This window comes from Legionella sp. 227 (genome assembly GCF_043161935.1).
Lineage (GTDB): Bacteria > Pseudomonadota > Gammaproteobacteria > Legionellales > Legionellaceae > Legionella > Legionella sheltonii.
In genome coordinates this window covers 3,772,468-3,830,138 of the sequence record NZ_CP171154.1, presented here as the reverse complement: position 1 = coordinate 3,830,138, position 57,671 = coordinate 3,772,468, and the positions used below count along the sequence as shown (strand labels likewise).

Here is a 57,671-nt window from a genome sequence, read left to right as displayed (position 1 = left end):
AATCTAAACAAGTTAAAAGCCTTAGATGCAAGCTATGAAGGACATGAGAGTTTGGCCGAAATATTTAATAGGCGAGCCCTGGAACCTATTCCCACTTATTTAATACTGCCTAGAATTGACGATTCGGCCTCTGAATCTGTCACACAGCACTATGGTTACATTGAATTTTTACCTTCACAATCGCACCTGGACTATGATATGGCCACAAAAGTCGGGCGGAGTAAGTTTAGCGAGGCATTATCTTTAGCTGCTCTGGATGAGAGTTCTTCTTGTATTTTGAGAACAGAAAAAGAAGCACAACAATTTTCATACATCATGGGAATGACTACTCTATTAATTCAATCAGTTTCTGGCTCTGATTTTCATCATGAAAATTTGATTATTTCTCGAAAAAAACCCACCATTATTGATGCAGAATGTATTTTCAATCCGCTTATAACCCCAACATTTTCGGGATGTTCTTTTCTTTTTCAGCCACTACAAGGACCATTAACAGGAGCAATCTCACCATTTTCAATGAATTGTGAGACCTATTATTATCATAGTGATATCAATAATAAAATTGAAGGAGCACGAGAGTTTACGGCAAAAAATCGTGCATATTATTATGATGCCGATACACAACAATTAACTTCCTATGTCGTTGATCAAGAGTCTTTTATGGCTGGTTATCGTCACGGTTTAAATGTTATTACGGAAGATAAAGATTTTTTAAAATGGTTTGATCAAGAAAAAGTAAGGGAAATGTGTATTCGTATGCTTCCTTTTGCCACGCAAGATTTTGGAAGACAAAATATTCAATATTGCAGCCAAAACTTTTCTTATGACATATTCAAAGAATATGCTGACAAGAAGTTAAAAGAAGGTTTACAGACATATCAAGATGATTTAAGTCAGTATGATAAGATTCAATCTCAAAAAGAAGATAAATGGGATAAGGAAGAAAAATGTGACGATAAGATATCAAGATATTTGCCAGTAATGCCTTTACCTAAGGCTGTTATTTATTCTGACGAGAATAATCATGACCAAGAGTTATTAAAAGAAGCGGCATCTGCTTCAATTCCTTATTATTGTATGCGAGCGGATGATCGGCACCTTTATGACTTTAAGGGAAAACCAATTTTTATTCCATTAAATTTCTTTATGGCTAGAGAAGAAGTGTTTAATCAGGAATATGGTGACGGCATCGGAATAGATGCACATGTTTTTTTTATCAAATCACCATTAGATTTTGCCCGAGAGAGAGCTGTCGCCATAGTCCATAATCAAGAACTAAGAGACTTAATGTGTGAAGATGCCCAAAATAATCTGGTCTTATTGCATGCTGGTTTAGAATATCATATTCAATTAGAAGCAGAATATGTTGTTTCGATGACAGTACAACCCCAAGTCATTGCGAATAACCCTTTTGCTTGAGGGTAATAAATCCTACTGTGAATTTTTAGCAGCACATCCTTATTTGAATCGCTCATAATAAAAGAATATATGGATCGACTTCAAACGATTATGCTATGGCAAGCGATAAATCAAGGCGTTAATCTCTTGGCCAGTCGATTGTAACAAATCATCATCATTGGTGCTCGCTTGGGTCATCTGACTCGCCAATGTCCAAGTGCTTGTTTGAGAGAGTCTCGTTTATTTGTGCCATTTATAATAAAGCCCCCCCCTGAAATCATCGAGGCAAAATAAAAAGTAAAATAGTTCGAGTCAAGACTATTTTTTTATTTTTTATTTGTATAAGATAGCTAGGTCTGAATTCAATCTAATATCCTTTTTCTGTGGATATCTATTTTTACCAAATAAACAATTACCAGTTAGCAACCTAGAAGAATTCTTGTGCTATCTAATTTATATCATTTTTAACTCCCCAACACCTCATTTAAGTTATTCACAATTTCTGTGGATAAGTCTGTTTATAGACTGTCAAACTTCTTGTAGGATTGAGAAGTTAATCCGATGATTCATCATTTACCAAGGTGTCTTTGATATCAAGATACAAATAATCTGTCACACTTCTTCGAAAATCTATTTTTGTCCCTTATTCTCTTGAAGATGGAGTTTGATCTCTGTGTGGTTGATAAGTACTCAGTTGTCGTGAAAAACCTAATTTTATTCATCAAATTCATTATCTGCGCATCGTTCTGCTTCAAGTAATTACTCTGCTACGAATTCGAAAGTTGTCAAAGAACTTTATATTTATGAATATCTTAGCTCCTATTTATTTTGTAATTTGATTTTAGCCCTTTATTTGGATAATATGCTTTCAGTTAAGGCAACCGCTTATTTATTCTCATGAAATTTTTTGATATTTCTTTACCCTTAAGTGTTGTTCAAAAGATAGTTCGTTATGTACCTTCAGAAGATAAAAAGAAATTAAGTTTCGTAAATCAAAGCTGGAGAGAGTTATTGACCCATGAGGGTTCTGAATTATTTATTGAGGCACAAGACTCAACTGATGTTTCTGAGTTACGTCCACATATTGAAGCTTTTCTGCCTGTAATCCCCCAATCGCCGATCACAATAAAGCGTTTGACAGAGGGATTTTCTCCTTGGGCCAACAGTTATTTAATACAAGTGGGCGATGAACGTTTTGTATTGCGTCATATAAGACATATGGAAGGGCGGGCCCGTGAAGTACTTGCATCTATTTTTTTCGCACACAGCAAAGTTGCTCCTGACGTAGAGTATTTTGATTTTTCTTCAGGTGTTGTGATCATGCGTTATGTAGAAAATGATCCTTCAATTACTGGAAAACTTGATGATGAGCAGCTGAAACTTATTGCAAAAAAATTTGCGATAATACACTCAGGGCCTCCTTTCAAAAAGCGAGCGGAAATTGAAAACTCTACCCTAATCACTGAACGTAGAGAGACCTTAAACACTTATGCTAAAGCTTCACCTCTATTTTTCTTGCAGCAATACGCACTGATGCAACTGGACGATCTAACGGCTTTGGTAAAACAAACTCATTATTGTCACAATGATGTCAATCCCAACAACATACTGGCAACTCCTGATAATTTCTATTTTATTGATTGGGAATGTGCCGGATTAAATGATCCTTTCTTGGATTTAGCCACAGTAGTTGCCACCTTGCGTTTAAAGACTCCTGCCGCGAAATCTCTTTTAACTCATTATTTGGGGCATGAACCTAGCAGTGAAGAATATTTGCATTATGTGCACATGCAACAAATCGCTTTACTGCGATTTGCAATTTGTTTTGCAGCAAATATAAAGGATCCCTTAAGTGTGAGCCATGTGGATATTGGATCAATTCCAGCATTTAATGAATATCAGCCTAGTGATGGAAAAATTGATAAAGGAAGTGATTTAGGCAAGTTTTACATTAGCGTGATGCTCATCAAACAAGCGATGCAAACCGTTAATGATTATCAATTTAAGCGACAACTCAATACCAGGTTATCAGGTAATTTAGCCAAGCCGGCCAAAGATTTTAATTTTGGAAAGCTGCAAGTTCCTTATTTTATTATGGGAGGGATTTTAAAATATCTCCATAAGGATGAAATTCAAACGCTTCGTTTAGTCTGTCGTAGCTGGCGTTTATTTATAGATGACCAGATTGTGACACCCAAAGAATTGATTTCTGAGAGTACTGTAGAATCAATAAGTAACTCCAAAGCGATTGCTACTCGTTTAAAGTCAGCAGTGCAGTCATTTCTTCCTTGGAATGTAGGTGCGATAAAGCCACTGAACGGAGGGTTATCTCCTTTCTGTCAGAATTTTTTAGTGGAAGCATATAATCAGAAGTATGTTATTAAAATATTAGAAGAGGGCAGTGCTCAAGGATGGGTGGAATTGTATGCCGCAGAAGCTGCATCGAGTATTGGGATTGGTCCACGAATGATTTATTTTAATGCAGCACAAAAAGTAGCTATATATGAATTTATAGCGAATGATCCCCGTTGGCCACTAGATAAATCATTGGATAGATTAGCATCACTTGGATCAGTGATTAGTGCATTACATGCAATCAAAGTACCTGAAAAAAAAGTGAGTAAAGAAAGCGATAAATTTCTGCAATTAAAGTCCAGGGTAAAAGATCTTGCTGAAATTAATCCTAAGTTCGAAGGTTTTTCCTTGGTTATCTCTCTATTTAATGATTTAGATTATTTATTAAGTCTAAATCCTAAAGCCAGTTTGTGTCACTATGACATGAATCCCTGGAATATATTATTTCAAACGGAAGAGAATCAATTTTCGTTAATTGACTGGGAATTTGCTCGGGTTGGTAATCCGCTTTTTGATGTGGCAACAATCGCGAATTTTTTACGTTTAAACGCGTTAGAAGAAGCTTTTCTGCATATTGCGTACAAGAAAGGGCGAATTAGTGCACTGGATGAAGCTTCTTACCAAATCACTAAAGCTTATGTTTATTTGCGATATGCTATTTGTTCACTTGGGCTCAATACAAGTTATGATTTGAAAACTGATCAAAGTATATTAAGTAATTTGCCACCTTTTAATCAATTTAATCCATTTCAATTAAAAATTGATAAAAACACAAATGAAGGGCGTTATTATATTGCTCTAATGTTTGTAAAAGCAGCTATGAATTTGCTTACGGACAAACAATTCATTTCTCATTTAAAGACGTATCAACAAGGGTTTAAAACGGACTATATTCCCTCCTTTTTTGCACATTCATCAGACAGGTTAGATGAACAGAATGGACCAGGAATTAACGCGAGTTTCAAACAAGACTCATACTCTTGAAGATACGACTCCTGTATTGATAGGCTTAAGCTTAAGACTTCCACACATTGAAAATGAGGAAGCTTTGTGGCAATTTTTAGTTGCCGGTAAAAAAACACGTTGTTCTGTAGATAGCTCGAGAATGTGGCATAGTGAGAATGAAGTGACCTATGCCAATTTATTCTCTGATTGGGACTTCTTTGCTCCAGAATTATTTAATCTCACCGCAAAAGACATCGCTCACATCGATCCTCAACAGAAATTGGCTTTGTATGGAGTACATACTTGTCTGGAACAGGTCGGCATTATGCGACAGGAGTTGCAACAGGCAACTACAGGTGTTTATGCAGGGGTGATGACTGTTGATAACTTGCATACCTATGCAAGCACTAAGGTGGAAAGTGACAGTCGTTTTTTTTTGAATAATTGTGAGGCCAGTGTTGCAAATCGGGTTTCGCACTGTTTTAACTTTACTGGAGAGAGTAAAAGTATTAACGCAGCATGTGCTAGTTCTCTAGTTGCCTTAAAGGATGCGTGTGACAGTATCAAGTATGGTCAAAATGATTTTGCTTTTATTATTGGTGTGAATTACATCGATAGTGCTTTAAGGCATCAAAGTTTCAAAAAAGCAGGGATGCTCTCGAGAAGTGGTTGGTGTCATACTTTTTCGATGCAAGCAGATGGGTATTTACCTTTGGAAGGCATGGTTACTTTGCTCGTTACTTCAAAAGCAAAGGCTGATTCATTAAATCTTCCCATTTTAGCAGCTGTGGTAGGAATTAGTTGTAATCACAATGGAACTACAAGCACGATGACTGCTCCAAGTGTGACGGCACAATCAAAACTCATTCGTTTGGCGAAAAAGCAATGTTTGAATCTCGATGTAGGATATGTTGAAGCTCATGGAACAGGGACTAATCTTGGCGATCCTATCGAACTTGAGGCCTTAAGTCGTAATTATCCTGGTTGCTTTGTGGGCTCTATTAAAGGAAATTTAGGGCATATGGAGGCTGGTGCCGGTTTATTAGGCGTTGCTAAGTGTCTTCTTATTTTAAAAAAACGACAAATTCCTCCTCATGTACTATCTGATACAGCTAATCTTTTATTACCAGAAATTTTAAGTATCAATACAGAATCAATTGCTTATAATCATTCGCAAATTGCGGTTAGTTCTTTTGGGTTTGGTGGTGCAAATGCGCATGCGATTTTGCAAACAGTTCCTGAGCGCCCACCGATTCGTACAGAAGAACCCTTTAAATTACCTTTATTGCTGAGCGCAGCGACCAAAGAAGATTTGGAAGCACGAGTGACGCTCACTGAGGGTTATGTTCTACAGAAGCAAAAGTATCATCTGGCATTAAACTCAATTTATACCCAGGAGCACCATCCTTCTTTTCGCCAAGCAGGGTGGATCAATGATCATGATGAGTCCATTAATTGGGTGTCATTGAATCATGACTTTATCACTCTTCCAGGCTGTTGTGCACAGGGTGCAGTTAACTTAAGACCCTACATGCTGCATACTTTTTCTGAACGGTTGCCGGAATATTGGATTAATCTGATTTATGATTTCTTACCTGATATTCGTTGTATTGAGGCTTTTGGAAATGCTGTGTCTCTGGCGTTGCAAGCCAATCAAAAGATGCAAACACATTTAATATTAAATGGTGAACAATATCCAGCATTAAGTGATTTAGATGAGTATGTATTGGAACTTATTGATGGTTTGTTAATCGACCCATCGGAGGTGAATCGACTTATTGCTGAAAGTATAGAGCTGTACCAGCATCAATATACATTTAAAGCGCTTTTGCAAAATCTACTCGATCCCGAATTAATTGCCGTGTTTGAGCAAGGTGATGCGGGGCTACTGTTAGATGAAGGAATTATAAATCATCAAATAATAATAATTCTTTTGTGGGCAAGAGTTAGTGTGATTAATAAATGGGAATTAAGCGCGGTAAAAAAAGAACTACTAAACCGTTTTCCTGCTGCCTTGGTTGAACTCATTGCTATGCTTGAGCAGCAACTTCTTGTGCCAGAAGAGGTCCTATTATTATTAAAGAGAGATTCTTTTTTTATCGATCTTTTTAAGAACAGATTAATTGAGCGGGTAACCACAATTTCTGAAGCGAACTTATTTATTTTATTAAGTGCTTACTATAAACCGATATTGACCTTAATCTGCGATTCACAGAGTAGTGTTTCTAATCAATGTATTTTTCATTTTAAAGAAGGGCAACGTATCTGTATTGATCTGGATCAAGCGAACAAACTGGATGCTTTGACATTAAGTGATGAGGTAGTTCTTCAGTTATGGCTTATGGGTTTTGTTATCGATTTTGAACGTTATTTAGGGACGATGGATTTTGAGCGTAAGCCTTATTTTAAGAAAGCTATAACAGCTAGTTACAAAACCAGAGAAAACTCTTTTGGAAGACAATTCGATGCATTACAAACTACAGTGAAATGTATCAATCATCATGAATTGTCTCACCTGAAACAGGTTCATTGGACTGAGTTTTCCTTAAATGAGCTATTCAGGCAAGATGTTTGGATCACGATTGATTATCCGGATATAAATCCAATCCATTATGTATTAGAAGCGATACGGCAAATTACGATAAGATGCGGTGTTCAAGTTAAAAAACAACGCGTGATTTACCTGCAGCTGGATAAGCTTTATTCTTCTGCAGAAGTCCAATTAGTCACTCATTTTGTAAAAGCGATTAATTTAGAAATAAGTCCACTTCACATTAAGGTGATTGATTTTCAAGGAAAATTTTATCAATACGATAAAGTCACTTTACAATTTCCTAGGGTGCTAAATAAAGGCCTTGAATATCGAGGAGTCTATGTTTTAGTTGGTGGAGCGGGTGGAATCGGCTTAAAACTGGGCGCCTATCTCCAAGAACACTACAAGGCACAAATTTATGTGCTGGGTCGCAAGCCCTATAACCAATTGAATGAACAAGTAAAAATCCAGTTGCAACAAGCTAAGATGATTTATCAGTGCTATGATCCGGATAAAGATGAAGTTCTTCTAACCCGTTTAAAACAAATAGCGTCTCTACAGAAAATTTCGGGTATTTTCCATTTAGCTGTTGCACGAGATGACGAATGGTGGATTAAGCAAAGTGAGAACTCATTATCCACGACATTGATGCAAGTCGTTCAACGCAACCATTGGTTAGTTGCTGAAGAGTTATCTCAGTACGCCAACAACCTGTATGTCTTTACCTCAATCCAAGCCTATTACCCCAATTTAGGGGCTACGATATACAGCTTTGAGGCGGCTTTTAAAAGTTATTTATCGGCGCAACAAAAAAGTCTTCCCTGTTTTGTCAGTGCATTAGGAGTGATCGAAGGCATTGGCTTGGCAACTTCTGCTGATTATTCACAGTACATGGCGAATAATCATTTGGCTCCTTTATCTTTTGCTCAACTGATGACACTTTTTGAACTGCAAATAGGCACTAATACGCCTTTTGCTTTAATTACCGGAACTGCAAAAAAAAGCGATTTTATTGCCAGTTTAGCGATCAACAAAAATAAGAGCCTGGATGGATTTGTTGCACTAAGTCTCTTGCTGCAGATCAATCAGTTTTTTCCCATGCAGGGTTGTTGCATTGCGACATTTTTGGCGCCTTTTCAAAGACATTTGCAATTATTGGTTCGAGAGTTACTTCATATCTGGCAAAAAATGCATTTTATTCATTTGGATAACGACTTTATTTATATTGCCAAAGATATCAAGCAACTTGAGGCACTAAAAAACAGCTATGAAGCTGAATTAAAAGAAGGGGATTATGCGTCCCGACTTAAATTATTTGCAGCAGTATGTGAACACTATGATGATCTATTATCAGGGAATCTATTACCGCAGCAGGTTATTTTTCCTCAGGGTAATACAGAGTTAGTCCAAGGTTTTTATGAGCATCATGCAGTTGCTGATCATGCTAATCAGATTCTGGCAAGTAAATTGAGAAAGTACTGTATGTCGGCTCAAAGAAAAATAAAGATTCTTGAAGTAGGTGCTGGGAGCGGCGCTTCGACTCGGGCTATTTTAGCAGCATTGCAAGGTCAATCCTATGTCTATTATTTCACGGATATTTCGCCTGCATTGGTTAATAAAGCAAAGCGTTATTTTTCTGAGTACGAACACTCCATGGAGTTTCGAATCTTTAATATGGAGCACATGGATGCTGAGCATGAGTTTTATCACGAATTTGATTGTGTCATTGCGACCAATGCTATCCATGCAACGAGCGATATTTTAAATTCCCTGAACAGCTTGAGTGAATGCTTGGTTGATGGGGGACATTTATTATTGAATGAGTTAGTGGAAAAGACCCCTTTTACCACTGCTATTTTTGGCTTATTTGATGGATGGTGGAATGCGAAAGACCAACATTTACGCCAAATCAATTCACCCTTATTAAGTGCCGATCAATGGATATCTGTATTACAAACAATGCAATTAACCGAAATTGAATATCAAAGTTCGTGTTTAAATTTTTCATCAGCGGAACAAATTGTCATAGATACCAAAATAAAGCGGCAGGGCAAGATAAAAAAACAATCCAGTTTGTTAATTCCCTTATCGAAGGTGTCCATGGCTCCAGTGAACAAGCCACAGGTCGAAGAACAGCAATCCCCAATTCATTCGACAAACAATCAGAAATGGATTATCGAGCAATTGGCACAAACACTTTATTTGGATAGTGAAACAATTCAATTAGATGACCGCTTATCTGATCTCGGATTTGACTCATTAAGTTTGAGTGATTTATATCAAAAATTAAAACCTCAATATCCTGAATTAGGTATTGCTGAATTATTTGCGGTAGATACAGTCAATGCATTGGTTCAACGATTCACTAATGAAAACTCTGAAATTCCTGAAGAAGTGAATCCTGATTTAGAACATTACAATTGGGAAACAGATATTGCCATAGTGGGTTTAAGTTATCAGCTTCCGCATACCGGATCAGATGATTTTATTTCAATGCTGCAACAGGGCAAGACAGCATTCGGACCGATTCCTAAATCACGTTGGGCGCATGGCTCATTTGCGTACAATGGTTGCTTTTTAAATGAGATTGATTGCTTTGATGCAGCTTTTTTTAAATTGTCTCCCCGTGAAGCTGCTTTTATCGACCCGCAGGAACGTTTGCTGTTGCAAAATGCTTATTCTGCTCTTGCCGATGCAAATGCTTTTCCCATTGCATCTGACAATAAAATTGCAGTATTTGTCGGCATTAGTGGTGCTTATTATGCGTGGTTGAATGAAGATTGGACCACCCAAAAACATGCTAATTCTTCTTGTGCTTATTGGTCAGCTGCAAACCGAATTTCCTACAGTTTTAATCTACACGGACCCAGTATGGCGGTGGATACCGCCTGTTCTTCTTCATTATCAGCACTTCATTTAGCGTGTCAAAGTCTATTAACTGGTGAATCGAACATGGCCGTAGTTGGTGGCGTCAATTTAATTGTACATCCACGACAAATGGTAGAGCTCTCTGATTTGCATATGCTTTCAGCACAAAACATCAATGCTACTTTTTCTCAAAATGCAGATGGGTTTGTTTACGCTGAAGGGGTGGTGGCTTTATGTATTAAAAAATTGAGTGAAGCTGTTGCCGAAGGCAATAAAATTTATGGAGTAATTAAATCGAGTGCACTAAATTCAGGTGGCAAAATGCACGGATATACAGTGCCAAATCCTGAAGCCCAAAAAAAAGTAATCCTTTCTGCATTGCAAAAAGCAAAAATTAATTCTTCGCAAATCAAATATATTGAAGCTCATGGAACAGGAACAGTCTTAGGTGATCCAATCGAAATTAAAGCATTGAGTGAGGTGTATCAAAATAAAGTATTTATTGGTTCGATTAAGAGTAATATGGGCCACAGTGAAGCATGTGCTGGTTTAGCAGGATTAGTGCGAATTTTATTACAATATCAGCATGAAGAAATTTTTGCTGCGGTTAATGCTTGGCCGTTGAATGAGCATTGTCATTTTGAAAAAACACAATTTATTATCCCAGAAAAAAATACGGTTTGGGGACACAGTAAAGGATTTCGTTTTAGTGCGCTAAGTTCTTTTGGTGCAGGTGGCTCCAATGCACATGTTATTTTACAAGACTATCCGATTATTCCTGAGCCTAATACAAAACAGCATTCTTTTAAAAAGCAAAGACATTGGTTCGTTCCACGTACTGATACAGTGGCTATTCACGAATACCCCTTATCTCTGGAAACTAAAGCGTATTATTTTGAGCAACACCGATTGCATCAACGTCCGATATTACCTGGTGCTGCACATATTTATTTTTGTTATCAAGCTTATTTGCGTTATAAAAATGAGATATCCAATATCAGCATTCGTGACATAAAATGGCTTTATCCCATTTATGCGGATCATCACGCGGACAACAGTTCATTTAAGATTCTATTTAAAACTGAAAAGAGCCACACGTTGTGTGAGTTATCAGGCGAGCTATTGCATTCGAGTAGCATTTATTATTCTTTAGATGAGCGGACTGTTAGTAAGGACTATGCGCTATTTACTGTTGAGTGTACTTATGATTGTTCCGTGGAAGACATGTATGCTCAATTTCGCCAAAACAATTGGTATCATGGCAAAGCATTTCAATGTGTACAAACACTTCGGATTAATCCTGATAAAAATAAAGCAATCGCTGTATTAACTTTACAAGAATCTCATGAGGATCCTACATTGGATCCGCGATTGTTTGATAGTGTTTTGCAATGTGTCTCGGTGTTACAAGAAGACCTACCTGAAGATCAGGTATATATTCCACATGGAATTGAGGCATTGAATTTATTTCACGTGTGGACTTCTACACTCTATGTCGTTGTTGAAGACAAATCCCAACGAAAATTTTCTCCACGTTATGACATTTCTATTTTTGATGAAAAACATCATTTGGTAAGCCACATTGTGGGCTTTTGTATGATTCCTATTCATAAGCAGCAAATTATTCCACAAAAAATACCAGTTCATTATTTTAAACCATCCTGGCAACGTATTTATTGTGATAAAGCAAAGGACAGAACTCTTAGATGGTTGCAAGTAACTGATAGACCAAGCACAGACTCAGAATGTTCCATAATTCTGGTGAACCAAGTGCAAGGTTCACCGCAATTCATTAGTTTACTGCAAAATATACAGGACGCTTTACAGTCAAGAAAAAAATTAAACCTGATTTTGTGTTTTGATGATTTTGGAGAAACTGCAGTATACGCACAAGCAATTCATGCTTATTTACGTACGGCACGACTCGAATTTCCTGAATTGCACTACAGTGTGGTTCTTTTGCCTTGGGAATTTAGTACTCAATTGTTGCCACTGATTGCACAAAGCCAATTGCCTACTTGGGTTAAAGTAAATCAAGAAGGCTTTTTTCATACCCAATATTATCATGCAGTCACCCCAGAGAAGAAAAGTACGCGCTTATTATTTAAAAAATCGGGTGTGTATGTCATTGCGGGGGGCATTGGAGCGATTCCAAAAATTATAGCCCAGTATCTGGTAACTCAATATCAAGCTCACGTGTTACTTCTTGGTCGACGTAATCTATCAGCAGAACATCAGCATTGGATACAACAAAGCAACATAAGCTACAAACAAGTTGATATAAGTGATTACGAAACACTGCATTCAGTCATTGCTCATTTTGTTTTAGAACAAGGAGGAAGGTTGAATGGCTGTATTCAGGCAGCTGGGATTCAGCAAGATAGTTTAATCATTAATCAATCAGCTGAATCAATTAAAATGGCTTTGGCGGCAAAAGTAACCGGTACCTTGAATTTAGATAAAGCAACAAAGGAGTATCATCTGGATCATTTTCTTTTGTTGTCATCCTACTCCTCTATATTAGGCAATATTGGACAATCTATCTATGCGGCTGCTAATGGATTTTTAGATGGTTTTACTGTCTTACGTGAGTCAATGCGCATCAAAGGTGAACGCACAGGGTTTACCTGCAGTATTAATTTGCCTTTTTGGGAGCAAGGAGGTATGCAGGTTAGTGATTCGGTTTTAGCTCGTATGCAAAAAGAGTGGGGCATGCAAGCAATTAGCAATGCTACTGGATGTCGTATTTTGGAAACTTTATCCGCTTTACCTTGGCCGCAAATTATTGCGCATCAAGGAGATCCAGAACTCATTTTACAGCAATTAAATCATTCGCAATCAGCGAAACAATACAGGTCTGAAGCACATATGGAATTTAAACTTTTAGTAATCAACACCATTAAAAAAGTATTGGAGCTTGAAGATCATTTTGATGTGACCTCATCTTTTGGTGATCTTGGTTTTAACTCGATTTTATTTACTGAATTGGCAAATCATTTGAATGATGCTCATGATTTAGCAATTACTCCCGCAACTTTTTTTGGTTATAAGACGGTTTCTGAGTTTATCGACTATTATGAACAACAAGTTAAGAGTTTCGTTGTAGCGCCGATTCAACCAGAATTAGGTTTTGTTAACAATTCATCCATCATACCGAAGTCCCACGATTTATCGATGCGATCTATGGGCTTGCAGAGCGATGATCCAGTTATTGTGGGGTACAGTGCATTATTGCCAGGATGTAAGGATTTGAATGATTTTTGGCAATTGTTATTAAATCAACGAAACGTTTTTAGTCAAACGCCAGCGAATCGGTTGCACTACATGCAACAACATCCTGGAGCATTTATTGATGGTGTCGATGCATTCGATGCCTCATTTTTTAATCTTTCTCCGCTTGAAGCAATGGTGATGGATCCTCAGCAAAGATTATTATTGCAAGAAGTATGGCATGCTTTAGAAATGGGCGGAATCAATCCATTACAATTAAAAGGTTCTGCTACTGGTGTTTATGTAGGCGCGTCAACTTTTGATTATGCTAAGTTATTGACCCGTTACCAAATTAATAATCCCTACATTCCAGTTGCCACAGTACACAGTTTACTGGCTAATAGAATATCTCATTATTTTGATTTAACGGGACCGAGTGAAGCAGTGGATACGGCATGTTCTAGCAGTTTATATGCTCTAGATCGCGCCGTGAAAGCCATCAAACAAGGAGAGATTGATCAAGCGATAGTATGTGGCGTCAATTTATTACTGGACGATGAGTTTTTTAACGCATTCACTCAATCAGGGATGTTGTCTGCTACGAATGCCTGTAAGCCATTTGATAAAAATGCAGATGGATACATTAGAGGAGAAGGAATTATTGTTATTCTTCTTCAGAAGCAATCGTTGGCACAGACACAAAATAATACGATTTATGCGCGAGTTCTTGGCAGTGGCGCCAATCATACGGGTAAAGCCAATACGCTTACATCACCCAGTTCAAAAGCACAGCAACTACTCTATGAGCAAGTCTATAACTCAATTGATATATCACGTATCAGTTATATTGAAGCTCATGGAACGGGAACTCCATTAGGTGATCCAATTGAGTTGGAAGGTTTAAAGAATTTTGTTGCCGATAAAAATGTAGCAATTGAGGTGGGTTCGGTTAAAGGGAATATTGGCCATTTGGAACCTGCTTCAGGATTGGCGGGATTAATAAAAATTTTGTTGATGTTCCAACATCAAATGATTCCTGGGCAAGCGAATTTGTCTGAAATTAATCCTTATCTGCTTCTGCAGCAATCAGGGTTAACGATTAGTCAAGAAACTCATCCATGGCCAGAAAAGCAAAGCAAAGGCGAATTCATTCCGCGTTGCGCGGCAGTGAGTTCTTTCGGTTTTGGTGGGGTTAACGCGCATGTCGTTTTAGAACAAGGAGATGCAGTCAAACCACAACATACAACTACTTTTGTGCCATTGATTCCTCTTTCTGCAACCAATGAGGCAAGTTTGAAGGCTTTGGTAAACAATTATATCGATTGGTTGCAAAAAACTGATCATATCGAGCCACAAAGTTTCTGTTTTACCTTACAAAAAAGACGAGTACACCACCGTCATCGGGTCTTATTTCAATGGCATAATCAACACCAATTGATTGAACACATGCAGAATTGGCTCAAGTCATCTACTGCAGCCTATATTGATGACCGTTACCAGTCCATGGCGCAAGCTTATCTTGCTGGTGATGCGGTATTTACCCATGAACTTAATTCTAATGATGTATTGGGTGTGCATGCTACTCCAGCCTATCCATTCGAACGCAAAAAAATATGGTTTAAAAATCAAGAGAATCACTTGTTGTATGTGACAAAGGAATTGAACGTTGATGCAGAAATGAAACATCAACCTTTGTACAAAAAAAATATCTTAATGATTTATGCAGAATATTTTGCCGCAACAATTCAGCAGATGAGTATTCAGCTTGAAACAAACAATAAGATTTTGAGCTACAGTCTGGATCACTTTGATCCCAATGAGTTCCAATTATTCTTAGCTGCCCATCCTGAGCTGGATTACATTATTATCTATCCGAAGATACCCGATTTTCATTTAGAGACCAGTCTTTTTAATCATGATCTTCTCAAGTTTGTTAAGCCTTTATTTGATGTATTAAAGAGTGCATTAAGCACTGCCTTGTTTACAAAAGATATTCATATTGATTGGTACTCTTATGTTGTTGAAGCCCACCATCCGCAAGTCGCCATGGTCAGTGGTTTGTTGGGATCTTTAGCTAAAGAAATACCCTATTGGCAATTCAAACATTTCATAATCGATATCCCTTTAGAATTATCGGTGGTGGAACGAGTTTATGAAGGGCCACATCAAACCATTTACTATCAAAATAAACAGTATTGGTTAAATACTTTGGATTTAGCTACGAATTGTGACGCGCATGATTTTCTCATAAGCCAAGGGACTTATTTGATTCTGGGTGGTATGGGAGGAATTGGACGTCAGTTGGCGCAATTCTTGATGAAATCTTATCAAGCTCAAGTGATTCTTGTAGGACGTAGCCCTCTCAATGAAGAGGGACGTGCATTGTTACAAGCGTATGGAACGCAGATTGAGTTTATTCAAACAGATGTCACCCGAGAAGCAGAATGTGCTTTGCTGATTAAGTATCTGCAAGTGAAATATCCAGTCATCGATGCTGTATTTAATTTAGTGATGCATCTGCATGACAGCACAGTTGACTCCATGACGTGGCAACAATTTCGCAGTGTGGTGGATGCCAAATTATTCAGTGCCTATTTCATTTATCAGTTGCATCAACACACTAAAGTGAACGCCGCTGTGATTTTTTCTTCCATGCAAAGCAGTGCTTGTCTTGCAGGTCAGGCAAATTATGCGGCGGCAAGCAATGCGCTTGATGCCTATTGTCTGCGCTTAGAGAAAGAAACGGCATTACCCGTTAAGATTATTAATTGGAGTATTTGGCAAGAAGTGGGTGCTGTTACGGATTCTTTTTACCTTAAAAGAGCACGCAGTTTAGGTTTTATTCCTTTGACAACACAACAAGCACTTGAGGCGCTGCAAATCGGTTTAAACAGTCAGTACGTGCAGTTTGCAATTCAACATAAAAGTGACGGTAATTGCTCTCACCCTTCTACGCCCCGCGACTTGTATGCGGGATCCAGTGGGTTTCATTCCGTTAGAACAAATCCCAATGCCGTATCGGTTATCTCTTTAAAAAAAGGATTAGAGGGAGTGAATCAATTCGTTTCTCATTTGGTTCATGATTTACGGAAAAAACAAGTTTTTGTAAACAAGGTGATACCTAAGTATGAACAGTTGGTAGGCCATTTAAATGATTTACCGCATCATCCTAATGATGAATTATTGAATCAATTGCTTGAGCTTTGTTGTCAACAGGACACTGACTATGAAGCTTATTATCGCTTAGCTTATCTTTGTTATTTGAACTATGAATCAATATTAACGGGTAATAAGGCGCCTGCAGAGATTGTTTTTTCAGAACAAGGGCTTCATTTATTGTTTGCGCTTTATGCTAAAAGCCCTGAATCAAGGAAATGTAATCAGCAGATTGCAAAGTATTTAGGTGAGTTTCTCCGTACAACCAACAAACGAGTGAAAATCCTTGAGCTGGGGGCTGGTGTGGGGGCAACTACGGAAACCTTAATGGATGTGCTGAATCACTATGAGCAGGTTGATTATTACTATACGGATGTCTCTTCCTTTTTCTTAAATCAAGGAAAAAAATTACAAGCCAAAGTGCGCTTTAATTTGCAATGCGAGCATTTGGATATGAATCATTTAGCAGAATTAGCTGATGGTTCTTTTGACGTTATTCTGGCTTCTAATGTACTTCATCTAGCCAATGATTTAGACCTTACCCTCAAGGAATTGCAGCGGATTCTCAAGCCTCAGGGTGTGTTTTTGTTAAATGAGGCAGTGCAAGAGCAGGCTTATTTGAATTTTATTTTTGGTTTATTTGATGGCTGGTGGCAAGCGCGTGACGCGCAACGATTAAATGCCTCTCCTTTATTAAGCCAGAATCTTTGGCTGCAAAAATTATCTGCATCAGGTTTTAGTGTGTTAGAGCCAGATTTGCTTGAGCAAGAAAAAGCGCAAAGAGTTTTTTGTTGTCATTCTCGCATTTACGAAGCGCGTTGTGATCAAGAATTTCAGATGAGGAGTCCCTCATCCGTCCTGCGAACATCTTCGCCCCAGACTCGGGGAGAAGGGCTCCATGATTTTTTAGAGATTACTCAGAAAATTTCGGAATTTGTTATTTCTGCGCTTCATTTGCCCAAAGGTCAGCATCTTGAAGTTGACCGTCCTTTGGCAGAAATTGGCCTTGATTCGATTACTGGGGTAAGTTTGGTTACCAATATCAATAAAACATTCAATTTATCATTACGTACTGCAGTTATTTTTGATTATCCCACGCTAGACCGTTTAGCAACTTTTGTTTGTTCCGAATTAAAAGGGGTAGAACCTGTTGTTTTGCAAAAACAGGCAGTCGATTTATTTACAGGGGAGTTGATTGATGACTAAGCATCGGCGTCGGTATACATACAGTCCTCAAAGCAATCCCTTCTGGTTAGCACATCAAATTGATGGTCATTATGTGTTTCCATTAGATAATTTACTGATGATGATTTATGCTGCATTAAGTCCTTTAGCGGCTACTGCACCCATAGTGGAATTAACTGATATTGAATTAAAAAAATTATTAATTGCTGAAAAAGATCAAGAGATAAATTTGCATTTGGAGATTGATCCAATAACTCATGAATGCTTCATTGCGCAAATTGATAAGAATGACAATAAGGAATTGGTATTACAAAATCACTATCAATTTAAGACCTACCATGAAATGTCCCGACCAATGGACAACCACAACCAGTTGGTGATGAATGATTTTTATCAGGGTGATTCATTGCATTATTTAGGTCCGTGTTATCGAATTATTGAAAATTATAATGATTCTGACGATTCATTTTCTGCTAGCCTGGATCCTAAGGGGAGCTTTCCTGCAGTTTTAGGCAGTATGTTGCATTCATTCATTTATCGCAACGATCCTTTTTTTGCTAAAAACCCTCGTCCTGGGTTACCTAAAGCAATAAAACGGGTTTTGTTACGAGTGCAGCCTCAGCAATGCAGCTCTTTACATATCAAAGATCAGAACGCCGCCGTTTTGGATGTACAGGGAAATTGGCAAGTCATCATGGAGGGTGTTGAGCTGACAAGCAATGAATCAGCAAAGAACAACAATAGACCTCTTTCCAAACTCGCTGAGGAGAGTGAAGTGCGAGGAGACGCGCAGCGGACAACCGGAGTGTATACACAGGTACATGAGGATTCGAGCACCGCATCGACGAAACAATTCACCTCCTCAGTAGAGTTTGGAAGGAGGTCTACTCTAGATATTGCTGTAATTGGTATGGCAGGAAAATTTCCTCAAGCAGAATCAATCGACGAATTATGGAACTCCTTATGCGAAGGATTTGATGCGATTACCTCATTAGAGAAGCGCGGGAGAAAATACATACGAGAGCCCAATCATGCGGGGTGGCTGGATGATGTTTTTGCCTTTGATCCAGATTATTTCCACATCCCCAAAATTGAAGCACAAGCGATGGATCCACAACAGCGCTTATTGTTACAAACTGCAGCGGGTGCTTTAATTGATGCGGGTTATGCACCGATGGAACTACCTGATAAATTCTGTGGTGTTTTTGTGGGTGCAAGCCAAAATAATTATTTAACTCACAGTCTGGAAAAACCTATAGCCCAAAGTTTTTGGGGAAATGCTCCCTCAGTGATTGCAGGACGAGTTTCTTATACCTTTAATTTGACGGGGCCAGCAATTACTGTAGATACAGCATGTTCCTCCTCTTTGGTTGCCCTCCATCAAGCGTGTCAAGCCATTAAAAATGGAGAGTGCACTAGTGCTTTAGCGGGCGGAGTATTCATTATGACCAGTGATGAGTTCCTGCAGCAAGCGCATCATGCCAAAATGCTTTCCTCTGATCATGCATGTCAAACATTCAGTGATAAAGCGAATGGTTTTATTCCTGGCGAAGCAGTGGCCTGTGTTTATTTAAAACCTTTAGCTCAAGCGCTGAAAGACCAAGATCCCATTTATGCAGTAATCAAGGCCAGTGGGGTGAATCAAGATGGGCAATCGAATGGAATTACAGCACCTAATGGTTTGGCACAAACCGAACTGATGCGGCACATTTATACTTCTTATGGTTTATCGACAGAAGATCTTGCTTATATTGAAACACATGGAACGGGTACAGAACTTGGTGATCCAATAGAAGTGAGTGCCTTACAGCGATTATTTGCGACCCAAGGAAAAGAAAATAGAAAAAAATCCTGTGGTTTAGGAAGCATCAAATCCAACATTGGTCATACAGTACATGCTGCTGGAATTTGCGGTTTTATCAAAAGTGTTTTATGCAGTTATTTTCAAAAAATTCCAGCAACAATTCATTGTGATCGTGAAAATCCACACATCGATTTTGCGAGTACCCCTTTCTATCCAGTAAAAGAATTAAGTCCGTGGCCAAAAGATAAATCGCTTGCTGCAGTCAGTTCATTTGGGTTTTCTGGTACAAATGCACATATAGTGATCCAACGATTTGCTAGTGAAAATCAGCGCGAATTTCCAGTACATCCTTTTAAAAAAATTCATTGTTATTGGCAAACGACAAATGAGTACACATTATCAGCAGAGAGGACCTATTTCAGTCAACATCAAGTGAATCATCAATCGATTTTACCTGGGGTTGTGAGCCTTGCATTAACGCAGCATTTTCTTAATGAGTTGCCACTTTATTGTGTGAATGTGCGTTGGTTAAGGACATTGCCCGCATTGCATCAAAGGATGGATATCCATATCAGCAAGACTGCAAATGTCGTAGAATTGTTTTATGAAGAAAGCTCTTTTTTTAGTGCCGAAATTGCAAAAGATGAAAAAATCTCTCCTTTTGACCTCAACGATTTTAAAAAGTGCTCCAATTCAATTGACTGTATTGAATATTATCGCTGTTTTGAACAAGCAGGGATTCAATATGGACCTGATTTAAGAAATATAACCCACCTTTTGGCATCTGAGGACCGAGTATTTGCACACATAGAGTGTAACCAAAATTTTAATGAGTTTTTGTTCAATCCTTACCTCTTGGATGCAGCACTGCAAACCGTGGGTTACTTTACTTTATATCAGCAACAGCCCCTTTCTTTACCCGTTAGCGCTAAAAGAGTTGTACTTCTCAAAAGGCTGTCAAACCATGCTTTGGTGTGTACGCAAAAAGTCGGATTACTCAGCTTTCATATTCAAATTTTTGATGAAAATGGAGATTTATGTGTTGTTCTTGAAGAGCTCACGGCACATGTCGTGACACAACATGTGGACAACGACAGACTTTCAGCCAACGTTCAGCAGCTTGTCGGAACAGTCTCTACGCTTGGCGAACAAGTTACAGAACGTGAACAGATACAAATTGGTACAGGAACAGAATCGACTCGCGAATTAATTTATTCTGTTTTTTCCCATCGCTTGAACATGACTTCTGATGAATTACAAAAAATTGGGCAATTCAGTAAGCTGGGATTAGATTCTTTATTGGCCATGGATATTATTTTCGATCTCGAAATTCATTTTGGCAGTCAACCTAAAACTCTTTTATTTGAACATACAACTTTTGATGAGTTAATTGAACATTTTGGTAACAGTCGTGTTAACCACTCTCATGCTACATCGCGCGAAGTAGATAAGTACGAACCGATGATGGTTGCATCAGATATAGCTATAATTGGCATGGCCGTAAACTTTCCTCAAGCCCCCGACTTCCCATCATTTATTGACGTCCTGGAAACGGGTAAAAATTGCGTGCAGGCAATTGACGATCGCAGTTACGGTTATGGAGCCTTGCTTGAAAATGCGAACGATTTTGATGCTTTATTTTTTAATATTGCACCCCATGATGCATTAATTATGTGCCCACAAGAACGGCTTATGTTGCAAAATGCCTGGCATTGCTTCGAAGATGCCGGAATGCAGCTGGATAATCAAGCTCGTTCTGTAGGGGTGTTCATCGGTGCGATGAATAATTTTTATCAATTGGCTGGTTTTGAAAAAAGTTTAAGAGAGCAAAAAATCATACTCGCGAATTCAACTGCAGCGAGTATTGCAAACCGCATTTCCAGTGTCCTTAATTTTACCGGGCCAAGTCTAACCCTAGACAGTATGTGTTCTTCTTCATTAACTGCATTGCATTTAGCCATTCAAGCCATCAATGCCCAAGATGCATCAATGGCATTGGTGGGAGGGGTTAATCTCATCAGTCATGATTATAAATATCAAGAACTTTTGCATCGAAATATGTTATCCGCACAAGGGCATTGTGCCAGTTTTGGAGCGCAGGCAGATGGCTATGTTCCAAGTGAGGGAGTGGTCAGTATTTTAATTAAACCGCTGCAGGCAGCAATTAACGATGGTGATCGTATCCATGCAGTGATTAAAGGCAGCAGCATTGCGCATAATGGCACCAGCTCTGGATATACTGTTCCCAATGCTAATGCCCAAGCAGAAGTGATTAAAAAAGCATTATCAAAAGCCGGCTTGCAGCCTGAAGATATAAGTTATTTAGAGTGTCACGGTACAGGGACACAATTGGGGGATCCCATCGAAATTAAGGGTTTAAACAAAGTATTTTCTGAACGCGATACTCCTTGTTTTATTGGCTCATTAAAATCAAATTATGGGCATATGGAGGCTGCTGCCGGACTTGCTGGCGTCATCAAGGTGATTGCGCAAATGCAACAGAAAAAGCTTTATGCAAGCCTTCATGCCAATACATTGAATCCTAATATTCAATTACCAGACTCGTTAGTTTTATGTCAAACACCATCGACTTGGTCCCTGCATCAGAAAGACCAGTGTTATTATGCCGGTGTGTCGAGCTTTGGTGCTGGCGGGAGTAACGCCCATGTGATTTTAAAAAGTTATGAGAGTACGATTAAGCCTAATGTTAGCCCATTACCGCGAACGGTATTTCAAAGTAGGCGTTATTTTCATGATCTTGAAAAAAAACCGATCTCAGACACATTGTATGAATATGTTTGGCAGCAGCATCATATACGCATTGATAATGATATACCTCGTCAATGGATTGTATTAAGTACTCAAAGTAATGCTGCAGAGATAAAAAACATTTTGCCGCAGAACGCAATCCACATCATTTATGTATCGGAAAATGAAAACGACGGGTATTTCGCTCAAGAGGGGAGAATCGTTACACAACAACAAATCATTGACTTGTTGAATCATGATTTTATTCTTCTGGATTGCTGCAATGATGAGTTAGAGTTAGTTGATCATTTGAGCCTTTTGCAACAGGTTGCTCTTAGTGCAAAAAAGGGCAGCATTTTACAAATTAATAACACACAATCGCCTGATTTGGATGTGATTAGTTATTTTTTACACTGTATGAATGTTCAAACTATAGGTTTAAAAACGGGCTCATTAGTGATTGACCAGCAGCTCCTTACTACGAAACTTATTCAACAAGAATTAAGCCAATTAAGCCTTCATTTTCATAAGGCTCGATATGTTCAAGGACAACGATTCATTCAAGTATTGCAAACAAAAGAATATAAAAGATCAGCTTCAGCCTCAATTGACGTTGAGAAAGTATACTTAATTACTGGTGGTACTAGTGGTATTGGAGCTGAGGTTGCAAAATGGTTAGCTGTTCGTGGTGCACGCAAATTAATTCTCACTGGTATCACGCCATTGCCACAAGAAACTTTATGGGAACATTACCTGCATTCGTCTTGTAAGGCAGGAAAAACCATTCAACTCATTAACCAATTAAGAAACCAAGGGTGTGCGGTTTATTACTATATTGGCGATTTAGCTCAAAAGGAATTATTTGTCGCGTTTTTAAGAGTCGTTATGAATCAAAAAGGTAATTGCTCACCCAGCGTAGATAGTGACCAGGGAGTTACTCAAAAAGACCGTTTTGGCTGGATTTTTCATTGCGCTGGAGTAACCCCAACGCAAACCAAGTCGTTTACAGAGCTTACCCAAAATGATTTCATCCGGATGTTTCATCCTAAAAGAGCAGGACTTGAAGCCTTATGGTCGGCGGTAAGTCCTTATGGTATGGAACAACTAGTCCTTTTTTCGTCGGTATCCAGTGTTCTCCCAGAGCTTGCAACAGGTGTAGTTGATTATGCTTTGAGTAATTATTATTTAAATGCTTTTGCCCAAGCGCATGCTGGACAAGTATTAAGCATTACTTGGCCCGCATGGAGTGAATTTAGCAAAAATGCAGAGTCCAGTAGCAGTTATCAGCGGAGCCAACTCGGAAGTTATAAAACCGATGAGGCGCTTGCTTTACTCTCAACTTTATTAGAAAACGAAACGGTTTCTTCGGTCATTATGCCGAGTAAGAATAAGCTTTCTCCAGCAACACCTCGAGCGGATCAGAGTTCATCGATGCAACGAACTATTTCAGATACTTTAAAAATGATCCTCATGGAGGTAATCGGTATCACTGAAGATGAGGTTGCATTGGACAAGAGTTTTGCCGAATATGGAGTTGATTCCGTTCTATTAATGACTTTATTAAAAAAGATCGAAGCAGTAATGGGCTTAATGCTTCCTGCCGAAGTGATTATTGAACATCATTCGCTTGTTCGATTGGCATCACACATCCAGAAACTAAATGGATTATCACGTGAAACGTTGATTAAAACTGATGCAGCGCACGATCTTCAAAAAAGCACTAAAAAAATCGCAGTTATAGGCATGGCATGTCAATTTCCGGGTGCTAATAATGTGCAGGAATTTTGGAATAATTTACTAGAAAGTACCATTTCGGTTACTCCAATTCCTAAGGAGCGAGTCGATCGAAATGAGTATGCTTCTGTTCATGGCGGTTTTATTCATGAGAATGCATGGGGAACCGCGCTTAATTTTGGGTTTTCGGAAAAACATCAACAACAAGTTAACCCATTAGTGACTCGTGCATTGGCATTAAGCCAAAAAGCAATTATTGATGCTGGGTTGACACAAGAAACAATTAAAGGAATGAATGCTGGTGTATTTGTGGGAACTCGTGCTGATTTTAGTGCGGATCAGGAGATCAATCAGTTTACGATCATTGGCCAGGGACAAAATTTTATTGCAGCGCATATCAATCATTTTTTTGATTTAAGTGGAACTGCTGAAGTGGTTGATACGGCGTGTTCTTCTTCTTTAGTTGCTTTAAATCATGCAGTTTCTGCATTGAAATCAGGAGATATTGAACTTGCTTTGGTCGGAGGCATTGATGGTTTAATCAATACAAGGCCTTTTGCTTTAATGGATGCGGCTAAAGCTTTATCACCTGATTTCAAGTGTCGGCCTTTTGATGTTCGTGCTAATGGAATCGTATTAAGTGAGGGAGGAGGGTTTGTTGTTTTAAAACCTTTGGAACATGCGTTAGCTGATGGAAATAAGATTTATTGTGTTATTGAAGGAATCGCGGTTAATAATGATGGGAATACGATGGGTTATACTACACCCAATCCAAAAGCCCAGCAAAGAGTAATTCAAAAAGCATTAAATAATGCGGGATTAACACCACAAAATTTAGATTACGTTGAAATGCATGCGACCGGTACCGAATTAGGTGATCCTATGGAGTTGCAAGCATTAACTCATGTTTTGGGAACATCGCATAAAAAATGTGTTGTGGGTGGTGTGAAAGCGAATATTGGTCATACTTTAAGTGCTGCAGGAATGGCTGGGTTTATAAAAGCGGCATTATGCGGTTACCATCACTGTTTGGTGCCTCAACCGGAACCAGTGACGCCCAATCCTCGGTACGATTTTGCCAACTCACCATTATGTTTGTTGGATGAACCTCAATTTTTAGAACGTCATCGAACTCATTATTTTGGAGTAAGTGCCTTTGGTTTTGGTGGAACAAATGCTCATGTCGTTCTCTCAAGTATGATGCAAAAAAATTCTGTCGTTTTGCGACATGAAGAACAGTATTCAGAAACAATGGATGAATTTTTTGATGTCGAATGTATTTAAAATTAAATTAACAGCTGATAATTATTTGGTTGCCGATCACCGTATTGATGGGATACGCGTGCTACCTGGTATCGCCTATTTGGATATTATTTCTCGCTGTTTCGAATCGGAGTACTACGAGCTCACCCAAGTCACCTATCCTCATGCAGCCAAGGTGCTTGAGGGGGAAACGATTATTTTGTCTGTTGTTTATGATTCACAATACCAAACTGTGGAAATTTATCATCAAGAGAATGATAAAAAAATTATCCATTTTAAAGCAGCCATAGCGTTTAAAAGACCCGATTTACCTGAATCAATTGTATTGCAAACTGCTGAGACACCAATTCATTCAATGAATACTCTATATAGTTTAGCGCGTGCTTCATTTATTGAGCATGGTGAGTTTATGCAGGTTAGTGGAACCACACAAATCAATGCATCATCGATTGCGATGAAATTGACTCTTAGCGCCAAGGCTCATCCTTATTTATCGCGCTTTTATTTACATCCATCCTTATTGGATGGTGCTACGTTTGCTATAGCCGCTCTGCATTTTGATGAAGTGGCACATGCGGGGCCTGATGTGAGTTATTTACCTTTAGGAATTGATCGGGTGCGTGTATTTGCGCGAGTGACAACGCCCACTTTAGTCGTTAAGGCTGAAGTGATACCAACTCACCATGAGTCGTTAATTAAATGTCGAATTCATTTATTGACACCTGATGGAGATTTAGTAGTGGCTCTTGAAGGATTAACCAATAAGCGATTTCAGCGCAAGCAGTTTGCGCAGCAAGTCATTCAGAATCCTAGGGACTCACAGCAAATTGTTTCCGGAGATACTCAGAACAAAATTAAGGCGCTGATAAAGAATAATTTACAGGACGCGCCTGCAGTTTTACCGCCACATGTTTCTTTTTTTGATTTGGGATTTGATTCCAGTAGTTTAATTGCTTTAGTCGATGTATTGGAAAAACAATTTAATTTGGACCTCTATCCTACTTTATTGTTTGAACAAAATACTTTGGAAAAATTAACAGCATATATTGATTCTCATGGCGCTTCTGCAGCATCCTCCAACCGGGAAATTTCTTTAAAAAATGCTGATTATGCACTTTATGTTCCAACAAGAACTAAAATAAATCGGGGTAGCAATAATAAGCAAGTGTTGGTTATTCTTGATCAGTTTAACTATGAGCAGGCACTTGACTTTTTGCAGGAGAAAGCAAAAGAAGCTTGGATAATTTACGATACCCGCTATTATCAAACCGAGCTTGATTTGCAAACAATTTTAAATCAACTCGCAGAAACTTTTTCCAAATTTGTCCGTTGGTCACAAGGTCCCTTATCTCTTGTTGTTATCAGTTTATCTTCGAAACACCCGAATTTAATTGAATCAGTTTCTGCTTTTTTTTCTTGTCTCGTTAAAGAATATCCTCGTCTCAATTATTCGATTTTAGTGAGTGACGAGTGTGTTAAGGATCCTGTTGGCTATTTGGCAAATAGAAATGAATGTGTTTATCTTCACCAAGACCAATTTTATGCCAAAAGTTATATCAAACTCGATTCTCCATTGATCCATTCGTCTATCAAAAAAGGGGGAAGTTATTTAATTGTCGGGGGTAATGGCGGATTAGGTCGTTTACTCACTCATTATTTTTGATTGAAAAATATCAAGCCCAGATTTATGTGATTGGTCGCAGTGAGCAAATTGTTCCTGATGTGCGTGTGACCTATTACCAATTGGATGTGAGTGATGTTGAAGCAGTTAATGAGTTTTTTAACAGCCATAATTTCCATATAGATGGTTTGTTTTATTTAGCAGGTGAAAAACATGATTGTTTGCTAATGAATATTCGACCAGAAGATATTGAGAAAACACTGCGTTCCAAATTGGAGGGTTTGCGTGTTATTCACCATGCATTACAACATAATTCACCTGATTTCTATTGTATTTATTCTTCTTTATCAGCGGATATTGGTAATCTTGGACAAAGCATTTATGCCGCGGCCAATGCTGCTTTAAATGCCTATGCTTGCGAACAAGAACGATTACGTCTCACAGGAAAGCATACCTCTCGATTTATTAGTATCAGCTGGCCTTATTGGTTAGAGGGGGGGATGGAAATCAACCCGAGTCAATTACAAAAACTTAAAGAAGAATATGGAACTTTACCTTTAGAAACACCTGATGCTTTTGTTTTATTAGAACAGGCATTGAACGCTCATGTTCCTCATGTAGTGATTGCTAATTCGTCTTTGTTAGCTCATCGAATCGTCAAATCGAATGATTATCGATTCAATCAATTACCTCAATCTGAGCCACCTAGCTCTTATGGAGCACACATCAAACAAAACAATCGTCATCCTGAATCCAGTCGAGGATCTTCTGTAAACAAGGAGATGTATCACTACGTTCGAGATGACCTACGTCTTTTAGAGTCAACTGAAGTCGCTGAGCAAGACATAGCGATTATCGGAATTTCATTACAATTACCTGATGCTGAAAATTTAGAAGCGCTTTGGAATAACTTGAAAACGGCCAAAAATTCAATTACGAAAGCACCGAGAAATTGGCATTATACTCCTTATCTCTGGGGTGGGTATTTGAACGATATTGCTGGTTTTGACCCTTTATTTTTTAATATCTCGCCACGAGAAGCCGCATTAATCGATCCGCAAGAACGTTTATTTTTGGCCAATGCTTGGCATTGTCTCGAAGATGCAGGTTACGCGCACATTAATGAGAAAAAAATGGGTGTTGTTGCTGCATCAATGTTTCATCTTTATCAAAATTATGGTGTGGAACAATGTCAGCAAGAGCCCGACTTAAAGCTCCCACAATCTTTAGGCGCAAGTATTGCAAATCGTGTTTCTTATACGCTGAATTTAACAGGCCCAAGTTTTTCTCTGGATTCCATGTGTTCTTCTTCATTGACTGCCATTGATTTAGCATGTCGTTATTTGGCTAATGATGAAGTAGATGCAATGTTAGTTGGTGGGGTAAATCTCTGTTCTCATCCCTATAAATTGGCATCCTTGGTGCAAAATAAATTCTTATCTTCAACAGGTAGAAGCGCACCATTTCAGGAATATGCCGATGGTTACGTACCCGGGGAAGGAGTTGTTGTTCTTCTTTTAAAGAAAGCAAAGAAGGCACTCGAGGATGGTGATTCCATCTATGCGTTAATTAAAGGATTAGCGCTGAATCATGGAGGTATGAGTAGCGGATTTACCGTACCTAATGCTCAAGCCCAAGTGAAAGTGATTCAACACGCTTTGACCAACGCAAAGATTAGACCAGATCAAATCGATTATATTGAGGCACATGGAACCGGAACATCTTTGGGGGACCCTATTGAACTTGCTGCACTAAGGGAAGTATTTGGTAACCGTTCTGCAGAGAATCCATTATATGTAGGATCTATAAAAAGTAATTTGGGGCATTTGGAATCTGCTGCTGGCATGGCCGGAATTGCTAAACTCATTGTGCAATTCCAAGCTCAGGCATTAGCTCCTTCAATTCATGCTTTGCCATTAAATCCAAGATTAAATATCGATGACGTACCGATTAAGATATGTACTGAATTCGTACCTCAGCAAAAACTTCGTTTTGCTGGTTTGAGTAGTTTTGGTGCAGGTGGGAGTAATGGGCATTTAATTTTACAAAATTTCTCCCATAACCTTTGTGTAAGGTCCAAAACACACTATAAAAAACAAAATTATTGGTTCTCACATTCAGAAAAAATTATGCTATATTGCTTTCAGTTGGATAGGGAGCTTTGCGCATTGGAGCCGATCTCTAAGTTTGATGAGATTTGTCAATTAGATAATGGTTCTCAACAGATGTTTTTTAACCAAGCAACGTCCGGCGTTTCGTTCAATAAAGTAGCAATTTTTCTTGCCGTAGCAGACAAGGAATTGGATCGTCTTATTGGATTACTCAATCAATGCATCTCTGAAAATCCAGAGGTTCAATTTATTTTTATTCATCAAAGTCAGAGTCATTGGATGGAGTTACATGCACTCATGATGTCCATGCCCAAGCTGCTTAAGCATTATTACAAGAATATTTTGATTCCTCATTTAACGAGTTTATCAAGTTCTGAAGTGGTGAATATCGTAAGTAACGAAGCACATCAGTTCGACCATCGAATGATTAAGTATGATAAGACCAGGTCTACTTTTGCTTTAAACTTAATTAAAACGAATAATCAATCATTACCTTTATTCCCTGGAGCACGAGTTGTAGTATTAGGTGGTTTGGGCTCTATTGGCTATCAATTTTGTCAGACTTTAATTGGTGTTGGCATTTCTCAGTTTGATATTATTGGACGAAGTGAGCTTGATTCCAAACGTCAACACATGATTGATGCTTTAAAAGGACAAATTCATTACATCCAACATGATTTTTCAAATCCATATCCTACTAATTCTTTTTATGATGTCATAATTAATTGTCTTGGGATTATGCCTGGTAACAGTGCAAATGAAGTAGCACAACGACAACGACTGCATTTTCATTTAAGCCAATTCATTCAATACCATCATCCCCAAAAATTAATTAGTATTTCCTCCTTGTCTGCTCTAGCTGGATTTAGCAAGCAAGTAGATTATGCAATTTATAACGCTTCTTTGCTTGGATTAAATGCCTACTGTAAAGAGCATGTGTATGTTTACTTACCCTTTGTAATGACGAAGTCAACTCAGTCATCGGAGGAGTTGAACTGGTTAGCATGGAGTAAGGACAATCAAGGTTTAGAGCCGTTAAGGGCAGATGACTTAAGCCTTATTTGCCGGCAGTTATTAACGTTACCAGCCGGTGAATACATCCCGTTTCAGGGGAACCCCAAGCAATTTCATCACTATTTAACTCAAGAATGTTTTAATGTTCCTCTGCAGAAATTACAGCAAGGGCGTTCCTGGAATAAAGATCATTCTTTACATGAACTAATCGAATCAATCTTAGGGATTTCCCCTCAGCACATTAAATCGGAACAGACTTTCTATCAATTGGGATTTAATTCATTGACCCTCACTGAATTAACGGAGGCAATAAGCAAACACTATGACATGCAAATAAATCCCAATCAATTTTTTGAATTCGAGACGATAGGAAAATTAGAGGAATATGTAACTACTCACTCCTCATTCAAACCTACGTTCCGCGGCTTGTCCGCGGAATCCAGTGATGAGGTTAGAACTGTGGAGCCCACGGACAAGCCGCGTGACGTCGATGAGGTGAGAGCAATTACAAAAAGCATTTCTGTTTCTTCTCCATTAAATGCCCTGGAGCCAACCTTATCAAATGTTGTTATTTGTGGTTATTATTGTTCTTTTGCTCAATGTCCTACCCCAGAAGACTATTGGTACTCCTTATTAGCAGGGAAAGATTGTACCCAGATGACTCTGCAGACGCGTTTTGATAATAGGAAGAATGACTCAATTAAGATGGGCTTTATTAACCATTTTGCAGATTTTGATTTTGCTTTTTTTGATCTGAATTTGGAACAAGCAAAATATATGGATCCCCAGCAACGAAAGTTATTAGAGCTTTCCTGGCATATATTGGAGCAAGCAGGTGTTTCACCGCTCTCTTTGAAAGGTAAAAGCATCGGTGTGTTTGTTGCCATTCAATTTGATGACTATGCGCGCTTATTGGATCGCAGTCAGTTAAGTAGTCTTTACCAAATTACAGGTTGTGCCAAGACTTTTGCTGCAAATCGAATTTCACAGTTTTTTGACTTCCATGGGCCAAGTGAAACCATCGATACTGCATGTTCGAGCAGTTTCTCCGCTTTAAATCGTGCAGTACAGGCCATTAAGCAAGGTGAATGCGAGTCCGCTCTTGTTCTTGGAGTTAGTTTGCTTTGCGATGTAAAAACACTTGAATTAACTGCTCAGTTAAATGTTCTTTCTCCAACGAATGAATGTCGACCTTTTGATGCCCAAGCCAATGGTTATGTCAAAGGAGAAGGCTTGGCTGGTGTTTGGTTAGTAGGAGAAGATTTGGCTGTAACGCAAAAGTTACGTATCGAAGCCAATATAAAAGCAATTCAAGTCAATCACGGGGGGCATTCACAATCATTGACCGCACCTAATCCTTTAGCGCAAAAACAATTGCTATCCCAAGTATATCAGAATGGAATATCAATTGATGAAATCGATTATTTTGAAGCACATGCTACGGCAACTCATTTAGGTGATCCTATTGAATTTTCAGTCTTAAATGAGTTGTTCTCATCACGAGTAAAACCACTTTATATTGGTTCAGTAAAGAGCAATATTGGCCATACAGAACCTGTTGCAGGACTTGCCGGTGTGATTAAAGCATTGTTGATGCTCAAACATCAAATGATTCCACCGCAGGTAAATTTTCAGGAAGTTAATCCTTTCATTCGACTTGCAGAGAGTCCATTCCATATTGCCAGTCAAGCCGAACCGGCTTTGTTATCCACGATCGCAATTAATAGTTTTGGTTTTGGTGGCAGTAACGGTCATTGTGTTTTAGCGCGCAATAACCCTTTGCCAGAACAACTACCTAATTTATCTTATATTCCAATCAAATTATCTGCAAAGACTGAAGATGCTCTAGAAAAAAAGACAGAGCAGCTTCTGGATTATTTAAGTGCTTTGAACAATAACATAAGCCTGACTCAATTAAGCTTTACCCTAAATGTAGGAAGAGCTGATTTTGCTTGTCGTAAGTTCTTTATTGTGGAAAACCTTGATGATTTGATAGAGCAATTAAAATATGGTTCTGATTCTATAGCCCCTCAATATAACCATACTTTAAGCGAAGAAACTCTTCTTGAATTACAGCAGTTACCCAATCAATTAAAAGATTATTTGAATAAGCTTGCCTATGCCTATCAACAGGGGCAACTGATTAATTGGCAACGCATTTATAAAGGAATTAATGCCATTCCCCTTGCGTTACCTGTTTATCCTTTTGCAACTCATTATTGTTGGTTTGAAGAGCAAGAGAAGCTAAAGTCAATCAATAAAGACCTAAGGTCTATAGAATGTTATGAACCAATTTGGAGCAAGAAAAAGGTTGCGTTCCTTGAGCTTGACAGCTATCAGTATGTCGCTATTTTTTTGACAAGGGCGCAAGAGCCATTAGTAAAAAATGCAGTACAACAAACACAATATAAAGGACATATTTATTTTGTATATGTCGATGACACAGATTCAGTAGAGCAGGGCATGCAATGGTTGAAAGAATACTCTTGCGAATTGATTTATTACTTTGCAGGGATGTGTGACCAAGAGATCAATCCTGATTCCTTGCTTTATTCTCAACGCTATGGAATGGCTGGCTTTTTAAATTGTATTAAAAAGTTGGACGAACTGGGTTATAGCGAAAAACCCTTAAAACTCTATGTATTCAGCAATAATGCTTATGGACTAAAGCAATCGACGATTAATCCCTATGCAGCAAGCCTACATGGTTTAGCTCAATCCTTAAAAAAGGAATACCCATCCTGGTTTATTGAATGCATTGATCTTGCAGGTAATACCATTATCCCGCAAGCGTTTACTGTGTCCTATCAAGGCCAGGCTTATCCTTTAGTTTTGGCAGATGATGGAGTATGGCATCGACAGCTTAAAGCACTGAATCTCTCTTTAAATCATTCGATACCGAGTCATGAAGTGATTGTGCTTATTGGTGGAGATGGCCAAGTAGGAAGATACTTGGTTCCTAAGTTTATTGAGCGTCAACCGCGAGCGCTATTTATAGCCAGTCGTAACACGGTGCCAAGAACAGAAGGAATACTGCACTGGCGAAGAGTAGATTGTACTGTTGCCGATGAAGTGGAGTCTTTAATTGACGAGGTGATTCAAAATTATGGAGCAATAGATGGTCTTTATCATTTGGGTGCTTCTTATGCAGAATCCCCAATCAATTTATTAGGCTATGAAGACTATTTGATGCAGATGGGGGCTAAGGTATTAGGAACTTATCATTTGATCAATGCATGTCGTCGCCACGAAGTGAAGCAAATTGTAATGACATCCTCAGTGCAAGTTTATACACAAAATAAAAACAGGGGTGCTTATTCAGCAACATGTTTTTATGCTGATGCATTAATTAATGCATTGCATTGCGAGAAAATAAAACGTGTTCATTGGGGATTTTGGCAGCAAGAAGATGAAGCTGCAAATCAACTAATGCGTGCTTCTGGTATTTCACCAATCACCGCAGAACAAGGTGATTACTCACTGCAATTAGCAATATCCTCGAACCAATCCAACCTGAGTTTTTTCAATGTTTCAGAATCAGTTAAAGCGATGATGCCGATTTGTTGGGATGCCTTGGCTCAGGAGAATGAAGAATTACTCCTGTTTAATCAGGGATTACATGAGTTAGAACATTTTTGTTTTCATTTGATGAAGCATCACTTAATGACCCATGGTGTTGTTTGGAGTCAAAATTATTTGGGGCAAGGAGTATGCAAAGATTATGAAAAATACTATTTTGCATTGATCAACCGCTTGAAAGATTTTGAGCAGAAACATGTTCCTGAAAATAAACATCAAGTTAAATCTGATGCTGAATTGCTGCAAGACCATGTGCAATTAATTAAAAAATACCCACAAATTAAACCTTTTGTTCAGTTACTTACAGTGTGTGCGGCACAGTTTACTGAAGTGGTCACAGGACAAAAAACCATACATCAAGTCATGTTTCCTTTTGGACGAGATGATTTGGTCCGTGCTATTTATCAAAAAAATCTTTTGGCAAGCCATTACAATCAAGCCATTGCTTCCATAGTTAAAGAAATCGTTGCTACACGTCATCATCGAGTTGATGTTCTTGAATTAGGAGGGGGGACTGGTGCAACTACGGAAGCAGTATTAACTCAATGTGCACATCAGATTCATTACACGTTCAGTGACATCAACCCTCAATTTGTTGCTCAAGCTAAAGACAATTTCTCTGAGTATGCTGGTGTAGAAACGTGTACTTTAGATATCAATAAACCCGCGATGAGCCAACAATTTGATCTCATTATTGCAAGTAATGTATTGCATACGGCAGATGATATTCGTCAATGTCTGATGAATATTATTCCATTGCTTCGTGATGAGGGAGTGCTTATTATCAATGAAGCAACTGAAAACAGTTTATTCCTTGCATTTACCTTTGGCTTATTTAAACAATGGCATTCCCAAAAAGATGAATACCGTATTTCCGCGAGTGCTTTGCTCAATGTGCACACCTGGCAAAAACTACTCCTCGAAATGGGGTTTGCAGTGGATGACTATGTGATGCCCAAAGAAATCAATCAATCGATCTTTATTGCAAAATTAAAAACACGACTTAGTTACAAGGAAGGGATACAAGAAACGTTGATTCCTCAAAAGGAAACTCCGTTGATTTTACCTAAAATTGCAGGCGCAGATAATGAGTTATTGACACTTTTAGCCAGACATGTAAATTGCGCTACCGCAAATTTAGATTTAAATAAATCATTAACAGATTATGGTTTTGATTCATTAGCGGCAATTCATTTGGCAGAACAAATTAAATGTGAGTTAGAGATCAACATTTCACCTACCGTATTACTTGAAAATGTTTCTTTATCACAACTTATTAATACTATTGAAAAGAAAAAGGAAGCGGTTTTATGTTAAGTAACGAAGAATACACTGAAGTGAGGAAGTCACTGAACTTTAAACGGCGATTGACAAAAAGCCTCGGTTTTCTGATTGCTGATATGGTGTTGCTTTATGCTGCTGTTGTTTTTTTAGGGAAGAACAGCTTATTTTTTTATTGCTTAGGGGAAGTTTGCCTGGCGATTTTATTTCTGCATAATTTCATTTTACTCCATGAGTGCGGCCATAACACTTTATCCAGTAAATCCTGGTTTAATGTAGTCCTTGGTCATTACAACAGCATTTTTTGTTGTATGCCTTTCTATCCATGGAAAATCATTCATGAAGAGCATCATAAATGGACTGGGCATATTGATAAAGATCCCGTATTCGAATTATTGAAACAAGCAAAAATAAGTAAGAAGCTTCCCTGGATTTTTCATGTAGGGTGGAGAACTTTTATCCCTTTAAATGTGTTTTTTTTGCATCTCGTTTATTGGACTTATCCACTTAAGCTCTTAAAACAAAAAAAATTATCTCGAATGATGTTCCGACAATGTTTGTTCTCAGTACTCTTTTTGTTTTTTACTTATGTACTCTTGAAGTGGTGTTTCCCAAACTTTTTAACGTTTAAAAATCTATTTCCAGCGATTTTGTTGTATGGGGTACTTTGGGAAACGTTGTCAACACCACAGCATTTAGGTTTGGAACCCACGCAACATCGACCTACATTAAAAGAACATGCTCTAACAACCCGTAGTACCTGGTTTCCACGATGGTTGCAACATTATTTATTTTTAAACTTTGGTTATCATGTGGAACACCATTTCTTTCCCGCCTTGCCCTGGCATGAATTGGAAAAAGCACATTTGAAAATTAAACCCTTGTTAAACAATGAGTATCAAATGGTAACGGGCGGCGTTTGGAACATTCAAATGCGTCGCCAGAATATGGAGAAGGCGATTGGAGTCCATGATGATTAAGATTTCGGAAAAAAATGATCTCGAGCTTCGAGCACTTGAGGCTGCATTGCGTTTGGAGAAACAAATAGTTGTTGGCGATTTTACGGCAGAAGATCGGACTCTGGGGCACTACATTGATTATTTAGATTCAGCGATTTCTTATGTCACTTTATGTGCAAAAAGGGATGCCAGTTTGGTGTTATGGGATAGTAGTGCGCTGGTTGAACATTGTGCCGACCATTTTATTTTAAATGTTCATTTAAAATTGTCTTTTGACGATGTAGCACTATTTTTTGATGTGAAAAAATTAGAGCTATGGTGTGCACAAAATTGTATTACTTTACATAAAACTAGAGATGAAGCGCATTTAACTAATTATTTTAACCTGTTTGATACCCATCGCATCACAGGTGAACTGATGGTATCTCCAGTTCTTTATTTTGCTAAAAATCCATTTGTTAGTCTTCAAGCAGATGAGGATCTGATTTCTCGGTTATTTAAGCTCAAGCCCATTGTATTAGCAGTCAAAAAAAATCAGATCATTTGTTTTGATAAGTATCATTATCAAATGGCGTATCACCCTGATTTTAATTTTATACGAGTTCATGATGTACATTGAAGTGATTAAAACGCAACGATTTAAATTTATAAATTATTGCCCCGTTGTTGTGGATAGTGAAAATAATACCTGTATTTTTATTGATCCTTCATGGGAAAAAAAGAAATTTCAGGATTTTGTAACCCAAAATAATTTACGGGTCATTGCGATATTATTAACGCATCATCATTTAGACCATGCGCATTTGGCGAATTATTTTGCCAAATATTACCAATGTCCTGTGTATATGAGCAGTACAGAGATTGCATATTATGAATTCCAGTGCCATAACCTTAAGCCGATTTATCCTTTACAAAACACCATTACTATTGAGCGTTTTCCTAGCATTATTATCCATCAAACGCCGGGCCACACTTTTGGGGGGCTTTGTTTTCAAATCGATAACGCGCTCTTTACGGGTGATACTTTATTCAATGAAGGTTGTGGTTTTTGTCATAGTAAAGGTGGGGATGCAGGCATAATGTTTGATTCCCTGAATTATCTGAAAAAAGTGATTCCCGATGAAGTGCTTGTATATCCAGGACATCGTTATCATCATGATTTGGGACAACGTTTTGTTGAAGTAAAAAAAATGAATATCTATCTAAACATTGAAGATCGCAATGAGTTTATTGATTTTCGTTCTAGAAAAACTAAAGGCTTATTAAATTTTAGGTGAGTTTATGAGTGTATTATTATTTCCTGGCCAAGGTTCACAATTTAAAGGAATGGGACAAGATTTATTTAAATTATTTCCCGATGTTGTTTCTGAAGCAAATCAGATACTTGGTTATGACCTGGAGCAAGCTGTATTGAGTGGTGTGATGAATCAAACTTTATATACTCAACCACTCATTTATTGTATTTCCATAATGGCATGGCTTGCTAGAAAAGCCGAATTAAAAGTGGATATGGTATTAGGACATAGTTTAGGTGAGTATGCAGCACTTTATGTGGCCGAAGTTTTTGATTTTGCTACTGGACTGAGAATCGTTAAGCGACGTGCAGAATTGATGAATGAAGCTAAAGAGGGAGCTATGGCGGCAATAGTTGGAATGAGTGCGGCTAAAATTGAGACGATTATCAAAGAAAACCAGCTGCCATTAGTGATTGCTAATTATAATGCTCCAATGCAAACCGTGATTTCAGGAACAAAGGAATCGGTCGATGCCAGTTCCAAATTATTTGTTGAAGGACGTTTTATTCCCTTAAAGGTTAGTGGAGCATTCCATTCTCCTTTGATGCAATCCGCTGCTGAAACTCTTTATTCCTATCTCAAACAATTTCAGTTTCACCAGCCCCGATATCCGATCATACTCAATGCTACTGCACGAGCACAGGTTGATTGTTCTATCGACATGCCTCAATTACTGAGCCAACAGTTAGTGAGGCCTGTATTTTGGCATCAAAGCATCGAATATTGCCTGGCTTTAGGGTATTTGGATTTTATTGAGCTTGGGCCAGGCAAGGTACTCACTTCATTGTTGGATGGGATTCTTAACGATCCAGTAATAACAGGTGCCGTCAACTGATTCTAGGGGTTCAGTTATTTGATGTTGTTTACGGTACTCGTCCACTGCTCGCTGGCATTCTGTAAAGCCACCATAATCATCAATAATGCAAATACCATTTTGCGATAACTTTGGGTATAAAGCGTTGAGTACGTCCAATGTTGATTGATAAAAATCAGCGTCAATACGTAAAAGTGCAATATGTTCAATTTTATCTTTCATTAAGGGTAAGGTATTTTTAAACCATCCAGGCATTAATTTTATTGACTCATCATAAAGATCATACCGTTTAAATGCTTCGAGGAGATCGTGATGAGAAGTCGATATTAAGGATTCCTTTTTTATATAGGTTAACGAATTGGCGAGAGCAAAGATCTTATTTAAGGTTGTTTTGTCGTATTGTTCATTAGGAAAGGCTTCCATAATATGATTAGCTAAACGCTGTTGGGATTTCTTTGGAAGTAATTTTCTAATTTTTAATAAGCTCTTAAAGCGTATTAATTTAGAATAAGAAGTAACGAGTTGGCTTGACTCTGGGAATAGATCCGCACCCCAAACATTCCGTGAGGTTGTGTTTTGTTCCTCATAAACATTCAGACAAGCTTTTAAATACAATAAAGCGCCACCTCGCCAACATCCGGCTTCAACAATATCACCATTAACATGATGACTTGTAATATATTTAATTGACTGTTCTATATTATCTAATCGTTTGGGACCAATGAGCGTCCTAACTTGTCCATTAGTCATAAATGATTTAAAAGCTTTTGTTGTAGCAATATTAAATTGCCAGTGTTCTGGTTGAGACGTGTCTAAAGAACCCGTGAGTGATTTTTTAATTACGGTTAAGTATTTTTCCGCGATTTTATGTTGTAAGTTCATCATAATCCTTAAGGTAGGCTAGAAGAAAAATAAAATTGCGGATTAAGGATGAACCTATGCTTCATGTACAATTTCCCTAAGTGTTAATGACCAAGTTGAGAATATAAAATATTCCGCATTATACCTATCATCTGACAATTTTGTATCTGATGAGCATGCATTTTATTGATTAAAAAGACTTATTTTCCAATAAGCTGCTCATTATAGCTTTATAGCGCCCTTTATTGCTCTATGGGGTACACTTAATTATGTTCTCGAATGAAAATTATTTTGATTAGATGTGGTTTGTTATCGATTGGATAAGGTTTAGTAATCAAAAGGTCGTGTGTTCGATTCACCTCAGCGGCATGAGTAAAATCAATAAGTCAATACTATCTTTAATTCTGTTGAGATATTCAGGGTACCAATTTTGGTACCCTATTTAAAATGTAATTCTTTCTTACTATTAATGCGTTGCTAACTACTTCTATTGAACCCCCGGTTAAAACCAGTTTTAACCGGACAGTTTTTTCGTTTCTTGTTGATGTTGTCTTTCCTCTTGTTTTTTCTTTCTCATTTCCTTAAAGTCTTTGGTCTTGTCTCTGAAGACTGGTTCCTCTTCAGTTTTATTCACAGTGGGTGCTTGCTTCGTTGCTGCGAACAATCCAAACCCCGTGTCAATCAATTTTTGACATTTAGTTGGGAACAGCTTGAGAAAATTCTTATTTTGTTCTCGTTCTGCTATCTGTCGGGCATTATTTCCATCATTATCGACTGCCTCAGTTTGGACCTGACGTGCTTTGAGTAACTTCACTATTCCCAGTGCTGCCGGGTCACTTCGTTGGGCCAGTAAATGTAATGCTGTTTCTCCCTTAGTATTTCTAGCATTAATATCTGCACCTTTTTCAATCAGAAACTTAGCCATGTGGAAGCTTGTCTCTTGCTCCTCTTGAGAATCGCCAGATTTTGCGTAGAGTATCGCTAAATGTAAAGGCGGATAACCGTCACTCGTTTTATTAATATTTTCCTTTAACGCTTGTGCGTTCCCTCTTTGATTCCAGATATCAATTTTGCCTTGTTTAATGTCTTCATGTAAGAGGGTGTCCTGTTCTTTGGAGTGCCATTGGTATTTCTCAGCATCTCTGAGGGATTTTAATGTATCTTCCATAGATGCTATATCTTCCTTTACTCCCTGAATTATTCCAATCATCTTATCGTGTAGTTGAGTTATTTTCTGAGATTCGAGAGGCTGAATTTCAGTCCCATTATCTGTTTTAACTACAGTCTTTTTCATGAAATCAACAATGTTAGCGGCTACTTGAGGGGCTGACTTGCTCGTCTTCAGTTTTCCTAACTCTGCGTTCTTCGATTTAAGCTGTAATTCTAGACCCCTATGTTTTAGTAATAATTGCTGTAATGCTAATTGCATATTAGAGATTGCATTATTTGACCTGAGTTGAGATAAATTCTGTATATGCGCTTTTTCTTGTACGGCTTTATAAATTTTCGCCTCTTTGGAGTCCTCAATTTTTTTACCTACCATACTTTCCAAAACCCCTACAAGAGAATCACTTTGTTTACGCAAAGACTCTGTTGCTAATGAGAGTGCGGATTTAGTGTTACTGTCTTTAATATAGACATCTGCATATTGACAAACCACTCTAACTGACTCTTCTTCCTTATTGTGAATTAAAACGTGTAAGAGAGTATTTCCATTTTTATCTTTGGCATTGGCTAAGCGCGAACGTTCCTGGGATGGGGCAGTTTTTATTTCTCCTATCAATGCATCCCTTACTTTTTTTTCATTAAAATCTAATGAACCAATATTTTTTATTTTGTTTAGAACGCTTGCTTCCCTTTCTTTTGCTAACCTTTCCTCTTCTAATCTTTCTTTTGCTGACATTTCTTGCGCGTAGGATTCGTCATTATCTTCTGCCAACTCCGCATTGCCATCTACTGTCGAAGTTTGCTCTGCCAATTCTGATGAGTCTACTGCATCTTGGGTTGGAGAGGTTATTAATCCCTCTTTTACGAACCTGGTATATAGTTCCTTATTCTCTGTAGACGATACTTCCGCGAGAAACAGTTTTCCCTTTTGTGTTGCAAAGGTTTGTTTATCAATCTTTGCTCCAGAAAGAATCAATAAGCGAACTGCATGAAGATGATCATTCTCTAATGCTAATTGCAGTGGAGTCTTACCCTCGGAATTTTTCTTATTAATCGGGTTATTCACAAAAAAATCAATTGGATTACTCACGAATTGGCTCAATAAGCTTTTATCCTGGTTGCTTAATTCTTTAATTCGTTGAATATCTCCATTCTTCGCCGCCAGGTGAAAAATATTATTTTCAGCACTATCCTGTTTACTTAAATCAAATCGAGCCCCTTGTTCCTTTAACTTTTGAATAATGAGTTCAAAACTCTCTCTTTTATTAGGTTCTTCAGCCTCGGAGTATTTTTTATAGGCAATGAACAACAAATTATTAAATTGATCGATAGCCTGGGTGTGAGCGTTTCTGCCTATTAAATCGTCTATTAATAAATTAACAACCGTTGCTTTTCCTTGTAAAACGGCTGAATCTAAAGGGGTATGCCTGGAAGCGTTAGGAGGATTCCACTCCAGATTTTTAGTTTTTAAGTCTCTGAGCAGTAGGTCCACTATCTCAAGATTTCCTTTTGAAACAGCTAGATGTAAAGGAGTATGCTCTTTATAATTTTTAAAATTACTGTCCTTATCCCTGAGATCAGCCAACAACAACCGAACCATTCCAGGTTCTCCCCCTAAAGCGGCAAAATGTAAGGGGGTATTACCGTCTTTATTTTTAGAGTGCCATGCCTCTTTTTTGCCTAACAACAAGCGTGCAGCTTCAACTTTTCCTTTATGAGCGGCAAAATGTAACGCATTATTACCGTTAGAGTTTGGGGCATCAAGATGAATACAGTGCTCCATAATTAGTTTAATTTGGTCTAAATTATCTGTTTCAGCACTTGATTGGAGGTGTAGGAGGAATTGCTTGTTTCCCATTTGAGTCAGATCAATACCTTCTTTTTCCTTCCCATGCTCTTCAATAAGCAGATCTGTCAATGTTCTTTCTTTGTGACTTTCTAACAAGTCTATTTTTTCCTGAATTTCAGCCACCTTCCTGGTAAAAGCTTCTACGGCCTCTTTTTTTATCTCTGCCTGACGTAACAGTTGATCTTTTTCCGCTTTAAGCGCTGCTATGCGCGTATTCACAGTAACATAGGGGGATTGAGCAACATCATAAAGTTCAGGAGCGTACTGAGACAGTGACTTTGATTGAGGTTTCTTCAACAAAGTGTCCAATTGCTCGTAAGCCTCTGTAAGGGAATCAAAATTGGTGACCTGATTTTTGCTGGCAGCAATCTTCTCTCCTCTACTTTTTATATCTTGCAAGCTAGAGCTTAACTTGGCTAATTCGCCATTCTCAGCGATTAGAGTGGCTTGTTCAGCTTGTCTGGCTTTTAATCTATCAGCAAAAAAGAAGCGGATAATGGGCAAACCATACCAAAAGATAGAAGTACCGAGGCTATCTATCCGTTCCTTATTACTTAAGGAAGCAGACTTGATGGCTTTCGTTTTACTCTCTATTTCAGAGTTTTGATTTTTTAGAGATAATTTTAGAGCCTTCCAATTTGTATTCTGTTCCTCTTGTAAAGCGATTATTTCTTCATCACGAGTTTCCGATTCTTGTTCTATTTTTTGTTGTTCAATTTTTGCAGATTCACTCTCCTTAGTGGAACTAAGCTGAGTTTGTTTATTTTTCTTAATGCTTGAATTGACTTGCTGACTCAAATTCTCCAAATGTTTTCTTAAACGTCGTAAAGTATCTTCCATCGGGAATCGCTGAGAGAGCTCATGAAGTTCCTCTAAACGCTTTGCTATTTTTTGCCTTTTTTCTTTTAGGTCCTGTGATGGGTCAAAAGAATGCAATTCTTCTGCAAATTTAAGAGCAGCTTCTTTAAACGCTGCATTGACATGGTCTATCTCATCAAAAATTTTTATAGCATCGTCTAAATCTTGCGAATTATCGAGCAAATTATTTTCTTTTAAAAAGTTAAGTCTTTCATTGTGTTGTGCTTTTACAATTTCTAATTGGGCTAAGGCGTTTTCCTGATCGGAATAATATTTTCTATAATTTCTCTCAATTTCTGCATGTTTTTTATTTACTGCCTTATTTTCGTTCTCTGCCTGAAAACTCAGGTGTGCAACTCGTTTAGAAAATTCTACAATGCGGCTATTAATCTCTTGATATCTTAACTGACTTAATTTCACTGCCTCTAAGCTCATATCAATCAAGATTTCGCCTAATTTTTTAAAATGACTTAAGTCCTCTCCAGAATATATCTTTTCTGCTTCGTCAAAATATTTGAGGTGGACTTGCTTCTTTTGTTTTTCCTCTGATAAAAGTTTTTCAATTTCTTTTAATTCTGCTTCAAGTTCCTGAACCTCTTTACCGTATTTTTTAAGAATCCCTAAATTAATTCCGATATCCACCGGTATTTGTATGTTTCTTATTTCATTTTCAATTACACTTATATTTTTATTATTACTTTCAACTTGGTCCCGGGCTAAATCTCCAATTTGCATCAACACTACGGGACGAGCTAATTTTTCCAAGGTGGAAAGATGATTGGCTGAATTTGCTTTTTTTAATTCCTTGATTAAAATCAGATAGTTTTGGCGTAGAACAGGAGTTTTTTCTAAATCTAAAGGAGAGACTTTTTTTAATTTTTCAATCATTAAATCAATGTAGTCGCCTTTTAAAGATTTATTTTTTGCCAGCAAAGCCCGAGTAATGAGCACACACGCACTCAGACTCATATTTTTCAAAAGCGTTGATTTGAATTCCGATGTATCTTTTAGTTTTATTTGTTGGGACAAATTCCCCCTCATCTGTTGCAGTTGCTCAGTGTAAACTGGATTATTACCAACACTCGATTGATAACCTTTCAATATCGTGTTTAATTTTTGGCAACATTCTCTGGAGGGATTGGTAAAGATTAAATAGCTACTCAAGAGTTCACCCATGAGCTTTACAATTGCATTTTTTTTATCCTTTCCAATCATTCCATTAAGATAAGCTAGGAGGAATTGAAGTTCTTCTTCTGGTGTTTCAATTTTAGAGGAGTCCGCAATAACAGCATTAAACTCTTCTCGGTTAGAATCATGTAAGACGCTTTGAAGTCGTTGTTCTACTATTTTACTAAACATAAATGTACTCTCTAAATTGAGCCCCTAAGGGCAATCATTGAACTTATTATAAGATAATTATACATTTAGTTTATTAAGCTAACATTAATGGGGTCGTATTTGAGGATAGTGTCGGAAATTTCTTGTTACCTAACGCAAGGTAATCTAGCGTTGGTTTTATAGGGAACACTTGTTTATTATAAATTAATTACATTAAGGACTTATTAATTACCTGGGATCTAACCAGCGATCGAGGCGAAGTGCTTAAGGACAAATTGGATGATGAGTTAAACGAGAGTTATTGTCAAAAGTGGTGTACAGCATTAGGCGGCGTTTCTGTCTGATTGTTCACCAACCTGTACTCCGTCTTCAAACTTCACGTTATTAACAACAAGAGTTAATAGGTTAAACCCTCTAATTTTAATCCATCGTTTCTGAGCTGACTCCATCAATTTAAATACCATTGCCAACGTGCTGTCTCTTGAGCCACAGTTACGTGATTTTTTTGTACGTAGGCGCACTGTAGCGAAAGCGGATTCAATTGGATTTGTTGTTCGGATATGAATCCAATGCTCCGCAGGAAAATCATAAAATGCGAGTAATTCCTCACGGTCTTTACTTAAGCACTCCATTGCTTTTGGATACTTAGGCGCGAATAACTCCACTGTGTTGTCAAACGCTTTATAAGCCTCTTTGCGTGTTGATGCCATCCAGATTTCATGCAATGCTGCTTTCACCTTGGGCTGCACCGATTTCGGTAATTTATTCAGGACATTGGCTGTTTTATGCACCCAACATCGTTGATGACGGGTATCGGGATACACTTTGCTAATAGCATTCCAAAAGCCCAATGCACCATCCCCTGCAGCCAGTTTTGGAGTGTGAGCAAGCCCCTTTGTCGTAAGCTTGTCAACAGCTCCTCCCAGCTTGCTGAGGACTCACGGAACCCATCACTCACAGCGACTAGCTCTTTATGACCGTGCTCAGTAACGCCAATAATAACCAGCAAACACAAGCGGTCATCCATTCGCACTTGACTGTAAATACCATCTGCCCACCAATAAACATAACGCTTGTGACTTAAATCCTGACGCTGCCAGCTTTGATGCTCATCAAGCCATTGGCTTTTTAATCGACACACCGTATTTGCAGATAAGCCTTTTGCATGCTCACCCAACAGAGAACCTAAAGCCTCGGAGTAATCACCCGTTGATAATCCTTTTAAATAAAGCCAGGGAATCAATTCCTCAATACTCTTTGTACGTCTTAAATAGGGAGGTAACAAATGGCTTTGAAAATGAATACCAGAGCCTCCCCGGTCCCGCACTTTGGGTACTTTGATGCTGACATCACCAACGCCTGTCTGAATGGTTCTTTCTGGCAAATAACCGTTGCGAACGATAGCCTGTCTACCGTCGAGTAATTTATAATCCTCATATTCAGACAACATAGCACTGAGCTCCGCTTCTACTGCTTGCCTAATCAAATCACGGGCTCCATTTCTCAATAATTCAGTTAAGGGATCAGCAATTTTTTCAACTGGTGTTGAGACTTCTTTCAGTTTACAATTCTTCATGGCGTAGTTCCTTTTGTTGATTATGTTCTTGCGGAACAATCAACAGAATACGCCACCTAATTTATTTTTCCCATACACCAGATTCGAGCATAACTCGTTAAACGATAATAAAACACAGGGGGATGAAGACGCCTCTGGGGTAACTTTGCGGTACATTTGTTTAAAAGTTATTTCTAAGCAGATCTCATTAAATATTTATAAAAACTGTCAAAGCGTACTAGCCTTTTGTTTTTAATGAGGTCTGCTTATTACATCAACACGAAAAATCTAAAAATCAAACATTCTATTAATGGATATATTAATGGATTGCAACAATGTCGTTTTAAAAGTATCTTTTGTTGCCAGTATTCCTGTTGTTAAAAGGTTATCACCATTCATTGTAGATGTATTAACAAATGATTGTTCATGTCGACTTACGCGACCTTCTAAAGCTGAAAAAGTATAGGATGCATCTATAAACCATGAAGGAGTAATAAAATAGTTCATTCCAATTTGAGCACCGCCACCCCATGCCCACATAGTAGGCGAACCATAGTTTACCAAACCGGTTACATTGAGCGTTTCACCATTGACAATGGCATAACCTATAGAGTTGTAGTTTTGTGATTGCAAACTGATTAACGAAGGACCTGCACCTAAGTATATGCTTTTATTGTCAAATATTTTACCAATTAAAGCGAATAAATTCATATCGTGGTTAATTGTTGTTTCAACAGAATCAGCAATTGCATATCCAAACATAGGGCTCTTGGCACCTGATGCGCTGGTGAGCACCCCAGTTTGAGGAAGGTAAAGATCACGATTCGTTACCACTGCTCCAAGATATTGATAAGTAAATTTAATCCCATAATAAACGCTATCATTATAGTTTCTTAAATATCCAGTTTGAACCTCTGGTGATAAGTTTTGGCTCCAGTTTTTAAACGGGGCGGCATTACCTTGGGCAATTCCCGTAGAATTGTACACGCCGTCAATATACAAACTTGAAATCCCTAGACCCCATGAATTCTGATCAATCCTTAGGGAGTTGTAATTTCCACCTACCCCAATAAAAAAACCTTGAGGATTAGGCGCTGATCCCATGCTACCTGCGAAAGCAGAGGTTGCAAAAATGGAGAGAGATAAAATCGTCTTAGATAATTTGGAACACATTTATAATCCTTTATAAAAATTGAAAAAAGCTAGTGTATTCACTAATTGACTTGATTACAATCTAGAATTTTTTTTAAATGAAAGTGCTTCACTCTGCCGATGCAACATGAGTTGGCATCGAGTTGCATCCAATGTAGACCTCATTAAATATCTTTAAAAAAGCAATGAAGAAACTGTACTCACACGATTTTTATAGACGAGTTTTGAAAGATCCTAAGGAGATACCTCAACGAAGACTATAAAGCGAAGCTAAAAATGCTGTTGATAATATTGAATCAGCCATATTACGGATTAATATGGCTGAATTAAAACTCAATCAAAGTGTATTTCCAAATCACATTGGTTGTGGCGCAGAACTCTTCTCCTCAATTTCTGCCAGAACACCATGAAGCACTTCATCTTGTTCTATGATTGAAACATAATCAGGGTATTTATACCTTAACCCGTCAACATCACTTTTATTATTTAGAACATCGAGTAATAGTTTTGCAGCTAAAATTTGCTTATTGCAGTATTTCAGGTTTGATTTCATTTCCTCTTGTTCATTCTTATACAATTGCTGCACAAAGAAACTGAATCTCGTAAGAATGCTGGTAGGTTCTGCCGAGAGGGTATCAAGTGCTTGCACCATGGCTTCCGCCTTTTGATGTTTTTCCTGAATGTATTGTTTTAATTCCTGCATCAGGAAAAACCGGCTCGTAAAGTAGATGCATTGAGGGTGATCAGCCCAGATTCCAATTCCTTGATTGTAATAATCATGTTGCAAACCCATTAATTCAGCCCAGTTGTCCCGCTCTTCCTGGGATGCAAAAGCAATAGCCAGTTCATGTCCTGCATTGGCTGAATAAACACCCTGATCGCCGAGGCCTTTGGAGCTTTTGATGATCATTTGATGATTCTTCGTATCAAGATTCACCATGTGGTGGAACGACTGCAGGCTCGATTGATAAAATTTCTCAAGCAGTGTTGGATCATTAGGACAAGAAATACGGAGGCTTGGAGGATTGTCCCAGTTTCCTTTGCAAATCAGTTGCGGGGCAATACTGGCAGTATAGCTATTCTTAACGGATTCATTGACTTTGTTGATGTAAGTGCTGACCTCCTCTGGTTTTTTATCAACAGAATCTGCAAAAATTCTATTGATTAGATCCGCTGGTAATTTGGATAAGTTCGATTCTGACTGCATGGAACCTTGTATTAACATCATTGCCAGATTGGTAGGATCAGAGTTCCAGTTTAATACCAGGGGAAAATGATAATCCAGTCCGAAATCTTTGGGAATATGCCCTGCAGAAGCCATTGACTTAAATATCTCCAGGGTCAGTGTCATAGCCGATTCTCCATATTTTCCGCCACATAGATCGAGCCATTGAGGTTCACGAGTGAGTAACCTCCTTGCATACCGCTCTAAACTGTCATAGAGGTATCGTTCATAAAATTCCTCAAATACATTAGGTAATATATGGGCTTGATCTTCTCCGGGGAAGCGATAAAACCAGGTGTCATTTTCTTTGAAAAGACCAATTTCATGTCGTTCCAAATGTTTACTTGTTTTGTTAAGACAAACAATTAAATGGCGTTCTAATCCCAATACATCGAGTACCATACGGTTTATCTGGTTGGATTGAATTTGGCAGCCTTGGGGTAATTCAAATGCGTTTTCATAAACTGTACGCTCTTTTTTCTTCGCACTGTTCACAATAGGTGATGGAAGCTGGACCTCTACTATGTAAGTCGCAAGATACTCAGAATAGGATACAGAAGTATTTTCCTTACCACAGGCACTCGTACGTTCCATTTGTTTAGTAAATAAAACCGGGGTGATTTTGGACTGTTCATTAATCGCCTCTTCAATGGACTGATATGGATTTTTACTAAATTCCTCAATAGAAACATAAATATCATCAACAGCTGAAATTTTTTTGAACCCCATCTTGTATTGGTATACATCATTAGTTGCAACGCGAATGGTGAGCCAAGCACTACTCATTCCTTCTATCGTAGGGGATGGTTTTATTGATTCATGTTTCATTATTGCCATGGTCAATACTCCTTAAAAAAATTAAAAATTACTGCTTCACGAGCAGCTGAATTAGTTTTAGTAGGAGATAAAGTAAGACTTGATGGATTAAAACGAGTTGTTTTATCACTGAATTAAAATCTTGAGGAGTAAACAAACCTGAATTTATTTATTCCTGAACTTTACCTCAGCGACAAACCCGTTCATTCATTAAAACTAGAATAATCAGTTCTCCAGCAATCCTTGGGGGAGAAGATAAGTCGTTGTATTTCAAGTTTCGATTCAGGTTGGATCCTGAAGCCTACTCGAAATTGATTTTATTGTACCAAATTAAATCTATAAGATCAAATTTAGGATGAAATAAGGGCCGTAGAGCAATTCTTTATTGATGTTTAACTAATCGTGCAACATGAATGTGAAGTGGTGTTCGCATCATCCACATCACCTACATCATCTTCTTCAACCAACAGGTTTAATTCATTCTGTAAATCGCTTGGAAGATGCTCTATGGGCAATCGGTTAGCTTTCACAGCAAATAAAGATTGACTCAATAAAGAAGAGGAATAACTTGTGTTAAAACTCAAAAATTGGTTTTGGTTCCATTTATGAAATGTATTCCCAGTAGGTAAAGCAGGAGGAATAAAATCTTTATTAAGCTGCATGCAATATTCGAAAAATAGATTTAAAGTGTGGAGGAAGCAGGGGGTAATGTACAAGCACCCCTTAGCAGCTCGCTCAATGACGGGGATTGCTAATTTCAAAGCGTCCTCATCGGATAATCCCTTGAGATTTTTTAAAGCCCGGTTGTAACCCATAAACCAATAATTGCTTTCACGAACGTAATTATTATAAAGATTCTCCCCTATGTTTTCCGGAGCAATAGAGCCATATTTGGAAATTTGCAGAACTATTGCCATATTCAGGGTTCCTATCATGATTTGCTCTAAGCTGAGGCCTGTATATTTTCCAGGTTCTCTCAATAAAGAAATGGCTACACTTAATGCTTGATGATTAACTTGTGCACTGTAGTTGCTTGTTTTCATATCACGTTGAAGTGCTTCAATGAATTTGGGGTAATATGTGCTTTCTAATTCATATAAGGAAAGTAATGGCATTTTTTAGGTTTATTGAATAAAAATGGGGAGCAATAATATTATTTTAAAATCAGTCGGTCAATTAATCGTTCTTTTTGATTGATTGCTGACCAACATGATTATCACGCTGAAAGCACCAATTAGCCAACGTAGGTGGCCAGATGGTTTATTGTGTTGCTCGAATTCCCTGCTCAGCAAGTGAGGTAAATAAAAACTAGAAAGATGATGTAGATAAAGACAGTCTAAATTTTAATCCTTGATAGGATAAATTAATATTTTTTATAAAAGTTGCCATTCGTGCCTCAAATTTCGGTGAGTAACCTGGTTATTGTATTAAAAATATCCCAATAGGTCGATTTGTGTTTAATTGGCTATAATTAAATACACAATCTTCATTGGAATTATCATTATGAGGCGATTAAGTTTTCTTACCGGGAATTACAGTTCGGGTGCTCACCATCATAAACAGGGCTTTTCCTCAACAGTATTAAATTTCATTAAAACTAAAAACAGTTCTGTTTTAGATGATTTTAGAAAAATCTATAAAATAAATTCTGAAACAAGTACATTCCAGAGTTTTGCTCTCCATTTGGAAAAAAATAATAAAGGGCGTTTCTCTCTTTTTAGAGGTATGAGTATTGCTGAGGTAACCGATATTTTAAGAAAAGAAAAGTTTGTATGTCCGCACTCAGGCAAAAAAGAACATCACTATAACATCCCCGAACACGTAATACGTAATAACTCTTCTATCTTTGCTTCATTTACTCCTTCATTAGTAACTGGAGGGACTTATGCGAGCAGCAGTACCGTAGTCCCTAGCACAGGGGCGATAACTGAAACCAATTTGCCTCCTTTCTTTATTAATCCTAAAGAACTGGTAGCAACTCATGAAGAACTGTACAGACGATATAGCAAACGTTTTGAACTTGAAGAAAAGGAGCACGCAGGAGAATTTCAAGGCTTGACTAACGTCATGGATACTGCCGCAACGAATTCGGAAATTACGATGATTCGAAATTTTGGTAAAACCTATGTCGGTTTACAAATGCAAGATGTGAGAGCGGTTCATGTATTAACCGTTCCTGGTGAAGTATTGTGTAAATGGACCTCTATAAATAATCCTTTATATGAAGTAACTATTGAAAATCCTGGATACAAGCAAAGAGTATGTTCGATTAAAGTCGGTTTTGCTGAGCATGATACTTATCTTAAAGAAGAATATGAACAAGTGAACAAAAGAAATCAACTCATGGGGCTTACTCCCGAAGGATCTCGAGTCATTACGATGCATGAGGCAAAATACTTAGCAAAATCGGGTTTGTTGGAAATGCTAAACAGCATGTATGAAATTGATGGCGAAACACACGTATTTTCTCATGTTCCAAGTGACATTCGAATTAATGATGTGGAGTCTCTTTGTAAACATATAACCGAAACAATTGAATCGTTACCTAATGTGAAGAAAAAAGGTCCTAAAATAGAAGAAATTACTGATGAACAATCGAAAGAAGGGCCTACTCTTAAGTAATTTAAGTCTTTAGGGTTCTGGCCGTCCTAAATGGTTCACCACTGTAGTCTGAAGTGTACCCGGCAATAAAATATTCCCATTATTAGGGTCAAAGGTTGGTGCTGTATTCTGACTAATAGTAATCTGGGTTGAATAATATCTACTATCCACTATAACTGGATAGAGTGGTGTTTCATATACAGTCCCTAAGCCATTTGAATTGGCAATTGGGGTAAGAGTAATGCTCGTTATCGGCGCTTGGCAAGTTTGCCCTATGCCAGCCCGTATGGATGTTGCTGCCTGATAGGCAAGTGTCGTCGTATAACAGGGTAATGCCCCACCATTTGAAAACGCGACATTCACAGCTGTTTCAGTAGCGCCACCTGAACCACCAACACTATTGGCCAGCAAATTTGCAATGTCAATTTGTTGGATTGGGGCATTGGCCGCCTGCAAATTTGTCGAAAAAATCTGCATTAGCAAACTTAAAGCGGATATCAATACTTTTTTCATAATCCGTCTCCGATAATGCCTGGTGATGGGACCTTTTGGGGAATACCAAAGCAATTATTAAGATTAAATGAATTTGTTTGATCCAAATTAGTAAAATTAATGGTACTACTAGAAGGGCTATTAAATGTTCCATTAATAACCACTAAATTCCGTCCTACTTGTAATTGATCCTGCATAACATAATTACCATTCAGGCTGTATGAGGTAATCGTGCTTGTTGAGTCAGCTAGAGTACTACCCAATAAAATATATTGAAAAGGATTTTGGGTATCAATATAACAAACTACATTATAGTTCACTCCGGGTATCAGCCCGTTGAGGGAGAGGGGCAAACTCGTTGCGGGAGCAACATTGCCTCCACCACTCAATGTAACAATAGAACTAATTGGCGCAGCTATTACTGTTGCAGTGAGCACAGTACCTAAAGTAATCAAAAAAAACTGTCTATCCATGGAACTCCCTCCCTAAAAGCAATTACCCAACTCCATAAGTAATAGCTACTAATTAACATAATTACTTACATACTGGCAATTCATTTGTTTCAGTTATAATCTAGTTTTAAATGACACTTGATATATCAATCTTCCCATAGGTTGTACTTACTTTAAAAATGACTCCAGGTGTTATGGATTAGAGCCCCATATACGCATAGAGTTTCGTCCCTTGGATGTGATTGACACCTGATGGAACCGGCAATTAAACTTGATTTTCGTTAAAAATAGAGCCACAAGAAAGATTATGAGTATAAAACACGGTGAGATTTCCGTAAAAAAAATTTCTGCTGCAGCAGATGTTCAAATTTGCCTTACTATCCGATATCAAGTATTTGTCGAAGGGCAGAAAATCCCCGTTAATGAAGAAGTCGACGGACTGGATTCTACTAGCGAGCATTATCTTTTGCTTTTCAATCAGTTGCCTGTGGGCACTGCACGTGTGCGTTACATAGACGATTTTGCTAAAATTGAGCGCGTGGCTATTTTGGAGACCCACCAAAAAAAAGGACTGGGTCATCTGCTGATGAACTTTATCATAGAGGACCTGCGCCAAAATTATCAGGTTAAGAAAGCAAAGCTTGGAGCTCAAGTCTATGCCATTCCATTTTATGAAAAATTGGGCTTTGTGGTTTGTAGTAATGAATACCAAGATGCTGGGATTCCTCACAAAGACATGCAACTTGGTTTTAAATAAAAGCGCTTAAAATTTTTTCAAATCGATTAAGGGCAGTTTGGATTAAGGTTATTGAACATAGAAAAATGATTACCATTTAAAGAAATGGATCACTAAAAATATGTTTAGAGGGAACGCCAGTTAGAAAGATACTGGTTTTAAGTTTATTGGTTGTTTCTTTAGGACCGCAAACATATACTCTAGTATTATGAGCATTATTAATGTGTGTTAAGGCTCTGCGCTCAATCAATCCCTCAGGATAACGTCCTTGGCTTTGCACGACACAAGGGTCATAAATGAAAGAATTAAATGCTATTGATAAAGTTTCCAACTCATCGTGGTAATAAATGTCCTCATCAGTAAGACCGCCATGGACTAAAGTGATGCGTCCCTGATGGTTTTGACTGAGCGCGCTTTTGGTAATGGCAATGAGCGGTGCCAGTCCTGTTCCAGTTCCTGCCAATAACATATCAAATACTAAATGGTCGGGATTATGGTAAAAACAACGGCCAAAAGGTCCTCTAAGTTTAACTTCTGTATGCTTTGTTGCCTTATTCTCAAGCCATTGTCCCATTTCTCCGTTTGGATAGATTTTAATCTGTAACTCAATAAATCCTTCTTGTATGGGGATGTTGGCGATTGAATAGCTACGCATAGTGCCTTCGGGATTAATCAAACTAAGATATTGTCCGGGTATCCAATAGTTTAAATCATCCACCTCAAGTTTAACCTGCATCACGTTGTAGTTAAGTGGTTTAAGTTCAATTAATCGCGCAGTTACTTCGCATTCAGCATTCTCAGGCGCAACGATCTGAAGTGCGGTTTCTGGTTGAGCCAGACAGGCGAGAAAATAACCTTGCGATTTAAGCGTTTCCGGTAATCCTTCTTGCCAGGAGGGATGTACCACACCGTCTTTAGCTTTAATCAGGCAGGACTGGCAAATACCCGCCTGACATGAGTTAGGATAATCCACACCATGTCGCAGAAGACATTGTAATACATTTTCCTTAGGTTCTAAGGTATAAGATTGATTGTTAAAGTCTATAATACTCATGGGCGCCCCAATACTTCATTGCGAACACTATTGGCAATGGCTGCTACTTGTTCAATATCTTTTTCTGCTGCGCCTAATTCCTTGAGTGTTGCACCCAAATGTTCAATAACAATATCCACGTGTACATCATTTAATCCACGTTTGATTAAATGTGCATGTCCTTCGCCCATGCTTTTCCCGCTGTAGTGATTGGGGCCTCCAAACACCATGGTTAAAAATCCTTTTTGTTTTAAGATTTGTTGTTCCATATCAATGTCATCAAAAAAATGACTCACGCGCTCATCCCGTAGCATTTTACGATAGAAAATATCGACAGCAGTATTTACAGCATTTTGGCCTCCCAAACGCTCAAATAACGACTCAGTCATGGTATACTCCTTAAAGATGTATTTGCAATGCATCTTATAAAAAGAAATAATCAGAGTCAACTAACAATTAGGAATTAATGATGCAACTGACGCAATTTACGGATTACTCACTACGAGCCTTAATTTATATCACTCTTAGAAAAGATTCGTGCACAATTAAAGACATTACAGAGGCCTATGGCATTTCGAACAATCATCTGATTAAAATCATTCACAATTTAGCCAAACTTGGATTGATTAAAACCATTCGCGGTAAGCATGGTGGTATTTTACTGGCTGCCCAGCCTGAAGCGATTAATTTAGGTCAACTCGTTTTTCAATTAGAGCCCCATTTTGATTTGGTCCCTTGTTTTAATAAAGAAAAAGCCAACTGCTGTATCGCTCCTGCATGTAAATTAAAGGGAATCTTGCATGAAGCACAAGCTGCGTTCATGAAGATTTTAGAACGTTATACTTTGGCTGATGTTTTGCACAACCCCAATGAACTGTCTGTTTTCTTGAATATTAAATAAATTATTATATGATTTTTTGTGCGAGCAAAAGAGCAAACAAACCGGATAATGGTCTTCCCAGTTCATCTTGTTTATGCAAATGACCTACCGATTCTTTGTATTCAAGTATCGACCAGCCACTGTCTTGATATACATGATAGAGTGCCTCTTTTTGCGGCAAAAAGGTGAAAAACTCTGGCATTGAATAAAGTTCTGAGTGAACAGGGAATACTAAAAAATGATACCCTTTCTTCTTCGTGGTTTTTTGGAGTTCGGTGAGTAATTCAGGAATGCGCTGGGTATTTAAAAATTGCAGAGTGACTGTGGAGAGTACTAAATCATAATGTTCTGGTTCAAGATTCATCGGTTGATTTAAATCATGGAGTCGCGTATTGACTCCGGACAATGCTTCTTTATGGGCGATATCCTCAAGGCTTTCCAAAGCTGAGGGACTATGATCAATCCCAGTGACCCTATGTCCCAGATTTGCTAAGTACAATAAATTTCTTCCTGAGCCACAGCCTACATCAAGAATTGATGCGGCGTGCAAATGACGTAAATAAGTTTGATAGACATACACTAAATCACTGTGTGCTGCTCCTAAACTGTATTTTTTATTGAAATATCGTTGGGGCATACAATAAAACTCAAGATTTGCCTTAAAAGGTTCGCTGACAGGGATAATTTTATGCCATGCAGCAGGGGGAATGAGTAAGTGGGGATTTTCTTTGTTGATTCGAGTGCGTGAGAGTTCTTGTCCCTGGCCGTTTAAGAATAAAAAATCAATTGCCCCTTCGTGTAGGGTGAGTTGCCCCCAGGTTCCTTCCTTAGTGCTGTGTTTTTCTAAGAAAAATTTCAACTTTCCATGGCTATCAATTTCGATTTGTTTGTAACACATTAAGTCGCTGTATTCTGCTCTCATGATGCACCTCATATTTCTGCTTTTCCATAAGTCTCTTATGGGTTGCTGCTCTTAGTATCTGTAAGCTCTGAATTTAGCTTGGTCAAAAGAGTACGCTCGTTCGCCAATTTATCCGCTAACTGATGGTTTACATCTCGATGCTCTTCTTCATCGAAACGTACGGCTAATAGCACATCACGTAATCGCGCATCAGCAGCTAATTTCCAGTATTTTTTAGCAATATCAGGAGCCGGGCAATTTTCAATGCGACCTTCATCTAATTCTTGCAAATAATGGGTATAGCTCACAGCAGCCTCTTCTTCAAGATAACCCACGAAGCGATGGGCTGTTTTTGAAGAAACAATATACATCAACAAATATAAAACTACGAAAATAGCTTGTGCTATGAAAATAATAACTCGTTCAAACCAATTAGGTTTGGCAATATACATAAACGTAATCAAATGCATTCGCTCATTTTCTGCTTCATCCAACAACGTTTTAATCCACCCTTCATCATTTTTGATTTTTCTTAAGCAACGCAAATGCAGCAATGCAGCGCCAACCATGCCCGGTACCGCGGCGACTGTTTCAAGGACTATTGCTCGATTGCCATATCGTTTTTGAAAAAAAGTATCAGCAAAAAATCGGAAAAATTTCACAAGTCCAAAGGCAACTTTATCACTGATGGTTTTCGCGGGTTTATGAGTTGCTGGCATGATGTGCTCCTTTGATTAGGTTGTTCATGATGATTATAATAAAGATGTATTTAAAATACAACTTTATAGGAAAGCTCCCTTTTTTTCAAGACTTATGCACTTCGCTTGACTCAGACATCTTTGATGTGCTGCTTTAAAATTTCAATGAGGTACCCGCGTTGACCTGATTTTTTTCACTGAGAGCAAATGACTTTACTGGAGAATTGGTTAATCTATAGCTTCAAGATCAGTGATATAATTTCACGATCATTTTTTATTTATCTTGGACATTTTGAATGAGTAACGTTACGACAAATAAGGCTCGCTTTTGTTTTAAACCAGTGGATAAATCACAACATGAGCTTGTTCTAAATTGGATTCATCAACCACATATTAATGAATGGCTTCATGGACAGGGGTTAAACAATACCATCAAAGACATTAATCAATTCTTAAATCATGGTGAACCCTGGGCTACTCATTGGATAGCTTATGATAAAGAAATTCCCTTTGCTTATTTAATTACGTCTGAAGTGGAGCAATCAGAAGAATATCCTGATGGCGCAGTCACACTCGATTTATTCATTTGCAGATTGGATTATATCGGTAAGGGATTGTCAGTGCAGATGATTCATGAATTTATTTTGAGTCAGCTTTCTGATTCGAAAATAGTACTTATTGATCCGGAAATCTCTAATGAGCGAGCAGTGCATGTTTATAAAAAAGCTGGTTTTGAAATCATTGGGGAATTTATAGCATCATGGCATCCAGTACCACACTATAAAATGCAATTGAGTATTGAAGTGCTAAAGAACAAATTAAACATTTAGATCAATTATGCTACACTAAATATACAGTACAGGCGTTATCGTTAATAGGGCGGTTGTAGTTCTGAACGATACTGAAATGCTTCTGGAAATCTAAATCTTATGGAGAGCATAATGAAAAAAAAGGGATTTTTTATATCTATATTTTTGTCCACCTTAATTGCAACATCCTCATTTGCTCATTCTGCAGAAAGCGCGATGGATAGTAAATTAAATACGGTTATTACTCCCAAAATTTTTGAAATGGCAAAAAAGAATGAAAACTGGAAGTTAGCACTTGTAACAGGTAAGGATGCTCAAGTTGTTTTTATGAATATCACACCTAAAACAAACCCCAAAAATGAGATTGGGATGGAA

The 57,671-nt window shown here is 38.0% G+C and carries 26 protein-coding genes and 1 pseudogene (2 of these 27 only partly in view); 15 read left to right on the top strand and 12 right to left on the bottom strand.

Annotation, left to right across the window (positions count from 1 at the left end; translation table 11 throughout):
• The 10 genes from ACF8MK_RS16535 to fabD all read left to right on the top strand — a co-directional run.
• Positions 1–1,419, top strand: partial view of a DUF4135 domain-containing protein gene (locus ACF8MK_RS16535; protein ID WP_392537581.1) — the 3' portion only. It extends 684 nt beyond the left edge of the window; 1,419 of the gene's 2,103 nt are visible here — the last part of the coding sequence; its start codon lies beyond the left edge, outside the window; it ends in the stop codon at positions 1,417–1,419.
• A gap of 876 nt (positions 1,420–2,295) precedes the next feature.
• The gene (locus tag ACF8MK_RS16530; protein WP_392537580.1) at positions 2,296–4,737 is read left to right on the top strand and encodes a phosphotransferase; all 2,442 of its coding nucleotides are present in this window, start codon (positions 2,296–2,298) and stop codon (positions 4,735–4,737) included.
• Positions 4,682–17,671 (top strand): SDR family NAD(P)-dependent oxidoreductase, encoded by a 12,990-nt coding sequence (locus ACF8MK_RS16525; protein ID WP_392537579.1) that lies wholly within the window; start codon positions 4,682–4,684, stop codon positions 17,669–17,671. The genes ACF8MK_RS16530 and ACF8MK_RS16525 overlap by 56 nt, the downstream gene beginning before the upstream one ends.
• Positions 17,664–25,220, top strand: coding sequence for a beta-ketoacyl synthase N-terminal-like domain-containing protein (locus tag ACF8MK_RS16520; protein ID WP_392537578.1), 7,557 nt, complete (start codon positions 17,664–17,666; stop codon positions 25,218–25,220). Before ACF8MK_RS16525 ends, ACF8MK_RS16520 begins: the two co-directional genes overlap by 8 nt.
• Positions 25,204–26,862, top strand: a complete 1,659-nt coding sequence (locus ACF8MK_RS16515) for a phosphopantetheine-binding protein (RefSeq protein WP_392537577.1) — start codon at positions 25,204–25,206, stop codon at positions 26,860–26,862. Before ACF8MK_RS16520 ends, ACF8MK_RS16515 begins: the two co-directional genes overlap by 17 nt.
• Positions 26,859–34,841, top strand: coding sequence for an SDR family NAD(P)-dependent oxidoreductase (locus ACF8MK_RS16510; RefSeq protein WP_392537576.1), 7,983 nt, complete (start codon positions 26,859–26,861; stop codon positions 34,839–34,841). Before ACF8MK_RS16515 ends, ACF8MK_RS16510 begins: the two co-directional genes overlap by 4 nt.
• A complete protein-coding gene (locus tag ACF8MK_RS16505; protein ID WP_392537575.1) occupies positions 34,835–35,785 on the top strand; it encodes a fatty acid desaturase family protein in 951 nt (316 codons plus the stop codon). The genes ACF8MK_RS16510 and ACF8MK_RS16505 overlap by 7 nt, the downstream gene beginning before the upstream one ends.
• The gene (locus tag ACF8MK_RS16500) at positions 35,775–36,383 is read left to right on the top strand and encodes a hypothetical protein (protein WP_392537574.1); all 609 of its coding nucleotides are present in this window, start codon (positions 35,775–35,777) and stop codon (positions 36,381–36,383) included. Before ACF8MK_RS16505 ends, ACF8MK_RS16500 begins: the two co-directional genes overlap by 11 nt.
• Positions 36,370–37,041, top strand: a complete 672-nt coding sequence (locus ACF8MK_RS16495) for an MBL fold metallo-hydrolase (protein ID WP_392537573.1) — start codon at positions 36,370–36,372, stop codon at positions 37,039–37,041. Before ACF8MK_RS16500 ends, ACF8MK_RS16495 begins: the two co-directional genes overlap by 14 nt.
• Positions 37,042–37,045: 4 nt before the next feature.
• Positions 37,046–37,894: an ACP S-malonyltransferase gene (gene fabD / locus ACF8MK_RS16490; protein WP_392537572.1), complete on the top strand. Its 849-nt coding sequence runs from the start codon at positions 37,046–37,048 to the stop codon at positions 37,892–37,894.
• Here the strand turns inward: fabD and ACF8MK_RS16485 are convergent.
• The 6 genes and pseudogenes from ACF8MK_RS16485 to ACF8MK_RS16460 form a co-directional block, all read right to left on the bottom strand.
• On the bottom strand, positions 37,841–38,758 hold the full coding sequence (locus ACF8MK_RS16485; protein WP_392537571.1) for a TylF/MycF/NovP-related O-methyltransferase: 918 nt from the start codon (positions 38,756–38,758) through the stop codon (positions 37,841–37,843). The two genes, fabD and ACF8MK_RS16485, sit on opposite strands and share 54 nt — an antisense overlap.
• Positions 38,759–39,248: 490 nt before the next feature.
• A complete protein-coding gene (locus tag ACF8MK_RS16480; protein WP_392537570.1) occupies positions 39,249–43,967 on the bottom strand; it encodes an ankyrin repeat domain-containing protein in 4,719 nt (1,572 codons plus the stop codon).
• 302 nt (positions 43,968–44,269) lie between these two features.
• Positions 44,270–45,522, bottom strand: a pseudogene (locus ACF8MK_RS16475) (IS256 family transposase).
• 267 nt (positions 45,523–45,789) lie between these two features.
• On the bottom strand, positions 45,790–46,674 hold the full coding sequence (locus ACF8MK_RS16470; protein WP_392537569.1) for an outer membrane protein: 885 nt from the start codon (positions 46,672–46,674) through the stop codon (positions 45,790–45,792).
• Positions 46,675–47,008: 334 nt separating this feature from the next.
• Positions 47,009–48,715 carry a hypothetical protein gene (locus ACF8MK_RS16465; RefSeq protein WP_392537568.1) on the bottom strand — a complete coding sequence of 569 codons (1,707 nt, stop codon included), beginning with the start codon at positions 48,713–48,715 and terminating at the stop codon, positions 47,009–47,011.
• A gap of 371 nt (positions 48,716–49,086) precedes the next feature.
• Positions 49,087–49,809 (bottom strand): hypothetical protein, encoded by a 723-nt coding sequence (locus tag ACF8MK_RS16460; protein ID WP_392537567.1) that lies wholly within the window; start codon positions 49,807–49,809, stop codon positions 49,087–49,089.
• Between the two features lie 388 nt (positions 49,810–50,197).
• Here ACF8MK_RS16460 and ACF8MK_RS16455 point away from each other — a divergent pair, with 388 nt between their 5' ends.
• Entirely contained in the window at positions 50,198–51,316 is a 1,119-nt protein-coding gene (locus ACF8MK_RS16455; RefSeq protein ID WP_265702616.1) for a hypothetical protein, read from the top strand.
• Between the two features lie 9 nt (positions 51,317–51,325).
• Here ACF8MK_RS16455 and ACF8MK_RS16450 read toward each other — a convergent pair whose 3' ends face one another.
• Both ACF8MK_RS16450 and ACF8MK_RS16445 read right to left on the bottom strand, forming a co-directional pair.
• Complete coding sequence (locus ACF8MK_RS16450) at positions 51,326–51,808, bottom strand: hypothetical protein (RefSeq protein ID WP_392537566.1); 483 nt, start codon at positions 51,806–51,808, stop codon at positions 51,326–51,328.
• Positions 51,805–52,260, bottom strand: a complete 456-nt coding sequence (locus ACF8MK_RS16445; protein WP_392537565.1) for a hypothetical protein — start codon at positions 52,258–52,260, stop codon at positions 51,805–51,807. The genes ACF8MK_RS16450 and ACF8MK_RS16445 overlap by 4 nt, the downstream gene beginning before the upstream one ends.
• A gap of 286 nt (positions 52,261–52,546) precedes the next feature.
• On the opposite strand from ACF8MK_RS16445, the gene ACF8MK_RS16440 reads away from it, so the two are divergent.
• Complete coding sequence (locus ACF8MK_RS16440; protein WP_392537564.1) at positions 52,547–52,996, top strand: GNAT family N-acetyltransferase; 450 nt, start codon at positions 52,547–52,549, stop codon at positions 52,994–52,996.
• 76 nt (positions 52,997–53,072) lie between these two features.
• Here ACF8MK_RS16440 and ACF8MK_RS16435 read toward each other — a convergent pair whose 3' ends face one another.
• Together ACF8MK_RS16435 and ACF8MK_RS16430 are read right to left on the bottom strand one after the other, a co-directional pair.
• On the bottom strand, positions 53,073–54,029 hold the full coding sequence (locus tag ACF8MK_RS16435; protein WP_392537563.1) for an FAD-binding oxidoreductase: 957 nt from the start codon (positions 54,027–54,029) through the stop codon (positions 53,073–53,075).
• Positions 54,026–54,397, bottom strand: coding sequence for a group 1 truncated hemoglobin (locus tag ACF8MK_RS16430; RefSeq protein WP_392537562.1), 372 nt, complete (start codon positions 54,395–54,397; stop codon positions 54,026–54,028). Before ACF8MK_RS16430 ends, ACF8MK_RS16435 begins: the two co-directional genes overlap by 4 nt.
• Positions 54,398–54,477: 80 nt before the next feature.
• On the opposite strand from ACF8MK_RS16430, the gene ACF8MK_RS16425 reads away from it, so the two are divergent.
• Positions 54,478–54,909: an Rrf2 family transcriptional regulator gene (locus tag ACF8MK_RS16425; RefSeq protein ID WP_392538981.1), complete on the top strand. Its 432-nt coding sequence runs from the start codon at positions 54,478–54,480 to the stop codon at positions 54,907–54,909.
• A 4-nt stretch (positions 54,910–54,913) separates the two neighbouring features.
• Here ACF8MK_RS16425 and tehB read toward each other — a convergent pair whose 3' ends face one another.
• Positions 54,914–55,810 (bottom strand): SAM-dependent methyltransferase TehB, encoded by an 897-nt coding sequence (gene tehB / locus ACF8MK_RS16420; RefSeq protein WP_392537561.1) that lies wholly within the window; start codon positions 55,808–55,810, stop codon positions 54,914–54,916.
• A 35-nt stretch (positions 55,811–55,845) separates the two neighbouring features.
• Positions 55,846–56,508: an alternative oxidase gene (locus ACF8MK_RS16415; RefSeq protein WP_392537560.1), complete on the bottom strand. Its 663-nt coding sequence runs from the start codon at positions 56,506–56,508 to the stop codon at positions 55,846–55,848.
• Positions 56,509–56,783: 275 nt separating this feature from the next.
• Between ACF8MK_RS16415 and ACF8MK_RS16410 the strand changes: the two genes are divergently transcribed.
• On the top strand, positions 56,784–57,317 hold the full coding sequence (locus ACF8MK_RS16410) for a GNAT family N-acetyltransferase (RefSeq protein ID WP_392537559.1): 534 nt from the start codon (positions 56,784–56,786) through the stop codon (positions 57,315–57,317).
• Positions 57,318–57,512: 195 nt separating this feature from the next.
• On the top strand, positions 57,513–57,671 hold the 5' end (the start) of the coding sequence (locus ACF8MK_RS16405) for a cupin domain-containing protein (RefSeq protein ID WP_392537558.1). It continues 234 nt past the right edge of the window; the window shows 159 of its 393 coding nt (coding positions 1–159); its start codon is at positions 57,513–57,515; its stop codon lies beyond the right edge, outside the window.

Excerpts from the sequence above, each read along its gene's own strand:
- ACF8MK_RS16520 (WP_392537578.1), top strand. The coding sequence starts at position 17,664 with ATGACTAAGCATCGGCGTCGGTATACATACAGTCCTCAAAGCAATCCC.
- ACF8MK_RS16485 (WP_392537571.1), bottom strand. The coding sequence starts at position 38,758 with ATGATGAACTTACAACATAAAATCGCGGAAAAATACTTAACCGTAATT.
- ACF8MK_RS16435 (WP_392537563.1), bottom strand. The coding sequence starts at position 54,029 with ATGAGTATTATAGACTTTAACAATCAATCTTATACCTTAGAACCTAAG.
- ACF8MK_RS16445 (WP_392537565.1), bottom strand. The coding sequence starts at position 52,260 with ATGGATAGACAGTTTTTTTTGATTACTTTAGGTACTGTGCTCACTGCA.
- ACF8MK_RS16440 (WP_392537564.1), top strand. The coding sequence starts at position 52,547 with ATGAGTATAAAACACGGTGAGATTTCCGTAAAAAAAATTTCTGCTGCA.
- ACF8MK_RS16505 (WP_392537575.1), top strand. The coding sequence starts at position 34,835 with ATGTTAAGTAACGAAGAATACACTGAAGTGAGGAAGTCACTGAACTTT.
- tehB (WP_392537561.1), bottom strand. The coding sequence starts at position 55,810 with ATGAGAGCAGAATACAGCGACTTAATGTGTTACAAACAAATCGAAATT.
- ACF8MK_RS16450 (WP_392537566.1), bottom strand. The coding sequence starts at position 51,808 with ATGAAAAAAGTATTGATATCCGCTTTAAGTTTGCTAATGCAGATTTTT.
- ACF8MK_RS16480 (WP_392537570.1), bottom strand. The coding sequence starts at position 43,967 with ATGTTTAGTAAAATAGTAGAACAACGACTTCAAAGCGTCTTACATGAT.
- ACF8MK_RS16415 (WP_392537560.1), bottom strand. The coding sequence starts at position 56,508 with ATGCCAGCAACTCATAAACCCGCGAAAACCATCAGTGATAAAGTTGCC.
- ACF8MK_RS16515 (WP_392537577.1), top strand. The coding sequence starts at position 25,204 with ATGTCGAATGTATTTAAAATTAAATTAACAGCTGATAATTATTTGGTT.
- ACF8MK_RS16410 (WP_392537559.1), top strand. The coding sequence starts at position 56,784 with ATGAGTAACGTTACGACAAATAAGGCTCGCTTTTGTTTTAAACCAGTG.
- ACF8MK_RS16495 (WP_392537573.1), top strand. The coding sequence starts at position 36,370 with ATGATGTACATTGAAGTGATTAAAACGCAACGATTTAAATTTATAAAT.
- ACF8MK_RS16500 (WP_392537574.1), top strand. The coding sequence starts at position 35,775 with ATGATGATTAAGATTTCGGAAAAAAATGATCTCGAGCTTCGAGCACTT.
- ACF8MK_RS16470 (WP_392537569.1), bottom strand. The coding sequence starts at position 46,674 with ATGTGTTCCAAATTATCTAAGACGATTTTATCTCTCTCCATTTTTGCA.
- ACF8MK_RS16460 (WP_392537567.1), bottom strand. The coding sequence starts at position 49,809 with ATGCCATTACTTTCCTTATATGAATTAGAAAGCACATATTACCCCAAA.
- ACF8MK_RS16425 (WP_392538981.1), top strand. The coding sequence starts at position 54,478 with ATGCAACTGACGCAATTTACGGATTACTCACTACGAGCCTTAATTTAT.
- ACF8MK_RS16455 (WP_265702616.1), top strand. The coding sequence starts at position 50,198 with ATGAGGCGATTAAGTTTTCTTACCGGGAATTACAGTTCGGGTGCTCAC.
- ACF8MK_RS16530 (WP_392537580.1), top strand. The coding sequence starts at position 2,296 with ATGAAATTTTTTGATATTTCTTTACCCTTAAGTGTTGTTCAAAAGATA.
- ACF8MK_RS16430 (WP_392537562.1), bottom strand. The coding sequence starts at position 54,397 with ATGACTGAGTCGTTATTTGAGCGTTTGGGAGGCCAAAATGCTGTAAAT.
- ACF8MK_RS16465 (WP_392537568.1), bottom strand. The coding sequence starts at position 48,715 with ATGGCAATAATGAAACATGAATCAATAAAACCATCCCCTACGATAGAA.
- ACF8MK_RS16525 (WP_392537579.1), top strand. The coding sequence starts at position 4,682 with ATGAACAGAATGGACCAGGAATTAACGCGAGTTTCAAACAAGACTCAT.
- fabD (WP_392537572.1), top strand. The coding sequence starts at position 37,046 with ATGAGTGTATTATTATTTCCTGGCCAAGGTTCACAATTTAAAGGAATG.